This is a genomic window from Paenibacillus solisilvae (genome assembly GCF_042656405.1).
GTDB lineage: Bacteria > Bacillota > Bacilli > Paenibacillales > Paenibacillaceae > Paenibacillus_Z > Paenibacillus_Z solisilvae.
In genome coordinates, this window is the sequence record NZ_JBHSOW010000092.1 from 57,672 (window position 1) to 115,342 (window position 57,671).

At 47.7% G+C, this 57,671-nt stretch carries 55 protein-coding genes and 1 other annotated feature (2 of these 56 cut by a window edge); of the genes, 18 read left to right on the top strand and 37 right to left on the bottom strand.

The window, feature by feature from the left end:
- The 3 genes from ACFPYJ_RS24055 to ACFPYJ_RS24065 all read right to left on the bottom strand — a co-directional run.
- A protein-coding gene (locus ACFPYJ_RS24055) for a DNA repair helicase XPB (protein WP_379190765.1) crosses the window boundary here: on the bottom strand, positions 1-839 show its 5' portion. 853 nt of this gene lie to the left of the window's left edge; 839 of the gene's 1,692 nt are visible here — the first part of the coding sequence; its start codon is at positions 837-839; its stop codon lies off the left edge, out of view.
- Between the two features lie 124 nt (positions 840-963).
- Positions 964-1,404, bottom strand: a complete 441-nt coding sequence (locus ACFPYJ_RS24060) for a CBS domain-containing protein (RefSeq protein ID WP_379190767.1) — start codon at positions 1,402-1,404, stop codon at positions 964-966.
- A 102-nt stretch (positions 1,405-1,506) separates the two neighbouring features.
- Positions 1,507-2,694: a M20 family metallopeptidase gene (locus tag ACFPYJ_RS24065; RefSeq protein WP_379190768.1), complete on the bottom strand. Its 1,188-nt coding sequence runs from the start codon at positions 2,692-2,694 to the stop codon at positions 1,507-1,509.
- Positions 2,695-3,067: 373 nt separating this feature from the next.
- Here ACFPYJ_RS24065 and ACFPYJ_RS24070 point away from each other — a divergent pair, with 373 nt between their 5' ends.
- On the top strand, positions 3,068-3,412 hold the full coding sequence (locus ACFPYJ_RS24070) for a YugN family protein (protein WP_379190769.1): 345 nt from the start codon (positions 3,068-3,070) through the stop codon (positions 3,410-3,412).
- Between the two features lie 17 nt (positions 3,413-3,429).
- A complete protein-coding gene (ftsW, locus tag ACFPYJ_RS24075; protein ID WP_379190770.1) occupies positions 3,430-4,587 on the top strand; it encodes a putative lipid II flippase FtsW in 1,158 nt (385 codons plus the stop codon).
- 100 nt (positions 4,588-4,687) lie between these two features.
- Here the strand turns inward: ftsW and ACFPYJ_RS24080 are convergent, their stop codons facing one another.
- On the bottom strand, positions 4,688-5,068 hold the full coding sequence (locus tag ACFPYJ_RS24080; RefSeq protein ID WP_379190771.1) for an Asp23/Gls24 family envelope stress response protein: 381 nt from the start codon (positions 5,066-5,068) through the stop codon (positions 4,688-4,690).
- A 175-nt stretch (positions 5,069-5,243) separates the two neighbouring features.
- On the opposite strand from ACFPYJ_RS24080, the gene cax reads away from it, so the two are divergent.
- The gene (cax, locus tag ACFPYJ_RS24085) at positions 5,244-6,305 is read left to right on the top strand and encodes a calcium/proton exchanger (RefSeq protein ID WP_379190772.1); all 1,062 of its coding nucleotides are present in this window, start codon (positions 5,244-5,246) and stop codon (positions 6,303-6,305) included.
- Between the two features lie 48 nt (positions 6,306-6,353).
- On the opposite strand, the gene ACFPYJ_RS24090 is transcribed toward cax, so the two are convergent.
- The 5 genes from ACFPYJ_RS24090 to ACFPYJ_RS24110 form a co-directional block, all read right to left on the bottom strand.
- The gene (locus ACFPYJ_RS24090) at positions 6,354-6,647 is read right to left on the bottom strand and encodes an Fpa/YlaN family protein (RefSeq protein ID WP_379190773.1); all 294 of its coding nucleotides are present in this window, start codon (positions 6,645-6,647) and stop codon (positions 6,354-6,356) included.
- Between the two features lie 139 nt (positions 6,648-6,786).
- Positions 6,787-7,029: an HPr family phosphocarrier protein gene (locus ACFPYJ_RS24095; protein ID WP_379190774.1), complete on the bottom strand. Its 243-nt coding sequence runs from the start codon at positions 7,027-7,029 to the stop codon at positions 6,787-6,789.
- Between the two features lie 78 nt (positions 7,030-7,107).
- The gene (locus ACFPYJ_RS24100) at positions 7,108-8,223 is read right to left on the bottom strand and encodes an aminopeptidase (protein WP_379190775.1); all 1,116 of its coding nucleotides are present in this window, start codon (positions 8,221-8,223) and stop codon (positions 7,108-7,110) included.
- A gap of 77 nt (positions 8,224-8,300) precedes the next feature.
- On the bottom strand, positions 8,301-9,044 hold the full coding sequence (locus tag ACFPYJ_RS24105) for a hypothetical protein (RefSeq protein ID WP_379190776.1): 744 nt from the start codon (positions 9,042-9,044) through the stop codon (positions 8,301-8,303).
- Between the two features lie 126 nt (positions 9,045-9,170).
- Positions 9,171-11,099, bottom strand: coding sequence for a sensor domain-containing diguanylate cyclase (locus ACFPYJ_RS24110; protein ID WP_379190777.1), 1,929 nt, complete (start codon positions 11,097-11,099; stop codon positions 9,171-9,173).
- A 377-nt stretch (positions 11,100-11,476) separates the two neighbouring features.
- On the opposite strand from ACFPYJ_RS24110, the gene rpsD reads away from it, so the two are divergent.
- Positions 11,477-12,076 (top strand): 30S ribosomal protein S4, encoded by a 600-nt coding sequence (gene rpsD / locus ACFPYJ_RS24115; RefSeq protein ID WP_379190778.1) that lies wholly within the window; start codon positions 11,477-11,479, stop codon positions 12,074-12,076.
- Between the two features lie 42 nt (positions 12,077-12,118).
- On the opposite strand, the gene ACFPYJ_RS24120 is transcribed toward rpsD, so the two are convergent.
- The 3 genes from ACFPYJ_RS24120 to tyrS all read right to left on the bottom strand — a co-directional run bounded on the left by ACFPYJ_RS24120 (position 12,119) and on the right by tyrS (position 15,556).
- Entirely contained in the window at positions 12,119-13,618 is a 1,500-nt protein-coding gene (locus tag ACFPYJ_RS24120; protein WP_379190779.1) for a flotillin family protein, read from the bottom strand.
- Between the two features lie 30 nt (positions 13,619-13,648).
- Positions 13,649-14,176, bottom strand: coding sequence for an NfeD family membrane protein (locus tag ACFPYJ_RS24125; protein ID WP_379190780.1), 528 nt, complete (start codon positions 14,174-14,176; stop codon positions 13,649-13,651).
- 126 nt (positions 14,177-14,302) lie between these two features.
- Positions 14,303-15,556, bottom strand: a complete 1,254-nt coding sequence (gene tyrS, locus ACFPYJ_RS24130) for a tyrosine--tRNA ligase (protein ID WP_379190880.1) — start codon at positions 15,554-15,556, stop codon at positions 14,303-14,305.
- A 104-nt stretch (positions 15,557-15,660) separates the two neighbouring features.
- Positions 15,661-15,932, bottom strand: a binding site (T-box leader).
- 189 nt (positions 15,933-16,121) lie between these two features.
- Here tyrS and ACFPYJ_RS24135 point away from each other — a divergent pair.
- Positions 16,122-19,214 (top strand): transglycosylase domain-containing protein, encoded by a 3,093-nt coding sequence (locus ACFPYJ_RS24135; RefSeq protein ID WP_379190781.1) that lies wholly within the window; start codon positions 16,122-16,124, stop codon positions 19,212-19,214.
- 149 nt (positions 19,215-19,363) lie between these two features.
- On the opposite strand, the gene acsA is transcribed toward ACFPYJ_RS24135, so the two are convergent.
- The gene (gene acsA, locus ACFPYJ_RS24140) at positions 19,364-21,088 is read right to left on the bottom strand and encodes an acetate--CoA ligase (RefSeq protein WP_379190782.1); all 1,725 of its coding nucleotides are present in this window, start codon (positions 21,086-21,088) and stop codon (positions 19,364-19,366) included.
- Positions 21,089-21,264: 176 nt separating this feature from the next.
- Here acsA and ACFPYJ_RS24145 point away from each other — a divergent pair, with 176 nt between their 5' ends.
- Entirely contained in the window at positions 21,265-21,897 is a 633-nt protein-coding gene (locus ACFPYJ_RS24145; RefSeq protein WP_379190783.1) for a GNAT family N-acetyltransferase, read from the top strand.
- Between the two features lie 99 nt (positions 21,898-21,996).
- Positions 21,997-23,175: an acetoin utilization protein AcuC gene (locus ACFPYJ_RS24150; RefSeq protein WP_379190784.1), complete on the top strand. Its 1,179-nt coding sequence runs from the start codon at positions 21,997-21,999 to the stop codon at positions 23,173-23,175.
- Positions 23,176-23,256: 81 nt separating this feature from the next.
- Here the strand turns inward: ACFPYJ_RS24150 and ACFPYJ_RS24155 are convergent, their stop codons facing one another.
- The 5 genes from ACFPYJ_RS24155 to ACFPYJ_RS24175 all read right to left on the bottom strand — a co-directional run bounded on the left by ACFPYJ_RS24155 (position 23,257) and on the right by ACFPYJ_RS24175 (position 26,415).
- Entirely contained in the window at positions 23,257-23,958 is a 702-nt protein-coding gene (locus ACFPYJ_RS24155) for a 5'-methylthioadenosine/adenosylhomocysteine nucleosidase (RefSeq protein WP_379190785.1), read from the bottom strand.
- Positions 23,958-24,962 (bottom strand): catabolite control protein A, encoded by a 1,005-nt coding sequence (gene ccpA, locus ACFPYJ_RS24160; protein WP_379190786.1) that lies wholly within the window; start codon positions 24,960-24,962, stop codon positions 23,958-23,960. The genes ACFPYJ_RS24155 and ccpA overlap by 1 nt, the downstream gene beginning before the upstream one ends.
- A 70-nt stretch (positions 24,963-25,032) precedes the next feature.
- A complete protein-coding gene (gene ytxJ / locus ACFPYJ_RS24165; RefSeq protein ID WP_379190787.1) occupies positions 25,033-25,389 on the bottom strand; it encodes a bacillithiol system redox-active protein YtxJ in 357 nt (118 codons plus the stop codon).
- 31 nt (positions 25,390-25,420) lie between these two features.
- Positions 25,421-25,834: a hypothetical protein gene (locus ACFPYJ_RS24170; RefSeq protein ID WP_379190788.1), complete on the bottom strand. Its 414-nt coding sequence runs from the start codon at positions 25,832-25,834 to the stop codon at positions 25,421-25,423.
- A gap of 134 nt (positions 25,835-25,968) precedes the next feature.
- A complete protein-coding gene (locus ACFPYJ_RS24175) occupies positions 25,969-26,415 on the bottom strand; it encodes a VanZ family protein (protein WP_379190789.1) in 447 nt (148 codons plus the stop codon).
- Between the two features lie 61 nt (positions 26,416-26,476).
- Between ACFPYJ_RS24175 and ACFPYJ_RS24180 the strand changes: the two genes are divergently transcribed.
- Positions 26,477-27,001, top strand: a complete 525-nt coding sequence (locus ACFPYJ_RS24180) for a type 1 glutamine amidotransferase domain-containing protein (protein WP_379190790.1) — start codon at positions 26,477-26,479, stop codon at positions 26,999-27,001.
- A 2-nt stretch (positions 27,002-27,003) separates the two neighbouring features.
- Here the strand turns inward: ACFPYJ_RS24180 and ptsP are convergent, their stop codons facing one another.
- From ptsP to ACFPYJ_RS24210, 6 genes are all read right to left on the bottom strand, one after another.
- Positions 27,004-28,758 carry a phosphoenolpyruvate--protein phosphotransferase gene (ptsP, locus tag ACFPYJ_RS24185; RefSeq protein ID WP_379190791.1) on the bottom strand — a complete coding sequence of 585 codons (1,755 nt, stop codon included), beginning with the start codon at positions 28,756-28,758 and terminating at the stop codon, positions 27,004-27,006.
- On the bottom strand, positions 28,755-30,638 hold the full coding sequence (locus ACFPYJ_RS24190) for a glucose PTS transporter subunit IIA (RefSeq protein ID WP_379190792.1): 1,884 nt from the start codon (positions 30,636-30,638) through the stop codon (positions 28,755-28,757). The genes ptsP and ACFPYJ_RS24190 overlap by 4 nt, the downstream gene beginning before the upstream one ends.
- 228 nt (positions 30,639-30,866) lie before the next feature.
- The gene (locus ACFPYJ_RS24195) at positions 30,867-31,604 is read right to left on the bottom strand and encodes a hypothetical protein (RefSeq protein ID WP_379190793.1); all 738 of its coding nucleotides are present in this window, start codon (positions 31,602-31,604) and stop codon (positions 30,867-30,869) included.
- Positions 31,605-31,700: 96 nt separating this feature from the next.
- Complete coding sequence (locus ACFPYJ_RS24200) at positions 31,701-32,135, bottom strand: CoA-binding protein (protein WP_379190794.1); 435 nt, start codon at positions 32,133-32,135, stop codon at positions 31,701-31,703.
- Between the two features lie 35 nt (positions 32,136-32,170).
- The gene (gene aroA, locus ACFPYJ_RS24205; protein ID WP_379190795.1) at positions 32,171-33,463 is read right to left on the bottom strand and encodes a 3-phosphoshikimate 1-carboxyvinyltransferase; all 1,293 of its coding nucleotides are present in this window, start codon (positions 33,461-33,463) and stop codon (positions 32,171-32,173) included.
- Positions 33,464-33,482: 19 nt separating this feature from the next.
- Positions 33,483-34,001 (bottom strand): shikimate kinase, encoded by a 519-nt coding sequence (locus ACFPYJ_RS24210; protein WP_379190796.1) that lies wholly within the window; start codon positions 33,999-34,001, stop codon positions 33,483-33,485.
- 155 nt (positions 34,002-34,156) lie between these two features.
- Between ACFPYJ_RS24210 and ACFPYJ_RS24215 the strand changes: the two genes are divergently transcribed.
- The gene (locus ACFPYJ_RS24215; protein ID WP_379190797.1) at positions 34,157-34,462 is read left to right on the top strand and encodes a hypothetical protein; all 306 of its coding nucleotides are present in this window, start codon (positions 34,157-34,159) and stop codon (positions 34,460-34,462) included.
- 1 nt (position 34,463) lies between these two features.
- Here ACFPYJ_RS24215 and gndA read toward each other — a convergent pair whose 3' ends face one another.
- The 4 genes from gndA to ACFPYJ_RS24235 form a co-directional block, all read right to left on the bottom strand.
- Entirely contained in the window at positions 34,464-35,876 is a 1,413-nt protein-coding gene (gene gndA / locus ACFPYJ_RS24220) for an NADP-dependent phosphogluconate dehydrogenase (protein WP_379190798.1), read from the bottom strand.
- Positions 35,877-36,205: 329 nt separating this feature from the next.
- Positions 36,206-36,802, bottom strand: a complete 597-nt coding sequence (locus tag ACFPYJ_RS24225; RefSeq protein ID WP_379190799.1) for an adaptor complexes medium subunit family protein — start codon at positions 36,800-36,802, stop codon at positions 36,206-36,208.
- Positions 36,803-37,062: 260 nt separating this feature from the next.
- Complete coding sequence (locus tag ACFPYJ_RS24230; protein ID WP_379190801.1) at positions 37,063-37,272, bottom strand: hypothetical protein; 210 nt, start codon at positions 37,270-37,272, stop codon at positions 37,063-37,065.
- Between the two features lie 119 nt (positions 37,273-37,391).
- Positions 37,392-37,817 (bottom strand): Hsp20/alpha crystallin family protein, encoded by a 426-nt coding sequence (locus ACFPYJ_RS24235; protein WP_379190802.1) that lies wholly within the window; start codon positions 37,815-37,817, stop codon positions 37,392-37,394.
- A gap of 171 nt (positions 37,818-37,988) precedes the next feature.
- Here ACFPYJ_RS24235 and ACFPYJ_RS24240 point away from each other — a divergent pair, with 171 nt between their 5' ends.
- From ACFPYJ_RS24240 to ACFPYJ_RS24265, 6 genes are all read left to right on the top strand, one after another.
- Positions 37,989-38,225 (top strand): spore germination protein, encoded by a 237-nt coding sequence (locus ACFPYJ_RS24240; RefSeq protein ID WP_379190803.1) that lies wholly within the window; start codon positions 37,989-37,991, stop codon positions 38,223-38,225.
- Positions 38,225-38,428, top strand: a complete 204-nt coding sequence (locus tag ACFPYJ_RS24245; RefSeq protein WP_379190804.1) for a spore germination protein GerPB — start codon at positions 38,225-38,227, stop codon at positions 38,426-38,428. Before ACFPYJ_RS24240 ends, ACFPYJ_RS24245 begins: the two co-directional genes overlap by 1 nt.
- 18 nt (positions 38,429-38,446) lie before the next feature.
- On the top strand, positions 38,447-39,229 hold the full coding sequence (gene gerPC / locus ACFPYJ_RS24250; protein WP_379190805.1) for a spore germination protein GerPC: 783 nt from the start codon (positions 38,447-38,449) through the stop codon (positions 39,227-39,229).
- A 94-nt stretch (positions 39,230-39,323) separates the two neighbouring features.
- Entirely contained in the window at positions 39,324-39,548 is a 225-nt protein-coding gene (locus tag ACFPYJ_RS24255) for a spore gernimation protein GerPD (protein ID WP_379190881.1), read from the top strand.
- Entirely contained in the window at positions 39,502-39,945 is a 444-nt protein-coding gene (locus ACFPYJ_RS24260; protein WP_379190806.1) for a spore germination protein GerPE, read from the top strand. The genes ACFPYJ_RS24255 and ACFPYJ_RS24260 overlap by 47 nt, the downstream gene beginning before the upstream one ends.
- Before the next feature lie 557 nt (positions 39,946-40,502).
- Positions 40,503-40,952, top strand: coding sequence for a DUF6526 family protein (locus tag ACFPYJ_RS24265; protein ID WP_379190807.1), 450 nt, complete (start codon positions 40,503-40,505; stop codon positions 40,950-40,952).
- Positions 40,953-41,031: 79 nt separating this feature from the next.
- Here ACFPYJ_RS24265 and ACFPYJ_RS24270 read toward each other — a convergent pair whose 3' ends face one another.
- The 6 genes from ACFPYJ_RS24270 to ACFPYJ_RS24295 all read right to left on the bottom strand — a co-directional run bounded on the left by ACFPYJ_RS24270 (position 41,032) and on the right by ACFPYJ_RS24295 (position 49,972).
- Positions 41,032-43,002 (bottom strand): glycoside hydrolase family 15 protein, encoded by a 1,971-nt coding sequence (locus ACFPYJ_RS24270; RefSeq protein WP_379190808.1) that lies wholly within the window; start codon positions 43,000-43,002, stop codon positions 41,032-41,034.
- A complete protein-coding gene (glgA, locus tag ACFPYJ_RS24275) occupies positions 42,984-44,447 on the bottom strand; it encodes a glycogen synthase GlgA (protein ID WP_379190809.1) in 1,464 nt (487 codons plus the stop codon). The genes ACFPYJ_RS24270 and glgA overlap by 19 nt, the downstream gene beginning before the upstream one ends.
- A gap of 56 nt (positions 44,448-44,503) precedes the next feature.
- Positions 44,504-45,616, bottom strand: coding sequence for a glucose-1-phosphate adenylyltransferase subunit GlgD (glgD, locus tag ACFPYJ_RS24280; RefSeq protein WP_379190810.1), 1,113 nt, complete (start codon positions 45,614-45,616; stop codon positions 44,504-44,506).
- Entirely contained in the window at positions 45,613-46,779 is a 1,167-nt protein-coding gene (locus tag ACFPYJ_RS24285; RefSeq protein ID WP_379190811.1) for a glucose-1-phosphate adenylyltransferase, read from the bottom strand. The genes glgD and ACFPYJ_RS24285 overlap by 4 nt, the downstream gene beginning before the upstream one ends.
- 67 nt (positions 46,780-46,846) lie before the next feature.
- Complete coding sequence (gene glgB, locus ACFPYJ_RS24290; RefSeq protein WP_379190812.1) at positions 46,847-48,772, bottom strand: 1,4-alpha-glucan branching protein GlgB; 1,926 nt, start codon at positions 48,770-48,772, stop codon at positions 46,847-46,849.
- 240 nt (positions 48,773-49,012) lie between these two features.
- The gene (locus tag ACFPYJ_RS24295) at positions 49,013-49,972 is read right to left on the bottom strand and encodes a helix-turn-helix transcriptional regulator (protein ID WP_379190813.1); all 960 of its coding nucleotides are present in this window, start codon (positions 49,970-49,972) and stop codon (positions 49,013-49,015) included.
- A gap of 222 nt (positions 49,973-50,194) precedes the next feature.
- Between ACFPYJ_RS24295 and ACFPYJ_RS24300 the strand changes: the two genes are divergently transcribed.
- The 3 genes from ACFPYJ_RS24300 (at position 50,195) to ACFPYJ_RS24310 (ending at position 54,277) form a co-directional block, all read left to right on the top strand.
- Complete coding sequence (locus ACFPYJ_RS24300; protein ID WP_379190814.1) at positions 50,195-52,075, top strand: beta-L-arabinofuranosidase domain-containing protein; 1,881 nt, start codon at positions 50,195-50,197, stop codon at positions 52,073-52,075.
- A gap of 173 nt (positions 52,076-52,248) precedes the next feature.
- Complete coding sequence (locus ACFPYJ_RS24305; RefSeq protein ID WP_379190815.1) at positions 52,249-53,415, top strand: iron-containing alcohol dehydrogenase; 1,167 nt, start codon at positions 52,249-52,251, stop codon at positions 53,413-53,415.
- 34 nt (positions 53,416-53,449) lie between these two features.
- Positions 53,450-54,277: an aldo/keto reductase gene (locus ACFPYJ_RS24310; protein ID WP_379190816.1), complete on the top strand. Its 828-nt coding sequence runs from the start codon at positions 53,450-53,452 to the stop codon at positions 54,275-54,277.
- A 67-nt stretch (positions 54,278-54,344) separates the two neighbouring features.
- Here the strand turns inward: ACFPYJ_RS24310 and ACFPYJ_RS24315 are convergent, their stop codons facing one another.
- The 3 genes from ACFPYJ_RS24315 to ACFPYJ_RS24325 all read right to left on the bottom strand — a co-directional run.
- Positions 54,345-56,141, bottom strand: a complete 1,797-nt coding sequence (locus tag ACFPYJ_RS24315) for an ABC transporter ATP-binding protein (RefSeq protein ID WP_379190817.1) — start codon at positions 56,139-56,141, stop codon at positions 54,345-54,347.
- Between the two features lie 221 nt (positions 56,142-56,362).
- Positions 56,363-57,262, bottom strand: a complete 900-nt coding sequence (locus ACFPYJ_RS24320; RefSeq protein WP_379190818.1) for an AraC family transcriptional regulator — start codon at positions 57,260-57,262, stop codon at positions 56,363-56,365.
- A gap of 114 nt (positions 57,263-57,376) precedes the next feature.
- Positions 57,377-57,671, bottom strand: partial view of an ArsR/SmtB family transcription factor gene (locus ACFPYJ_RS24325; protein WP_379190819.1) — the final stretch only. It continues 650 nt past the right edge of the window; only the last 295 of its 945 coding nucleotides appear in the window; the start codon falls outside the window, past its right edge; its stop codon occupies positions 57,377-57,379.

A 57,671-nucleotide genomic window follows, 5' to 3' on the forward strand; every position in this document is an offset into this window, starting at 1 on the left:
GCGATTGTAATTGGACGCACCTGTTTGGATTTAGCTGCGTATTCACCGATTTCATTGTCGTTCAAGGTCGTTTTGTCCAGAAGCTCCGCCTTCCACTGTTTCACCGAGGTGACATTGGAGGTTAGGATGAGTGTATCGCATTTGAGCCTCGAAATGGCTCCTATCCCGACGATCGTTTTTCCGCCGCCGCAAGGAAGCACAAGCACACCGCTGCCCCCGTTATCTCTACCTTCCTGATAAAATAAATCAACCGCCCGCTCTTGATAATCCCGCAGTGCAAATGAACGTCCGCTTCTCGTCTGATCGAGGAGGGATACAGCTAATGCTTCACCATGACGATAGCCTGCCAGATCCACAACCGGATAATTTAGCTTGATCAGCTCTTGTTTGAGCTGACCGCGGCATTCCGGTTTAATTCGCCTGTTCCCATTGGTTCGGTATCCGGATAAACATTCGCCGACACCCGGTTTTTCCGATAAATCGTTCAGCAGCGCATCATCTCCGCTCAGGAAGATATCATCCTCTGCAGATCGGACAAATGTCAGTTGTCCGTAGCGATCGGTCAGCCATTGAATATTATGGACTACCTTAAGAGGAAGCTCATGACTGCTAAATTGAGTGAGGCAGTTCATTATTTCTTGAGCGGTCAAACCGAGCGATGCCGCATTCCAAAGTGACATCGGCGATATCCGGTAGGTATGCAGATCCCCCGGTCTCTTGGTTAGCTCAGCAAATCGGACGAGCATTTCCCGAGCCGTCTCGGCATCCGGATGCCTGGCATCCAGAAGCACCGTGCTGTCAACCAATACGCGCAGGGGACGATTCTCCTGATTGAGCATGGTATCATCTCCAGTTTTAGTTATAGTATGAAATAGTCCCCTGTTTTTTATGCTTTTCAATAGGATCAATGCAAAAAAAGCGCGAACTGCCTGTTGGACAGTTCACGCTTTTTCCTCCGTGCAATTAATGAAAAGTACTTGATTCGCGGTGCTCCTGCTCGGAAATGCTGCTGAGAGCTTGTCCCGCCTCATCAACAAAAACATCCCTAACTGCCAAATCACCGAGAGCTACGATCCCAAGCAATTCTCCATTCTCGACAACTGGCAGACGGCGAATTTGATTGCTCGCCATTAAATCTGCCGCTTCCTGAGCCGTGGTACCCGAATCGATGGTGATCAGGTCTGTCGTCATTACTTTGTTTACGGCAGTTGACCCTGAATGCTTGTCTGCATATCCCCTTGTCACCAAGTCCCTGTCGGTCACAAGCCCGATCAGCTTTTTCCCCTCGACGATAGGAATAAAACCGACGTCATTCTCCTTCATCAGCACGGCAAGCTCGTAGACATTATCTTTGGTTGTTGCCGTAATACAATTCGTGGACATAATGTCCTTTATTGCCTTCATCTAGCTTAGCCTCCTCAAGGAATAATGATATCCCGACGATTAGGTTCACCGATCTTGGCTTTTATCATGCACAGCCGAGGTTTATTTGATGATAAAATACGATTATCTGTTTAATGACGCATAATCCTCCGCCATCGCAATCATAAGCCTGGCGGATATGAGCATCGAACGCTCATCCAAATCAAATCTGGGATGATGATGCGGATAAACAGCTCCGCATTCTTTATTCCCTGCGCCTACAAACATAAAGCAGCCGGGAATTTCTTTTAAATAATAAGAAAAATCTTCACCTGCCATAATCAATGAAGACTGCTGCACGGCGGATTGGCCAAATTGCTCCGGCGCTACTCGGAAGAAACGCTCCGCTTCGTCAGCAGCATTCACAACGGTAGGGTAGCCATCTTTATAATCAAGCGAAGCCACAGCTCCATACAATTCAGCTGTTTGCTTTACAATTGCATGCAATCTTGCCTTGATCTGCGCTCTTGTTTCTTCTGAGAAGGTTCTCACTGTTCCTATAAGCTTGCAGTGCTCCGCGATAACATTAGCAGTAGAACCCGCATGAAAGGAACCGATGGATACCACTGCGGGCTCCAGCGGGTTAACATTGCGGCTGACGATAGTCTGAATCGCTTGTACGATTGCAGTGCCTACAAGTATGGAGTCAATTGTCTCATGCGGCAGACCGCCGTGCCCGCCTCGTCCCGTAATATCGATATAAATCTCATCGGGTGCCGCCATAAACGGCCCTTCCTTGGTTGCCACAACCCCGTAAGGGAGCGGCGACCACAAATGAACCCCGTAGATCGCATCCACACCTTCCAGTACGCCATTGGCAATCATTCCAACCGCACCGCCCGGTGTAACCTCTTCAGCCGGTTGAAAAATCAGTCTCCGCTCACCCGACAGCTGATCTTGAATCGAGCTGTAATAGGCCGCAATCCCAAGCATCGTTGATGTATGTGCATCATGTCCGCAAGCATGCATGGCTCCCGGGACTTTGGATGCGTATTCACATGTCTTCTCATCCTGTATGGGCAATGCATCGATGTCCGTTCTCAGCGCGATTGTCGGGCCCGGCTTGCTGCCGCGAATTTTAACGACCAGCCCATAACCGCTGTTATCCTTTTGTACCTCACAACCCATTTCATGCAGCCGCTCAGTGATCCATGTTGAAGTTTCTTTCTCCTGAAACGATATTTCAGGATGCTGATGCAGATATCGCCGCCACTTCACCATATCCGGGTAGACAGTTTGCAGCACTTCATTCATATCCGGTTTCGTGTTCATGCTAACAAACCTCCTAAAAGTTTTTGCGCGGCTATGCCTGATTTACCGTCATTTCGGTACAATCAAGCAAAAACCCGCTTCGTAAGCATAATCTAAGTTTTTGCGCGGCTGCGCCTGTGATGTACCTGGTTATTCCGTTTAGGTTAACATTCTTTGCTCTTATTGTAGCAGAATGAACAAAGGTCCTGAAAGTTGTTTCAACAAAGGCTTATGATTTTTCGTAAAAATGTCACTTTTGCCTTATCCAATCGCTCGGAGTAAGGCTTGCGCTGTCAGGTGAAAAATACTATCATGAATAAGAAGAAACTGCCCCCGGGGCTTAAGACTACGCTATCGATGAGAGCTTTCCGCGAAAACTTAAGGAGGATTATCAATGATTATTGAGAATACAGGCCTGAACGGTATGACAAGCGATCTCGCACATCTTGATGAGTCAGGAGAAAAGCTTGGTTTCGTTCGTTGGCAGTGGGAATATTTCCGTGCTACATACGATCTGAAATTAGAAGACCATGTTAACCGTGAAGACTACTATCTGCGCTTTAATGTCCGCGCAATTGAAGGCAAGTTAGAGTCATCTCACGCAGTATTGCAAGTTGAATCCGTATATATCGGACGAGCGACTTTCCCGCACGGACTTGATTATGAGTCCCCGGTGCCTCAACCGATCTTGAATGCGGCTACACAACGATTGCAAGAACTGAAGAAACTCCTCACATAAGAAGCGACGGTTCTTAGATGAAAACAAAGACGAACGGCCTGCGCGGCAGGCCGGATTTTTTGCTTCTCGTCCTTACCTTGCTGCTCGTTGGCTTTGGTCTTGTCATGGTTTTCAGTGCAAGCTCCAACACAGCCGCCATCTCAAAAAACTTTAACTTTGATGCGCTTTACTTCACAAAGCGGCAGCTGATGTTTGCGGTCGTTGGCATAATCGCGATGTTCTCCATCATGAATATTCCCTACACCGCTTTCAAAAAAGGGTTTATTCTCTACTTTATTCCGGTCTTGATCATGCTTATCCTTGTTCCGTTCGTTGGTGAGGTCCGAAATAATGCCCATAGCTGGTTTGGTGTCGGGTCATTCGGCATACAGCCGACGGAATTTGCTAAGCTTGGCCTAATTCTTTATTTAGGCTCGCTCATTTCCAAGAAAGGCGAGAAATTTCGAGATTTTAAAAAAGGACTTGTTCCCGTCTTTATTATCATCGCTTTTATCTGTGGTCTTATTATGCTGCAGCCGGATTTGGGAGCCTGTATCGTCATTGCCGGTTATTCGCTGATCATTATTGTGGCCGGTGGAGCAAACTTAAAGCAGCTTTTTATATCGGGTATTATCATCACACTTATCGTCTCAGCCGGGGCCAGCATTTCAATTATGAAAGACCCTGAAGGCTGGCAATATCGGATTAACCGTTTTACTGCTTTTATGGACCCGCAGGCCGATGAACTTGGGAGCACTTTCCATCTTTCCCGCTCCCTGCAAGCCCTTGGTCATGGAGGCCTTACAGGCGCCGGCTTTGGTCACAGCGTCCAAAAGCTCAAGTATCTCCCGTATGCTTACAGTGATTTCATTTTCTCTGTCATCGCTGAGGAATTCGGATTTATTGGCAGCCTTTTATTCTTGTTGTTTTACTTGTTCTTTCTATGGCGAGGATTAATTATTGCCTTGCGATGTCCGGATAGTTACGGCACGATTGTAGGTGTTGGTATCGTAGGTCTCATTGCCGTGCAAACTATCGTTAATATTGGCGGGGTAACCGGTGCGATGCCGATGACTGGTGTCACACTGCCATTCGTCAGCCACGGAGGGTCATCCTTAATCGTGTCGCTGGCAAGTATCGGTGTTCTCCTTAGTATTTCACGCGAATACAACAAAGTGGACAAGCCGTCTAAATAGCAACAAAACAAATTAAGCGTCAAGCTCATGAGAGCTTGACGCTTATTATCTTGACCAAAGATACAGCCGCCTCCCGATTGGATGCGGCTGTTCATGTTCATTATTTTATTCGAGTCGGCGAATCTTCTGATTCTTCTTCCTTGAAAGCAACGCCTTCAACCTTCACGTTAACTTCCACGACATGAAGTCCAGTCATATTCTCTAATGCTTCACGCACATTTTCTTGCAATTGTCGGCATACTTCTTGGATCGGAATGCCATACTGCACAATAATGCGTAAATCAATGGCTGCTTCCAGCTGTCCGACTTCGACCGAGACACCTTTTTGTGCGTTTTTACCGCTTAGACGCTTGGCTAGACCTTCTGAAATTCCGCCTGACATTGCGGCGATTCCTGGAGTTTCTAGTGCGGCCAGTCCTGCTATGGTGGCAACTACATCATCTGAAATACGAATTATACCGGTTTGAAGTTCTTCTGCCATGCCACTCACTCCCCGTTCACCTTATGTTTCCATTGTAATGGAAGCGAACAGCCGAATCAAGGCTTCTGCAAGAACGTTTCATAAGTTTACATAGACCATATTTTCCGCTATAGTGTTAACAGATTTCTCCTTTAAACCGACTACATAAAATTTCAAAAAGAGGGTGTCATCGAAATTGAACCAAAAGTTGTTCTTCACCGCCTTAATTGTTCTCTTCGTGCTCAGCGGCGTCAGCCACTATGCTCATTTCGGTACGGTAACTGAGTTTATTATCTCAGCAATCGCTATCTTGTTCGTCGCCGGATTTCTTGGAAAAGCAACAGAAAGCGTCGCGCATTATGCAGGGCAGCGTCTTGGGGGATTTCTGAACGCGACATTCGGAAATGCTGCTGAGTTGATTATTGCTATTTTCCTCGTTCGGGAAGGATTATTCAGCATGGTTAAAGCCAGCATTACAGGCTCAATTATCGGCAATCTGCTTCTTGTGCTTGGACTGTCTGTGTTTCTGGGAGGACTCAAATTCAAGGAACAGCGCTTCAATGTTCAGCTGGCGAGCCACAATTCTTCCTTAATGATTCTTTCCGTAATTGCGCTTGCCATTCCAGCGATATTCATATCCACCCAGCACTTTTCAACCCAGCAGAGTAAAATGCTCAGTATTACCATCGCCGTCATTCTCATTATCGCTTATATTCTCTGGCTGATCTTCTCGATGGTGACCCATAAGGATGTTCTTGCTGACAAAGAAGAAACTACACCCGATCATGGCGAAGACCCAGCATGGTCCAAAGGTATTTCGATTCTGTTTCTGGTCCTGGCAACCGTTATGACCGCCTTTGTCAGTGAGTGGCTTGTTGGTACGCTCCACACTTTTACAGCCGATTTCGGGCTATCTGAGGTGTTTGTAGGGGCATTTCTAATAGCGATCGTCGGTAATGCCGCTGAACACAGCGCAGCCGTCATGCTCGCAATGAAGAACAAAATCGGAGCAGCGGTCGAAATTGCAATCGGCAGCAGCCTGCAAATTGCATTGTTTGTATCACCGGTATTGATCCTCGTCAGCACCCTGTTCGGCCCGACGATGGATATTGTTTTCACACCAATCGAGCTTACAGCCATCGCTGTGTCCGTATTTATCGCAAAGTCGATCTCATCGGATGGGCGAACAAACTGGTATGAAGGAGCTCTTCTTCTCATCGTCTATGTCATTCTCGGTTTCTCCTTCTATCTGGTTTAGGATCGAATAAACAAATAAAAGACGCTCCCCTGCATAGGAGCGTCTTTTCTATTTACCTGTATTCATTTCCAGTGCTTCATACAGTGTAGCTAAATTCCGTTCAAGCTTACTAATGATCTCTTTACCAGTGGCCTCTTCAACAAGTCCTGCCCGAATAGCAAAATCGATTTCTCTGGAAAAACCGTATATTTGCGTGTCCAACACTTCTTCATAAAGTGGACATTTTCTCGTCGCCAAATTTTCCATTTGCACTTCGATCAGCTTCTCGATCTTATAGGCATCTTCCTGAAGGAGATTCAGCGCTTTTTGATGCAGATGAATAAGAACATCGGATGAAGACATCGTACTCCCCCTTGTGCGCTTTTCTTATCGTCTTCTATACCCTTTATATTAGACGAAAACGACAGAATGTACAAGGTCAAAAGAACAAAGCGCTCCACTGAATAACTCAGTGAAGCGCCATTTGCTGTATACGAATGGATTATTCGGAAATGACCTTAATATCAAGGTTATGTTTTGCAAACACTTCCGACATGGCTGCTTTCGCTTCATCAGCGTCTGGGCCATGAACGTGAAGTTCATAGGAAAGTCCGCCGACTAGAGTTGTGAAAAGACCGAGAATACTTTTTACATCGATATATTTGTTCTCGGCTTGAAGAACGATGGACGACCGGAATTTATTGGCCGTTTGTGAAATATCTACGATTGCCGCGTTATTTGACATGGGAATCCCTCCAGTATTTAGTTACAATGGCTAACTGCTATCATCATAACTTGAAATCGTTTTCTGTTCAAGGGGTTATTATTTCAAATTTTCAGGATTCAAACCTTCTAATTCGGGTACAACGAATCTACCATCCTTACGAATCAGACGCTCATCGAAGTAAATCTCTCCGCCGCCGTACTCTGGACGCTGGATTAATACAAGGTCCCAGTGAACCGCGGACCGGTTGCCGTTGTCGGTTTCTTCGTAGGCTTGACCCGGCGTAAAGTGCAGGCTTCCCGCAATTTTCTCATCGAATAATATGTCCTTCATCGGGTCTAAAATATACGGATTGAATCCGAGACTGAACTCACCGATGTAACGGGCTCCCTCATCCATATCCAGAATTTCATTGAGCTTCGCTGTTTGATTGCTTGCAGCTTCAACGATTTTCCCATTTTTAAAAGTGAATGAAATATTCTCAAAGGTAACGCCCGAGTATATGGATGGCGTATTGTAAGTTATGGTTCCTTGAACAGAATCACGAATCGGAGCACTGAACACTTCGCCGTCAGGGATATTGCGACGACCCGCGCATTTCTTAGCGCCGATTCCTCGGATGGAGAACGTCAGATCCGTACCGGGAGCTTTAATGCGCACTTTATCCGTCTTCGACATAAGCGCCTGCAGAGGGTCCATCGCACGGTCCATTTTCGCATAATCCAAGTTGCAAACATTGAAATAAAAATCTTCAAACGCTTCCGTGCTCATATTAGCAGCTTGTGCCATTGAGGCATTCGGATAACGAAGGACAACCCATTTGGTACGCTTTACACGTTCCTCGGAATGAACGGGGTGACGGTAATACTGCTCATATAGACGCATATTCCCGCTCGGAACATCAGCCAGCTCGTTTATGTTTTCTCCAGCACGAATGGCAATGTAACCGTCCATTGCTTCCATACGCTTGAGGTCAAAAGAAGCCCAAAGCTCGATTTGTTCCTTTGTAGCATGCTTCAACATGGTCCGCAGAACCGAACGGTCGCTTGTCTCAACAAATGGACGCCCGCCTTGTTTAGCAACCTCTTCAATCAGACATTTAGCCAATTCTCGTTCAGAACCAATCATGTCAATGAGCACATTTTCTCCAGGCTTTACATCAATGGAGTAACGAACTAAATTAGATGCTAATACTTGCATCCGCTGATCGCGCATAGTAACTAATTCCTCCCCGTTCTCATTTACTTTGTTATCCTAACATGTTTCCGGAGCTCTTGCACCCCTTCTAAGCGCTAGCCTTTATCACCCACTTGAAAAGACATTTTCGTCATTCTTGACTCCAAATGCTGCTCTCCATCGGAAGTGTTATAGTGAAGCACGGAATTCTCTTCGAGCTTAAGCGGCACCAAATGTTTTCGATCCACAATCAATTTGTACACCGACTTGGCATGCAGGGTAGATAACATTTGCTCGAATTCTGCCTTGGACCTTTGAAGTTCCTCCTTCCACGCTTTCATGAGCTTAATTTGCTTCGTTCCGCTTGTTGGATCCGGCCCTATACTTTTGGCTTTGGCTGCAGCAGGCACCTGCTTCTCAATAAGCTCAAACTGTCCCTTGAGGTTATGGATCCACGCTTCGGTAGCTGCCTTGTCGTCCGCTGTAACAGCCAAGACAGCCGTCCATTCGCCGGATTCATTCTTAACCAGCTCCGTCTTCCTGGCAGTAGCCTGGATCTGCTTCAGAAGCTTGAGGGGATCTCCGATTCCGTTCAACGCGCCAGCTTCATTGGATTTCACTTGGATTTGATTATGATTTTCGACTATGCCTTGGAAGGAAGCCGATTTCACTTCTACCCGGTCCCCTATCGATATGCCGGTCTGTCCATGGAAGTTGTAACGATCAATTCCGGATAATCCGGCCACGGAGAGCGACAGCAGCTCTTCGGGCGATTTATGGTCAACAGGCGAGGCGCAGCCTGCCATAAAAATAATAAAGCAGCTCATGACTAGAAAAAAGGGATAGCTCGCTCTCTTCACTTGTGCTCATCTCCTCCTGCTTACATGCTTTATCCATATAGCGTCTGCCTCATCCCGTCACTTTATCCAACACCGCTTTTAGACACAAAAAAACAGGACATGCCCAATTGTCCTGTTTGCTCGCTGTCACCCCAGAAATATCCGATTTCGGCCGTTATTCTTGGCTTCATATAAGGCCATATCTGCACGATAAAATAATGATTCCACGCTTACCTTCTCATCCTCAAATATCCACTCTGAAATGCCGCAGGAGACTGTAACAGACGGTTCAGTCTGCTCCTCTACCAGGCAGCGAATGCGCTCAGCAATCCGATAAGCCTGCTCGGCTCGAATTTGAGGCAGATACACAGCAAGCTCTTCACCGCCCCAACGGGCAGCAATATCACTCTCTCGAATACAAGAGCGTATCACGTCACTCACTGCGATAAGAATGCGATCTCCTATTTGATGTCCATAAGTGTCGTTGACTTTCTTGAAGTTATCGATATCAACCAAGATAAGCGAGCCGGAGGGATCTTTACGCTGACGGGATTGAATTTGTTCATTCAAGTAATGCCGCGCATGGAGCCCTGTTAAATTGTCCGTTATCACCATTCGCCGAACTGCCGCATGCAGGGAAGCATTCGATATTGCAAGTCCGATATGCGTGGACAGTACCTGCAGCAATTTATAATTATCATAAGAGAAATAATTCGGACTTTGGTGTGACACCATAATAACTCCTAAAACTTCTGTATTCGCCATAATGGGTGCGGCAATTAAAGATCGCGAGCCCGTTACATCCATCAGCTGAGAATCGACAACTCGCGTAGTATGATAATCAGATATGATCAGCGGTTCTTTTGTCTCATACACAACCCCGCAAAAGCCGTATTCTGTTGAATAAATTTCATTGACAGCTGCCGGCAGATTGCTTGAGACTACTTGGAACGTATTCATTTCTTTTTTTAATTGAAGAAGATTGCAAAAATCAGCGTTGAAAATACTACGGAGCTCCGTCATCGCAAACTCAAATATTTCATTTAAGCGAAGAGACTGATTCAATCGTTTCGTCAGCTCATTAATAAGCTGAAGCTCCCCGATAAGCAGATTTGACTGTTCAAAGAGCTTGGCATTTTCAAATGCGGACCCTGCCGTATCGGATAACATAATTAATGCTCTCATATCCGCATCGTCCCAATACTCACTGTTCATGGTTATGCTCAGCACACCGTAAACCGCTTGTTTGCCGCTCATCGGAATAGCCAGCTCCACCAAATTATCATTCCTATGTTCCACAATGGGTTTACCGTCGAGAAAAGCTTTTACATAGGTATCCGTTGCCGCATGCCGTATCAATAAAGGTTTGACCCTCGGATCCCCGTTAACATGATCCTGAGACAAATACAAATCCACCTTGGCGTGAGGATATAAATGCTCCAAATCCATCAGCAGCACATTCAGCACCGAGGAAACGTCATTTTGATCATGAAGCCGCTTGGCAACCTGTATAAGGGTGTCTCTCCGGATGGCTTCTTTATCGCTGGCCTGCTGCTGGATAAGCAGATTCTGTACATATGTAAATTCGAACAAATGATAGAAAACGCTGCGAAGGTGCAGGGCGGCAGCCCTTAGAAGCGCCTGTGCCCCATCTAACTGAATACCCGGAATCCACACCAACACCGCGAATACTTGGCACAAGGACCGTTTCTCAATCGGCTTTGCGATTGCATGCTCGCTTTCGAGCAGCTTGTCCGCCCTTGAAGCCGCAAGCGCAAGCTCCTCAAGCTCAGCGATCTCCCTGCTGTCGCGATCAAATACTTCAAGCTCACGGTTGAGCGCAACGATGCGCCCTTCCTTATCGCATACAGCGAAACATCCGCTGGATAGCGGAGAGTGCGCGGTTTCGTTAATCCACTGCTTGAAACTTCTGCTAAGAAGGTTATGCAGCTGCGGCTCATGAGTATCATTAATATCTTCGTGGTGAAACCAAATCGGGGAATGCTGCGTTTCGTGCTGATTGACGGACAGCTTGTCAGCCTTGGTCGTATGATCTGAACGGATCGATTTATGCATCGCGCAGCACCACCTTTTCATTCGAAAATCGTACTAATTTGTTTGAAAATAGAATTTATATTCTATCATACTTCAAATCTTTCATTAGTGCACTACTTTAGACATGATTGAATAGGACTTTAGGTTCATTTTCGGAGTTTTTCTACATAATAAAAATATTATGATTCATTCTCTTGACATTAGGTGCTAAGTTTATATAATATTTATAGTTGAATACATGGGATCGGTTTTGTGTCACCCTCTATGGAGGATGTCGCTGACAGGACTGCGGCTGAACATTCCTGTCATGGCTTGGTAGTTAATTGATCAAGCACAGACAACACTCGGCGAAACACCCATTTTCAAACATCCCATTTGAAGAAGGAGTTTTACGACACATGTCAAGATATACAGGCCCTAAGTTTAAATTAAGCCGTCGCCTTGGAATTTCCCTAAGCGGAACAGGCAAAGAATTGAAGCGCGCGTTCCCACCAGGCCAACACGGTCCAGGTCAACGTAAGAAAGTAAGCGGCTACGGTCTTCAATTAGCAGAAAAACAAAAACTTCGTCATATGTACGGTATGAACGAAAAACAATTCCGCAACCTTTTCGACAAAGCGTCGAAACAAAAAGGTATTGCCGGTGAAAACTTCATGGTCCTTCTTGAAAGCCGTCTGGACAACCTGGTTTACCGCCTTGGTTTCGCTAACTCCCGTGCAGGATCCCGTCAATTGGTATCCCATGGTCACGTTACAGTCAACGGCAAGAAAGTGGATATCGCTTCTTACACCGTTTCCATTGGTGATGTGATCGGTTTGCGTGAGCGCAGCCGTGCAATGAAATCAATTAAAGAAGCTGTTGAAGGACGCAACTTCCTTCCTAACTATCTTGAATATAACGATGCTGCTCTTGAAGGTAAGTACGTTCGTTTCCCTGATCGCGGCGAACTTCCACAAGAAATCGACGAGAAACAAATCGTTGAGTTTTACAGCCGTTAATAAATTAGAGCGATCCAAAGGTAACTTTGGACCGCTCTTTTTTTAATCCTTCGAATTCTTTGGCGATGAGGTTGGCAGAACCGCTAGTTGAACCGTTTTTTCTGTCAGTCCTTTGACCAAAGCAGTTAAATCAATACCCGATACATTTTTGAGCATTTCCGGCGCTGTTGCCATGAGCGAAGTCACATAATTGCTTACACGCGCCGCCCCTTCTCCATGCCCCGTGTCTACTACGGTAACCGTCCCGATATTGCCCATTGGTTCTGCAATTTTGCCGGCGAGCTCAGGCAGCATTCGTACGATAATATCCAAAACTGCTGCTTCTCCAAACAATTCAAATGCATGTGCGAGCTTTTCCTTGGCTTCTGCTTCGGCTAATCCGCGAAGTCGAATCACCTCCGCATCTGCAGTCCCCTTCGCACGTTCGGCATCGGCAATCGCCTGACCTTCCAGCCGCTTCTGTTCTGCATTGGCCCTTGCCTCTGCTTCAATTCGATATTGAAGCGCATCAGCTTCTAATAACTGCTTTGCCTTATCCGCTTCAGCTGCTTGTTCAACCGAATAACGGTCGGCATCCGCTTTCTTTTTGACCTCCGCATCATACTGCTTCTCACGTCTAAGTATTTCCTTGCCCTCTAAGTCGATTTCGCGTTCCTTTCGCACCAGTTCCACCCGCATCTGTTCTTCGACTACACTTTGCTTTGATCTGGCCTCTTGAATGGAATAGGCTTGATCCGCTTCCGCTCTGGCCAAGTCTTGATCTTTCTTGAAAGAAGCAACTTTAAGCTCCTTTTCCTTCGAAGCCTCAGCAATATTCGTATCACGAAGCAGCTCCGCCTTCTGCCCTACCTCTTCAGCCAATGCTTTCTGAATCCTTGCATCCCTTATCGCTTCTGCCTCGGCAATTTCCGCATCCCGCTTCACCGCAGCGATCCGCGGTTTGCCGAGCGCGTCCAGGTAGCCATGCTTATCACGTAAATCTTTTATCGTAAAGGACACGATCTGCAGACCCATCTTTTTCAAATCACGCGCTGCAACGCCCTGAACTTCCTGAGCAAATTTATCCCGATTCCGGTAAACCTCTTCCACCGTCATTGACCCTAAGATGGCACGCAAGTGACCTTCAAGCACTTCCTGCGCTTCTCCCTTCAAGGATTCAGTCGGCTTGCCCAGGAATTGTTCAGCTGCAGTCGCAACATCTTCAACCGCGCCTCCGATTTTGATGATCGCGACGCCATCGCAGATAACGGGCACGCCCTGCTCTGTATACACCTCCGGGGTGGAGACATCCAGTTTATGGGAAAGCAAAGAAAGAAAGTCTGCCTTTTGAAAAACAGGAAGGATAAACGCGCCGCCTCCACGGACGATTTTTACGTGACGCCCCGTTTCATCGATCGATGCATTTTTATTACCTAGAAATGAACCTGTTACAATCATAGCCCGGTCCGGACCGACCGTCTTGTAACGAGCCCAGAAAGCAAGGGCAAGAATGATCAGAACAGCAATGACAGCCCCTGGAATAATGAGATAATCCGGTATCATTCAATAAGTGCTCCTCTCCGTTAACCGTTATTAGAGGTCAAGCTTGCAGACGATAACTATATGCTCCTTAACCTCCACAATGACGACGCGCGCTCCTGCGGGAAGTTCATGATTCTCATTGCTAGCTGCAATATGATTGCTTCGGCCTGCCCCGATCTTAACGATGACCTCTCCATAGCCGGCGGCCGGGATCGGAACAAGCACTTCGGCAATCATACCGGCCAATTGATTCATGGAATAACCGGAAGAATTCTCACTTCGTTCCATGGGAAGAATATAGAAGAAATAGACGCTGATGCCTATAATCAAGCCGCATCCGGCTGCAAGAAGGATGACCATGGCACTGTTAAATGCGGTATGCCGCTCAAGCAGCAATCCTGCTCCTCCAAACACAGTCACACCGCTTACAATGGCAGTCGGCTGAAGAACGGGATGGCCGTCTATAGATAGGAAGTCCAGCAGACCGCCTAAAGCCATGCTCAGCCAATCACCAATTATGACACTGATCAGAGCAAAAAAAATGCCTCCGAACAGGCAGGACAGCAGCAGAACCTCCAAAGGTAAGCTCCTCCTTCCTTTGTTCATCCTTATTCTCTGCCAGCGCCCGATAGTACGGAAGATAACGATAAGAAAAAAGCCTGCTCTACGGTTTTCCCGTCGAACAAGCCATGGATGATGCTGATGCTATTGAATAATCAACTTAACGAATTTACGTTTTCCAATCTGCAGGACATCGCCGCTAACGAGTGTAATAGCTGCTGCGGGGTCGACGATTTTTTGCTCGTTGAGACGAACAGCACCCTGCTGTACGCTCCGTCTTGCTTCGCTTCCCGAGCTTTGCAGCCCAAGAACTGTGAGAAGCTTCACAATGCCGATTTGCCCGGCTTCGAGCTCTGAAGCTGCTAGCCGGGCTGCTTCGATCTGATCAGGAAGCGCCCGCTGCTGGAACACCGTAATAAAATGGTTCTCTGCCGCTTCAGCTGCTTCCTCCCCGTGGTACATCCGCACGAAAGTGCGTGCCAGCTTCATTTTGACATCACGAGGATGCATGGAACCAATAGACACAGCCTCTTGAATGGATGTGATTTCCTCCTCACTTAGGTCTGTGGCCAGCTGGTAGTACTTCAGCATGAGCTCATCTGGGATCGACATGGATTTACCATAAATTTGCTCCGGTTTTTCGTCAATACCGATATAATTACCGAGGCTCTTACTCATCTTTAATACGCCGTCGAGCCCTTCGATCAGAGGCATTGTCATAACAGCTTGGGCTGCTTTGCCGTATTCCTTCTGCAATGTCCGCCCCATCAGCAGGTTAAATGTCTGATCTGTACCTCCAAGCTCTACGTCGCTCTCCAGCACCACTGAATCGAAGCCCTGCATCAGCGGATAGAAAAACTCATGAATGCTGATCGGCTGACCCGATTGATAACGTTTTGTGAAGTCATCGCGCTCAAGCATTCGGGCTACAGTCACTTTAGCAGCCAAAGCAACCACTTCAGCGAAATTCATCGGACCAAGCCACTTCGAATTGTAGAAAACCGTTGTCTGCGCTGGATCTAACAGCTTGAATATCTGCTGCTGATACGTTTGCGCATTCTGTTGAACATCTTCCTCTGAGAGCTGTTTGCGCGTCTCAGATTTGCCGGTCGGATCTCCGATTTTCCCTGTAAAATCACCAATAATGAGCTGAACCTCATGTCCAAGCTCCTGAAACTGACGCAGCTTATGCAGAACAACCGTATGGCCGATATGAATATCCGGTGCAGACGGATCCAGGCCAAGCTTAATTTTAAGCGGTTTACCGGTCGCAACTGAATGGACCACTTTCGCTTCCAGTTCTTTCTCCGGGATGATTTCTACAGCGCCGCGGCGAATCAGACTCATCTGCCGCTCAACTTCCCGCTGCTGCTCTGCCGTTAACTCTTCCCACTTCACCATCACAATCACTCCTAAACGTTTCACAATACTTTCTTAGACGCACTACAGGTGTAATAACTGCCGAGAAATATTTCCGAAAACGACAAAAAATCCTTTCGTCCTCAAGGGACGAGAAGGATTTGCTCGCGGTACCACCCTCGTTAGAGCCAGAAAGGTATTGCAGCTGCAGCACACCTAATCATAGGGCTCTCACTTCATTATCATAACGGATTTCATCCGGAAACAGACTACTGTAACGTTCATTAGCAAACGTAAGTTCATCCGATCAGCTCGAGGCGGTAATTCAAACTGCAGTGCGTACCGGTTCACACCGACCACCGGCTCTCTGATCAACACCATCTGCAATTCTACTGAAGCCTGTCAAGACTGTTCGTGATATGCAATTTTCTTGCTAACCTTTATACCATACCCATCGCCGGTAAGTCAACGGATAAAGCACCTTTTTAATAGGATAAACTTTCCAAATATCTGAACTTAAGACAAAATACGCCCCCCAAGCATGCCTAATCATGGTGATCTATGCTATAATATTTCTGTTATATCGGAGGAGGAATAAGAGTTTATGGATCAAGACCGTCAACAGAAAGCCGATGGATACAGCAAATGGCGGACATTCGGAATCGTGACGCTCGTTACAATCAAATGGTTATTTATTTTCGGATTGTTAATCGGATTATTCACAGGCGGCATCGCTGCCGGATATGTCGCATCCTTTGTTAAAGACGAGCCCGTCCGTGCAAGAACAGAAATAGAAGCAAAAATCAATGAAAACGCCATCACTGGTTTCGTTTATTTTAACGATAATCAAACACCGGTCGGTCAGCTTCGCACCGAAGAAGACCGGCGAATCATTAAGCGCAAGGATATCCCTCCTCAAGTTGTCAATGCCGTCTTAGCTACGGAAGACAACAACTTCTATAAGCATATCGGCATAGATCTGAATGGTCTTGGCCGTGCTGTTAAACAGAAGCTGCTCAATGAGGACACCCAAACCGGAGGCAGTACGCTGACTCAGCAGCTGGCGAGAAGGGTTTTCTTAAGTTTGGACAAGACTGACAGCCGGAAGGCGAAAGAAATCTTCCTGTCGCTTCGGCTGGAACGTTTTTTGACGAAAGATGAAATATTAACGGCATATCTCAACAAAGTACCATTCGGAACAGGCAACAGCGGCTATAATCTATATGGCATCAAAGCTGCAGCTAAAGGTATTTTCAACATTGCAGACTTAACCAAGCTTAACATCGCACAGTCTGCCTATTTGGCCGGATTGCCGCAGCGTCCTTCTGCTTATACAGCATTTACAAGTAAAGGTAAATTCAACGAGAATGGCTTTAAGCTTGCCTTGGAGCGTCAGCAGAACGTGCTTAAGCGAATGCTTGAAACCGGTCGAATCAGCAGCGCGCAATATGAAGAGGCAAAGCAGTTCGATATCAAGAGTTCGCTGGCCAAGCCAACTGAAAAAGCTTATTCCACCTTTCCTTATCTCATGCTTGAAGCGGAACGGCAAGCTGCAGAGATATTGCTGATGCAGCGTGATCCGAAACTGACGATCGCTGATGTCCGCAAGAAAGAGAATGCCCCTCTCCTGGAGGATGCACGCGAGCAATTGCTTCGCGGCGGCTACCATATCTATACGACAATCGATAAACAAGTGTATAACTCCATGCATGCCATTGCAGCTGACCCTAATAATTTCACGCCTGACAGCAAAGTGAAGGGCGTTGAACAAATCGCCGCTGTTATGCTTGATCATAAAACTGGTGCAATACTGGGCATGCTTGAGGGACGTGATTTCTATACGGAGCAGTTGAATCATGCGACGCAAATGACAAGGCAGCCCGGCTCCACTATGAAGCCTATCGCCGCATACTTACCAGCTATTGAAAGCGGCTTGGTGCAGCCAGGCAGCATTATTGATGACGCACCGATGGTCTTCAAAGATGGCGAGAAAGGGTTCCACATCCCGATGAACTCCAATAAGAAGTTCTACGGCCTGGTTACCGCCCGCGAAGCATTGAACCGTTCCTTAAACTTACCGGCACTCAAAATCTTCAATTTGAAGGTGACCATTCCTGAAGCTTGGAAGTTTACCCGCAAGCTGGGAATTACCACGATTAAACCCGAAGATGACTATGCACAAACCGGTGTAATTGGCGGTCTTAGTGCAGGTGTCTCCGTCGAAGAATTAACGAATGCCTATGGATCAATTGCGAACAATGGCGTTTTTAACGATGCCTATATGATCAGCCGAATTACAGATGCAAATGGTGAAGTCGTGTATAAACACGATACCAAACCTTTGCGTGTGTTCTCTGAGCAGACCGCCTTCCTGATGACGGACATGCTGCGGACTGTTATCTCAGATCGAAGCGGAACAGCACATTCCATCACTTCAACCTTTAAGAACTATGGCAAAATCCCTGTCGTTGGTAAAACAGGCTCCACGCAAAGCTATGGCGATGTCTGGTTCATGGGTTACTCGCCAGACATTACATTAGGGGTTTGGTCGGGTTATGAGAAACAAATCAATACGCTTACCAAAGACGGCCGTACACGCGCCCGTTCGATATGGACGAAGATCATGAATGAAGTCACGACAACACGCCCAGAGCTGTTCCCGACGAAGAAATTTACAATGCCGTCCGGGATCGTGAAGGCGACTGTTTCCAGTGTGAGCGGTAAGCTCCCTACCTCCCTGACCCGTCAGATGGGTAAACTGGAAACAGATTGGTTCAACAAGAAATACCTGCCGAAAGAGGCTGACGATGCCCTGATCAAAATGGCTTACATCACCTATAACGGCATCAATTACATCCCGCAGCCAACGACCCCTTCCGATATGGTTCGCGAGCAAATCGTCGTGAAACGGGAGAAACCATTGGATGTGCTTATGGCAGAAATTGAAGCTGCTCAGGCCAAGCTGCCGGCATCGAGTCGACGTTCGATGAGTCAGTATGTACCGGCAGATGCTAAGCTGGATGCTCCATCCAAAGTAGATCCTCGTGTTGAGGATGGAAGAGCTCCTGCAAGTCCTGCCAATATTCACATTGAACGGGTATCAGGCACAAGCGCTTTCCGAATTTCCTTCTCAGCTTCACCGGATTCGGATGTTGTTGGTTATCGGATGTACCGTTCCGCCAACAATACTGCCTTTGTTGGGATTGGAACGCCTGTACTGACAGGGGAAGATTTGAGGTTTGTGAACTACGTTAATACCCCTGATAATTTTAGCTATTACGTAACAGCTGTCGATGTAGGCGGTCATGAGTCTGCTCCAAGCCTTATTGTATCTGCGAATGGCGGAACCTCAACGATCAATCCGCCTGGAACAACAATCCCGGGAGGTTCAGGCGGCACCGTGATTCCTAATCCTCCCGCCGGAGGGATCATGCCTCCTTCCGCTCCTGCCAATGTCAGAGCTGAAGCATCGAATGTAGGGATTACCCTAACCTGGGCCGAAAACGCAGCCTCTGAACAGGTTAAAGAGTACCGCGTATATTACAGCGATTCCAGCAATGGATCTTATATGAAGTTAGGCTCCTCAACTGTTCCGGAGTTTAACTACGTATCTGCGCTGACCTCCGGCTTTTTCCGGGTCTACGCAGTCAATGAAGCTGGCGAATCCGCAGCTTCCGAGACGATTGAAGTGAAATAATTAACTGGAAAGCTGCATCCTCCCACAACCTAGCGGATTATTCGGGCAGCTCACCCGACCACTTATGGGTCCGTTAACACAAAGAAGCCGCTCGCCTGCATCCAATGATGCGGGTGAGCGGCTTCTTTGTGTTAGAACTCACAATTCAATTAATCTTCAATTGTTGATAAATCCCCAGTAGGCAAATTAAGTTCCCAAGCCTTCAGAACACGACGCATGATCTTTCCGCTGCGTGTCTTCGGAAGCTTATCTTTAAATTCAATCTCTCGCGGCGCAGCATGCGCGGAGAGCCCTTCTTTGACGAATTTAGATATCTCCGCCTTTAGCTCTTCAGACGGTGTGAAACCTTCTCGGAGAGCAACGAAAGCTTTGATGATTTCTCCGCGCATCGGATCCGGTTTTCCAATAACTCCAGCTTCAGCAACCGCAGGATGCTCAACAAGTTTGCTTTCTACCTCAAATGGTCCTACCCGTTCGCCCGCTGTATTAATAACATCGTCAATACGGCCTTGGAACCAGAAGTATCCATCTTCATCCTTGTAGGCGGAATCTCCAGAGATATACCAACCTGGAATACGGAAATATTCTTCGTATTTCGCTGGATTGTTCCAAACCTTGCGCATCATAGAAGGCCAAGGGGTTTGAATAGCCAAGTTGCCCATTCGATATGGGGGAAGCTCGTTCCCGTTATCATCAATAATAGACGCTTTTACACCAGGCAAAGGTTTTCCCATCGAACCAGGCTTGATCTCCATTCCAGGGTAGTTACAAATAAGCTGCGCACCGGTTTCTGTCATCCACCAAGTATCATGGATTCGCTGACCGTACACTTTAAGCCCCCATCGCACGACTTCCGGGTTCAAGGGCTCTCCTACGCTTAACACATGTCGGAGGCTGGTAAGATCATATTGGTGAACAACATCATCGCCAGCTCCCATCAACATCCGGAATGCAGTTGGAGCACTGTACCAAACGGTAACCCCGTACTTCTGAATCGTCCCATACCAATCCTGCGGGCTGAACCGGCCGCCTCGGATAACATTTGTTACACCATTAAGCCAAGGCGCAAAAATACCATAAGATGTACCTGTTACCCAGCCTGGATCAGCCGTACACCAATAAATATCATTTGGCTTTAGATCAAGCACAACATTCCCCGTATAATAGTGCTGAATCATTGCATTCTGTACGTGGAAGACACCTTTTGGCTTGCCTGTTGAACCCGATGTGTAGTGGATAAGAAGGCCATCCTCACGGCTAAGCCATTCTACTTCCGCTTCTTCGGAAGCTTTGGACATCTCCGCTTTATAATCAACAATTCCATCACCGGCTTGAACATCATCGCCGTAAACAATAATATGCTTCAAGCCAGGCAGATCCTGCTTCGGTATGCGGGAAAGTAAAGATGGAGTCGTAACAATGGCAATTGCTTCACTATCCTGCAGACGGTCTCTCACAGCCGTCTCCATAAAGGCTTCAAATAGTGGTCCGACAACGGCACCGATCTTGAGTGCGCCAAACAAACTGAAATACAGCTCTGGTGTACGAGGCATAAAAATAAATACACGCTCGCCTTTACTTATTCCAAGTCCGCGGAGCACGTTAGCAAAACGGTTCGACTGCTTGGAGATTTCTTCAAATGTATACGATTCATCGCGGTTATTATCGCTGTAGTGAAGTGCAATTTTATCCCCAAGTCCCTCTAGGACGTGACGGTCAATTGCTTCATGAGCCATGTTCACCTTACCTGATTCATGCCAAGTAAACCGAGGTTCAATTTGATCAAAGCTAAAATTAGAATACGTTTCATCATAACTTTCCATGTTGGAGCCGGATGCCGTCACCGGTATCCGTTCTTGATGCATATCAACCATCTTCATCATCCTCCTACCAATTATATGGCTTTCTCTGGTTTCTCTGCCTAAATAATGAAAGCATTTTACTAGAATACGCTTTCATATTATACCACAGCATGCAAGCCTCAACCATGCTTTTCATTCATAAGTTTTTTTGCTATAAGTAGAATAGCACTTGAAAGGAGCCAACATATTTGGAACATCGGAAAGTCATGCATGCAGAGCAAATGGCCTATAAGGACCGGGAGTTGATTATTGAGGGACCACTGCCTGCGGAAGTATTGTCACGACTATCACTCCATCCAGATTTGGACGCTTTTCGCAGACCCAGTGAACAATGGAAAGCTTTAATTGAAATCGCCGAACTCGATGAAGGGCGTATTATTGCGACACGAGACGGCGAAACCATCGTCGGCTATATAACTTTCCATTATCCGGATGAGCTGGAACGTTGGTCAGAAGGCGCCATGGAGGATCTAGTAGAGCTGGGAGCCGTAGAAGTGGCCGATGAATATCGTTCATTAGGTCTTGGGAAGCGAATGATTAATATTGCATTTGCAGGAGAGCAGTTGGAGAATACGATCGTATTTGCAACGGAGTATTATTGGCACTGGGATTTAGAAGGAACGGGATTAAACGTTTGGGATTATCGCGCCATGATGGAGAAACTGATGAAATCCGTGGGGATGGTTTGGTTTGCAACAGATGACCCCGAAATTTGTGCACATCCCGCGAACTGTTTAATGGTTCGAATCGGCAAAGATGTCCCGATAGATTCGGTAGAGCGCTTCGACCGCGTACGTTTCAAGCAGCGTTTTATGTATTGAGCCTATGCTTCCGATGCCGTTTTACTTCGTAAACCGTTAAGCCTATGCTTCCGATGCCGTTTAACTTCGTAAACCGTTAAGAAAGGACGATGACCAGCGATGACGGCAAACGCCGTATTTATTCATCAGCCGGAAGCGAGCCGGTATAAGTTCAACGAGGATCATCCCTTTCATCCTCAGCGATTGAAGCTTGCCATGCATTTGCTTGAAGATGCCGGTGCACTCAGCGATGAACAGAAGATGACAGCTCTGCCTGCCGATGAAGCCATGCTTGCACTCGTTCATCGCGAAGACTACATTGAAGCTGTGAAGCAGCTCAGCCAATTGTCACCTTCAACTGAATTTGTCTCGCAAGCTGAGAAGTTCGGTTTGCGCACGGAAGATACACCTTTTTTCCCCGGTATGCATGACGCCGCTTCATCGATTGTGGGCGGCTCTGCTCTGGCTGCCGACTTAGTCATGTCTGGCCAATTTAAACATGCCTTTCATATGGCCGGTGGACTGCACCATGCGTTTCCCGAGCGCGCATCCGGCTTTTGCGTTTACAATGATGCGGCTATAGCAATTACAAGATTGCGACAGCAGTTTAATGCACGTGTACTCTACATTGATACGGATGTCCATCATGGCGATGGTGTGCAATGGACATTTTACGATAATCCAAATGTATGCACCTATTCGATCCATGAAACAGGCAAGTTTCTCTTTCCGGGTACAGGATTTGTTCATGAACGAGGTATCGATCAGGGCTTTGGCGCAAGTATCAATGTGCCTGTCGAACCTTATACTGAAGACGATTCTTGGTTGGAATGCTTCAGCAGCACCATCGAGAAAGTAACCGCAGCATTCAAGCCTGATATTATCATCAGCCAGCATGGCTGTGACGCTCATGCCTATGACCCGCTCTCCCATACCCAATGCAGCATGCGGATCTATCATGCGATGCCCGCTATTATTCATCGCCTGGCACATGAATACACAGATGGACGCTGGGTTGCGATAGGCGGCGGTGGATACGATATTTGGCGTGTAGTCCCTCGCGCCTGGGCACTCGTATGGCTGGAAATGACAGACCATCCGATTTCCCTGCGATTGCGCGAGCATGACTCTAATGAATCCCTGCCCGAGAAATGGCTTGCGCACTGGGAATCGCAAAGTCCAGAGCCTCTTCCAAAACATTGGCTTGATGATACATCCAATTGGACACCTATGCCGCGCCGTTCAGAGATCGAGGTTCGAAATCGCCAAATAACGGCTATCGCAGCACAAGACTTATAATCAAAAAGGCTATCGCCTCATTAAGCATCTCATGGATGCATATGAAGCAATAGCCTTTTATTATTTAATTCAAAGCTGATTTTAGAGGTGACGAAGCATTTCATCAATGATCTGATGCGAATTGATCGAAGCTTCAACCGTAAATTCAGCAAAATTTACGTGGGCCGATCCATCTGCTTTATCAGACATGGAGCGGATAACAACGAAGGGCGTTCCGTTCATAGCACATACCTGCGCCAGAGCCGCTCCTTCCATTTCCGTACATGCACCGCCAAGATCCTCGTAGAGCTCACGTACGGCCTCACGGGACGCGATAAACTGATCCCCCGATAAGACCTTACCTTTCGTACTTCGCCCGGGAAATAGACGTTCACAGGCGTTACTAGCGATCTCCACTAACCTAGGATCGGCTGTGAATTCATATACCTCTTGAAATGGAATCTCACCGCGTTTGAAACCAAGCGGTGTACAGTCCATGTCATGTTGGAGACATGTTGTTGACACAACAATGTCACCTATATTCAAGCTGGGTTCAAGCGCACCTGCAACTCCTGTAAACAAAACGCAGTTAACGCCTGCGTCAATAAGCAATTGTGTACAAACAGCAGCATTTACTTTGCCTACACCCGACTTGCAAAACACGACCTGACGGCCATGCAGCATACCTTCGACATAAGTGATACCCGCTTTTTCAAACGAACCCGACTTCTCTACATGCTTATGCAGTAAATCAATTTCTTCGACCATGGCACCAATAATGCCAATTTTCTTGTAGGTTGTCATTATTTGCTACCTACCGATTGGCGAGTGATGACTTCATGAGGAAGAATGACCTTCGCATTCTCAACTGCTTCCTTCTTCATCAACTTGGTCAAGAGCCGCATCGATACTGCTCCAATATCGTACATAGGCTGGGCTACAGTCGTAAGCTGCGGTCTAACCATAGAAGCCATACGGCTGTTGTCCACGCTGATAACTGAGATGTCGCCAGGAACCTTCAAGCCGGAATCTTGAATCGCATGAATCGCACCAATCGCCATCTCATCAGTCGCCGAGAATACCGCAGAAGGTTTGTTAGGAAGCTCAAGGAAATATTTCATCGCTTCTACACCGGATTCATAGCGGTAGTTCCCAATTCGAACCATGTTCTCGTCATATGCAAGGCCTGCTGTTTCAAGTGCTCTCTTATAGCCTTGAAAACGGGCAAATCCGTTGGCAGGATCCTGTAATGTGCCGCCAATCATTGCGATCGAACGGTGACCTTGGGCAATCAGCGTTTGAACCGCGTCATACGCAGCGCTCTCATGGTCAATATCAACCGAAGGAATCATACCGTTCTCGTCCGTTGTAGCACAAAGAACGATCGGTACATTAGCTGTTTTGAACGCTTGAAGATGCTCGTCCGTAACTGCGCCGCCCATGAACAACAAGCCGTCAACTTGTTTCTCAAGTAGAGTGTTAATGACACGGATCTCTTTATCTTTCTTCTTATCGGCATTACACAAAATAATATTGTAATGATACATATTGGCTATGTCTTCAATGCCCCTTGCAACTTCAGCAAAGATTGCATTGGAGATGTCAGGAATCACGACACCAACAGTGGTCGTTTTTTTACTTGCCAAACCACGGGCAACCGCATTCGGGCGATAGCCAAGCCGTTCGATTGCTTCGAATACTTTCTTACGGGTTTGTGGTTTTACATTCGGGTTATTGTTAACGACTCGCGAAACTGTCGCCATCGAAACGCCTGCTTCTCTTGCTACATCATAAATAGTTACCGTCACGGCCTTCTCTCCATTAGCTCAAATTTTAATCTCGCGCCGTATTACTTTACCGTAATGATACGACAAAATATTACTTTTCGCAATGAGTACCGAGATGTTGGTCTAATGTCGAGTACGTAATGCTCCAATGCGACTCATGCCATAATACTCTGCCGTTCGACAAAAGTATCACCTGAGGTGATTCATGTTTGATTCCTAGCTGCTCAGAAATTGCATTTGACACCGATCTATTTTCAATTACATACACGATCATGATGTTCACAAACAGTCCTCTTGCATCCTCAATCCAGTTGGTTAACTCTTCATAAGCACCGCTGCTTGTCGGACAGTTCGTACTGTGTTTGAAGAGGAACAAAGGTTGGTTATGGGAAGCGGCAAGAGCTTCCTCCCACTGCGGAATACTTGTTAGTGAGGCGATCTGTTCCATAGACAACGACTCCTCGGCTGCAGCCTTAGAACTAGAACTGCATCATGCTTCGGCTAAGCTGGCTTAACCGCTTATGTATGTCTGCAATCCATGCTTCATCTTGTATAGATTGTGCATAAGCAAATAAATCTAACAGCGTATTAATCCGTTCCTCCGTCAGGCGCCTCATAACAGCAGCATCCGAGAGTTTACGCTCATCATAAGCCTCGACCAGTATATTTGCCCATTCATTCCACTCGTTGAACAAATACGTTTGTTTGACCGGGTACGTGCCTAATGTGCCAATGAGTCCGGTTAAATCAGGTTTTACTTCGGGAAATACTTCACTGCGGCTGCACGAAGGACAAGAGAAAATCGGTACATTATCGATTTCAACTTTACCAGAATAAATAACTGTGCGCAGCTTCATCGGCATCACATCGCCGCAAGGACAACGCTTTTGCAAAATGGTCCACTCCTTCTTATCGCACCGTCACACTATCTACAAATGTTTACAGGCGGTACTTAGACGATAAGATATTCGACTCATTTTGTATAAAGTCCTTCTTCCCTTCAGATTGTAATTTTTGTCTTCTGCGGTTATGAACTCCATCTCCGCCAGCGTTTGCGGATCACCGGAACGGCAATGACCAGTACTGCAATTGCAGCCCCTATGCAGTCGTTTCGAATGTCTTTCAAATCAGGCGTACGACCGCCTACGAACGACTGGTGATATTCATCCGTCAACCCGTAAATGCCGCAAAGCGCAATGATGAAGAGCTTCATATACAAACGGTCCGCTTTTCTTCCAAGACTATAGTCAATTGACACAGCTAGTACAAAGTAAACGATGAAATGTCCCCAATCAAAGCCTTTCATGTTAGGAAGCAGGGTCTGGAAAAATGGCAGCAGCGTATTCATATCGTCACCTGTCCGGGACGATAAAGCAAAAATAAGTGCCATCACTGCGATCGCCGGAACAAACCGCAGCAAACTTCGTTTTCTTGGTATTCCATTCGAGTAACTAAAGGATGATGTTTGCTTCATTCGTTCACCTTCGATACAATAAATAGGATAAGATCATTACGAGTTGGAAAGGATTGAGCCCATGACTCTGCAAGGAAAAAATGTAATTTGCCTGCTCGACGATGAATTCGAAGATTTGGAACTATGGTACCCGGTTTATCGCGTCCGTGAAGAAGGTGCTTCTGTCTTGTTCGCCGGACCAGAGAAAGGGCGCACTCATATTGGTAAATACGGAGTACCCGCTAAAGCTGATCTATCTTTTGATGAAGTCGACAGCTCGACTATCGACGGTTTACTTGTTCCAGGCGGCTGGGCGCCGGACAAGCTGCGGCGATATCCGAAAGTGCTTGAGCTCGTAAAGGAAATGGACGCCGCCCGCAAGCCGATCGGTCAAATCTGCCATGCAGGCTGGGTGTTAATCTCAGCTAAAATCCTTGAAGGCCGCAATGTAACCTCAACTCCAGGTATCCGTGATGATATGGAGAATGCAGGTGCAACCTGGATTGATGAAGCGGTTGTTGTAGACGGTCATATCATTTCTTCCCGCCGCCCGCCAGACCTGCCGCCTTACGGAAAAGCATTCGTTGAGGCTCTTCGCGGACAATAGCGTTACTTAAGAATCGAAGATTCTTTGTCATTAAGCTCCATCCTTGCCTGAAAGGCTGATAATACCTGGTGAATTTGAGCACTTGTCCGGCATTTCAGTATTTCATCAAACACCGAACGGCTATCCTTCTGATTTAGGCGGATCAGCCGTTCTTTTATTGGCAAAATCGCATGTGCGGACATACTGAGCTCATCAACATCAAGGGCCAGCCAGATCGGCAAGGCATCGATATCTCCCGCAAGCTCTCCGCATACGCCGACATGAATGCCTGCCCTCTTCGCCGCTTCTATTGTCAGCTTCAGCATCCGCAGCACCGCTGGATGGTAGGGCTCATATAAATGCGAGATTTGTTCATTCATTCGGTCAACTGCAAGCGTGAACTGAGTGAGATCATTCGTCCCGATGCTGAAAAAATCAACTTCCTCCGCCAGCATATCCGCAATCATGACCGCTGCAGGCAATTCGATCATGATCCCCACTTCAATGGCTTCATCGAAACCGACACCTATTGCTTGGAGCTCCTGCTTTGATTCCTCGAGCAGCTGGTTAGCGGCAACCACTTCTTCGACAGAAGAAATGAGCGGGTACATGATTTTGACCTGCCCGTGAGCACTAGCCCTTAGAATGGCCTTAAGCTGGGTTTTGAACAATTCCGTTTTATCGAGGCATATTCGAATTGCACGATAACCAAGAAAAGGGTTCTCTTCTTCAGGCAGCTCGAAATAATCCAAATTCTTATCTCCGCCTATATCAAGCGTACGAATGATCAGCGGTCTGCCCTCCAGCTTCTCTGCCACCGTGCGGTACACCTCATACTGCTCTTCTTCCCTAGGAAGCCGATTGCGATCCATGTACAGGAACTCTGTCCGGAACAAGCCGACCCCGTTCGTTCCGCTTGCGAGGGCCACATCAAGCTCCTTCAAGGAACTGATATTGGCACCCAGCTCAATTTCTTTTCCATCCTGTGTAACCGATTGAACGCTGACAATCCCTTTCAGTCTAACCGTCGCTTCTTTATGAAAAAGCTGCAGTTCCGAATAGCGGTCAATGAGTTCTTCGTCAGGCTCCAAGTGTACAACACCCTTGTCACCGTCGATAATCATCATATCCCCGGTTTGAATCGGTTCCTCGAGTTTTGTCTCAATACCGACAACAAGCGGGATTCCGAGTGCCCGGGCCATGATAGAGGAGTGAGAAGTGGTGCTTCCCACTAATGTGGCGATACCAAGCACATGATTCGGATTTAGATGAACGAGCTGTGAAGGCGAGAGCTCCTTGGCTACCAGAATAAAGGGCTGCGTATCCGACGGCAGTGTAATTTCAGGAGCGCCAAGCAAATGCTTAAGCAGACGGTTGCCGACATCTTTAATATCAATTGCGCGTTCCTTCATGTACTCATCATCCAGGAGATCGAACATGGTTACAAAATGGTCAATGGCCTCTTTGACTGCCACTTCCGCCGCTTTGTATTGACGCTGAATGATCCCTTGGATTTCGTTCATAAATACGGGATCGTCTAATATAGCTAGATGTGCATCGAAAATATAGCTCTCTTCCGTACCGACGACTTCGCGCAATTCATCCTTCATCTGCTCAATCTCGAACTTGGATGTGCGGATGCCTTCGTATAAACGGTCGAACTCACGCGCCAAATCACCTACGTCGATCTTCTGCTCCGGCAAATCCCACTCCCAATTCGGCAAAACGAATGCTTTGCCGATTGCGATTCCCGATGATGCCCCTATACCTTGAATCATGCCGTATCCCCTCCACTGCTTCTCTCTTTTAAAACGACCGACATGACTGAAGCCTGCCCCCGCTTGACCCCTTTAAAGGGAGCAAAGCTCCACGAACTCACACGATCTGAATTCGTAATCACCATCGGCGTTGCAAGAGATTTACTCGCTTTGCGTATTACCTGTATGTCAAAGGTAATCAACAGCTGCCCGGGTTTCACCTGATCCCCTTCATTGACGACAGCCTTGAATCCCATACCCTTTAATTGCGAGGTATCGATACCGATATGAAGCAGAACATCCAGTCCTTCCGGCGTTCGTATGCCAATCGCATGCATGGAAGGATACACATGTATGACTTTTCCCTGCACAGGCGAGACCAGCTCCCCTTTATCGGGTATGAATGCAACACCGTCACCGACTAATTTGCCGGCGAAAATCGGATCAGGGACCTCATCAAGCGGAAGCATCCTGCCTTGTACCGGAGAACAGAACAGCACCCTCGAGATATCTCTTCGTATCGCTTTGTCCATTTCTTCACGGATCAGCTCCGAGTAGGTACCAAACACGATCTGCACATTGCCTCCCCCGAGCCGGATAACGCCCGCAGCGCCTAAATGCTTGAGTGCGTTAATATCAACCATCTTATCGCTGTTCACTTTCAGGCGAAGCCTCGTTATGCAGGCTTCCATCTGTACAATATTATCCTTGCCCCCGATCGCCTGCAAAATGAGAGGGGCACGGTAGGGAATATCGCCCGCCCACTCATCAAGCTGTGAGCCTTCCTCCCGCCCAGGCGTTGGAATACGGAAGCGCCCTATCGCCCACCGGAACAACACATAATAGAGGAGACCAAAGACGATCCCAATCGGCAGGAGCAGCCAGCCTTTTGTCGCAAGATGCTGGTTAATCACAAAATCGATCGCTCCAGCCGAGAAAGAAAAGCCGTCACGAATACCGAGCTCGTACGTCATCCACATCATGATCCCTGAGAGCAGGGCATGAACAACAAACAGATACGGCGCAACGAACAGGAAAGCAAACTCGATGGGCTCTGTTACTCCGGTTAAGAATGAAGCTAAAGCCGCCGTAAGAAAGGTTTTACGTATCTTGGGCTTCAAGTCTTCACGGGCTTCATGAATAATGGCAAAAGCAATTGCAGGCAGAGCGAACATCATGGTTGGATATAAACCCGCCATGAATGCACCTGCTGATGGATCTCCAGCGAAGAAACGGGGTAAATCGCCGAATACCATGGAGCCATCGGGTCCCTGATAGCCGCCAACCTGGAACCAAAAAACATGACTGACAAGATGATGCAGGCCAAAGACAACCAAAATACGAAGCACAAAGCCAAATAGAAAAACGCCAAATCCGCCCCCCGAGGAGACGATATCACCTAAACCCATCAAAGCACTATGTAAGCTTGGTGCGAGCTGCACCATAATAATCGCCCAAACGGCGGAGAACATGCTGACAACGAGCGGCACAAACCTAGGTCCGCCAAAAAACTGGATATATTCCGGAAGCTTGATCGATTTGAACCGTTCATTAAACATGCTGGTAACAAGACCAATAATAACGCCGGTGAACACAGTCGGTTCAAGCTCATAGTGGCTGGCGTTAATGATTCCCGTATAGATAAACATACCCGCTAGCGCTGCAAGCCCTGCTGTGCCGGCATTGCTGGTCATCCCCATTGCTACTCCGAACGCAAATAAATAAGGTAAAAACGCGAATAGCGCTTCCCCCGCAGTTTGGAGATGATCATGCATACTTGGCAGCCCCATGGCAGCCCATGGCAGTGCACTTAAGCTTAGAAATATGGCGGCGCCCGGCAGTACAATGGTCGGCAGCATTAATGACCGGCCAAGCTGCTGCAAATGACCCATGATGTTCATTGGGAACCTCCTAAAAGTTTTTGCGATACTTACTCGGATACATCCTGTGAGCATAAACTCGCTTCGAAAGCATATGCCAAGTTTTTGCGATACTTACTTGGATAACAGGACTCTATATTTTACGTAAGTATGATTAAATCGTAAGTGTTCCAGCTCACTTTGTCAAAATAAAACGACGGACCTCACGGTCCGCCGCTCAATTTGTGAATTTCATTCCGGTATGTTTTCTTAGAAACGTTGGTTCATTCCGAAATTTTGGGTTTGGCTTGCTTGTTGGTTAGAGGCATAACCCATTTGTTGATTACCGGAGGAATACCCCACTTTTGAGATAATCGGACCAGCTTGTGAAGTGGCATTAGACGCCTGATACACAGGGTTATGCGAAGTTACTGCATGCATATTTGAAGCGAATTGGTTGAAGCCTTGGTTGGCAGCACCAAATCCACTTTGTTGCTGCTGTGCAAATTGATTTGTTTGCTGTTGCTGCTGTTGTTGTTGTTGTTGTTGTGCAAATTGATTTGTTTGCTGGTATTGGTTCGGATGAAAATTCTGACCTGAAGCATACCCCAAATGGGAAATAACCGGTTGGGAGTTATTCATCGACCCTTGCGATGATTGTTGGCTGGCAAAGGAATGCGATTGATTGGGACGGAAATCTTGACCCACTTTATAACCGACATGTGAAATGACTGGTCCAGCAGAAGCGCTGCTGCCAAATCCAGCATTTTGCTGAGCATATCCATGGGTTGAGGACATTCCAAAGCCTTGCTGCGGCGCAGCGGAATAGCCTGTGTGAGAAATGACGGGTGCAGCCGATTGTTGTCCACCAGATTGCTGATTAGGAATCCCTTGATAATGAGATTGCACGAATCCGAGTGGCTGGTATGCATTAGATTGAGTATTCGATTGCATCCCGCTCGTCATCCGCTGATTCTGGAAATTCCCTTGCTGGTTCATTGAATGCACGTGTTGTCCTCCTAGAGAGTATAAGATTTAACTTCAAGAATTTCGGCTTCTCGAAGCCTCTCTTATTGTTGGAGAGACCGCCCTAATTTATGACCGTTAGGATTTGGATTTTCCTTGCGGCAGCAGTATGGAATCTTCTACCTTTATGCAGCGGTCCATGATCACCTGCAGTCCGCCATTTTGGGCGATTTCGGCTGTTTCTGCCTGAAATACGCCTAATTGCAGCCAGATCGCTTTAGCGCCGATGGCAACAGATTCCTCTGCTATAGGAGGTGTGTGCTCGCTGCGGCGGAAAACATTAACAATGTCGACCTTCTCTGGAATCTCCTTTAGCGATGCATAACTTTTCTCACCTAAAATGAAATCCGCATTCGGGTTCACCGGGATGATCCGGTACCCCTTCGCTTGCATCGCTTCAGACACCATATACGATACGCGTTCCGGGTTGTCAGATAAGCCTACAACAGCGATCACCTGTGAATCTTCCAATAAACGTTTAATTTCGTCTCTTGTCGGATTTTCAAATGCCATTTGGCACACACACCTTCCTAAATTTAGTCATTCTGCTATTCAATCCACTCTACATTCGCACCTAATGCTTTCAGATGGTCGAAATATTGAGGGTATGACTTCGCTACATGATGAGCATCACGGATACGCAGCGGCTGTTTCGCACGTAAACCAACCACTGTGAGAGCCATAATGACACGGTGATCATAATGAGCATTTATCTCTACTCCGCCCTCTACGCCTTCTGGACGTCCATGCACGATAATCTCGCTCTGGCGTTCTTCCACATTGGCTCCCGCTTTGCGCAGCTCGTTCAAATAATCGGTAATCCGGTCGCATTCTTTGTACCGCAGGTTCTCAACATCATAAAACCGGGAAGTGCCTTCAGCAAAGACAGCTGCAGCCACCATCGCCAGAACGGCATCCGTCGCTTTGTCACCATCAAATTCAAGTGCTTTTAGTCGGCCGTTTCCTTGAACGCGGACAACTCCATCTTTATGTGTCAGAGGAACTTCCATCATACGGAGCACATCAATAATCGCACGTTCGCCTTGCTTGCTGTTTTCCTCGAGACGATGCAGAGTAACATCGGAATTCGTTACTGCCGCTGCCGCAAGAATAGCAGCTGAACCCGGGTAGTCCCCTTGTACAATGTACTTCTTAGCCGCATACTGCTGACGTCCAGGGATCTTGTAATGCATTAGATCTTCGCTTGCTTCAATCATGATACCGGCTTGAGCCAGTACTTCAAGCGTTTGACCGACAACAACTTTGGATTTGAGGTCATGAAGCACTTCGATTTCGCTGTCTTCTTCAAGCAGCGGGGTCAGGAATAACAGCGCGCTTAGATACTGCGAGCTCACACTGCCCGATACCGTAATTTTACCGCCGCGAGGCTGACTGCCCCGAATGGTTATAGGCAGTCGTCCCTTATCATGCTCGACTTGTACGCCGATTTGTCCAAGTGATGCAATAAGGTCGTCATGCGGGCGTTTGCCCAAAGAATCAGGATAACGGTTGATGAACGTCACCTCCGGGCAAAGTGCAGCTATCGCCATTAAGAAACGCAGCACCGCTCCAGCATTGCCAACATCCAGTTCCTTAACATCCTTAGGATTGCGTCCAAACCCGGTGATCGTAATCTTCTCATCATCTTCTTCAATGACAGCACCCAAATCACGAATGCAACGGCGCATCGCATCGCTGTCTTCGCTATGTGCCGGATAATAAATCGTGCTGGTACCTTCAGCAAGCGCAGCTACTAAAAGGTAGCGCGTCGTGTAGTTTTTGGAAGAAAGTGCTTGAATTTCTCCCTGCAGATTGGGTGTTGGGGTAACAAGTACATCCATGATCGGTTCGTTTTCTCCTTTAATGGTGGATATAATTCCAAATTTGATCAACAACATCATCTACGCTTAATTGGGTCGTATCGATTGTCTTGTGGGCAAAGTCATATGCATACTTGCGATCCTCGAGCAGTTTATGCACACGCTCACTAACATCACCTTGAAGAAGGGGACGCGAGGAGTCTTTACTGACACGGGCAATGATCTGCTCCGCATCGGCTTTCAAAGCGATGACAAGACCATGAGTTATCATGAGCTCGCGGTTACGTTCCGCCAGCACTGCTCCGCCTCCGGTTGAGATCACCCGGCGGTGATTAGATTGAAGCGCATCCCTCAGCGCTTCAGTCTCGCCTTCCCGAAAAGCGGTCTCCCCCTTTGAAGCAAAAATCTCAGGAATCCGCTTGCCGGCACGACGTTCAATCTCTTCATCAATGCCGATTACATCGCAGCCAAGGCGCTTGGCCAGCAATTCACCAATGGTAGATTTCCCCGTCCCCATGAATCCTACGAGTACGATATGAGGCTGCTGCTTGTGTTCCATCGATTATGCACACCTACTTTTAATGAGGTTAAGATTTAATAAACATGTCCAAATATCATACCATTATTGCACCCAATCTGGTATAAAAAAGTTGATGCTGCCGTACAGTTGTAGTATTGCATCTCAATTGAGCATGATCGAGGAGTGAAAAAATAATGTTCCCTAACCTAGAACCTCAGCCAACCAATATCCGTATGGCCCGCATCTTAAATCCCGACTATCCGCTATGCCGCGATGACGTTGTATGGGTACTGGAATATATGAAAAAGAAAGTGGCTGATGAAGCGCCTGAATTACTCAGCCTTCCTCAGCCACTACTATTAAAGAAATTTCAATGCTTTGCAGAGGCCTCGATGATTCTCATCAAGCAGCGCAGAGGTCTTGGTCAAGAACCGGACCGGCTCCGCAGCTGCCTTAAAGAAGTGTTATACGGCCTCCACAAACAAACAACAGCACGATAACTTAGGATTGCATCCAGTTAAAGTGGAATGAGCCTTCTTTGTCCAAACGTTTGAACGTATGAGCGCCAAAGTAATCACGCTGTGCTTGCAGCAGGTTAGCAGGCAGGCGCTCTGTTCTGTAGCTGTCGTAGTAGGACAACGCGCTTGAGAACGCTGGAACCGGAATTCCTTGGGTAACTGCTGCAGCAACAACTTCACGCCACGCGCCTTGGTATGATTCAACTACTTCTTTGAAGTAGGCATCAAGCAGAAGGTTTGGCAATGCAGCATCGCGATCGTAAGCGTCTTTGATGTTTTGCAGGAAGCCTGCACGAATGATGCAGCCGCCGCGGAAAATCATCGCGATATCGCCGTAACGAAGGTTCCAGCCGTATTCGTCAGATGCAGCGCGCATTTGAGCGAAGCCTTGAGCATAAGAGCAGATTTTGCTCGCAAACAATGCTTTACGGACAGCTTCAATGAAAGCAGCCTTGTCGCCTTGGTATGGTGCGGATTGCGGGCCTTTGAGGAGCTTGCTTGCTGTTACGCGCTCTTCTTTCAACGCAGAGAGGAAGCGTGAGAATACGGATTCGGTAATAATGGACAGCGGAACGCCAAGATCGAGCGCGCTTTGACTTGTCCATTTACCAGTACCCTTTTGACCGGCGGAATCCAGAATGACATCAACCATCGGTTGGTTTGTTTCCGGATCATATTTGGAGAAAATATCTGCTGTGATTTCAATCAGGTAGCTGTCCAGCTCGCCTTTGTTCCATTCAGTGAAGATGGATTGAAGCTCTTCTGTGCTTACGCCAAGTACACGTTTCAACAGATCATACGCTTCACAGATCAGCTGCATGTCGCCATACTCGATGCCGTTATGAACCATCTTCACATAGTGGCCTGCGCCGTCCGGACCAATGTATGTGCAGCAAGGATCGCCGTTAACTTTTGCCGAAATAGCAGTAAGAATAGGCTCAACCAATTTGTATGCGGATTCTTGACCGCCTGGCATAATGGATGGGCCTTTTAGTGCGCCTTCTTCACCGCCGGAAACACCCGTGCCGATGAAACGGATTCCGCGAGCTTCAAGATCTTTGCTGCGGCGGACGGTATCAGGGAAATAAGCATTACCGCCATCAATGATGATATCGCCTTGGTCAAGCAATGGAACGAGTGCGTCAATGGTTGCATCTGTTCCTGCGCCGGCTTGAACCATGATTAGAATTTTACGAGGAGATTCAAGGGACTCCACAAACTGTTCAACTGTGTATGTACCAACTAAGTTTTTGCCGGCAGCTTCTTGTACAAGATCGTCCGTTTTCTCGCGGGACCGGTTGTAAACCGATACGGTAAATCCTCTGCTCTCAATGTTTAACGCCAGATTCTTACCCATTACCGCTAGACCGATAACTCCGATTTGTTGTTTAGACATCTGGTTCTTCCATCCCTTTTCTATTTTATAGTGAAGTACACCATGCATGAACATTCTCCCTCCAAGAGACGCACTATTGTGCGGGGGAGACATGTTGTTACGCATACAATACACCTATTTTACTCTTTTTCACCGGGAATGAAAACCATGCCAATAAAGAAAAATGCCAGGTAAATGTCGAAAGCGCTGACATTTTGACATCATCAAACTTCGAATAAACCTTGCCTTTATTATTAAACAAAGCCCGAATCTCATTCCAGCAACAAAAATAAGCCCCCGGCATAAATCCCCCGGAAGCTTATTTTTTCCTTATCTTGCTATTCAAAGGCTTAGAGCTCAAGCTGTATCATCTCAATTCGCAAGGTTTGTAATCGTTCCTTCGACTGCGCCATATCATCCTCGCGTCCTTCATTAATGGCTTCATGGTACACGGACAGTTCATAATCAAGCTCATAGCGAAGGACTGCCGCGCGTTCTTCTGCCCGTTTAGATTGAAACGCCTGGATGACTTCCTCTACCGTCACTAGCGGTTTTTTCTGGTAAATAATACGATGCTCCATGCCGGACACCTCCACAAGTCGAATAATTTCGCCAAACATAATGCTCTCAATGACAATTTGACGATCCTTAAACCGTTTGACGACTGCATGACCACGAGAATCGTTAATCAGCTTCTCAAGCAGCTCCGACAGCTTCTCATCCTTGATGATATAATCCCCGACAATTTTGTATCGGTTGCGAACCCGTTGAAACCGGAGCTTCACAAGTTTGCGACCGCTTCGAACCGATATGAGAAAATAAACATCCGTTTCGCTCCAATACAGCGAATAACCTTCCTGGATCAAATCCCGAATGAGATTTTGGATTTGCCGGCGGTCAAAACGTAATTCCAGGTTGCAGTATTCGACTTCATGGCTCTTGTTCATCGGCAATCCCTCCCCCTCTTCACTAATTTACGGAATGTTCTGAATATTCTCTCGTATCACTATCTTATACTCCATCTTATGTAATGGCAACTTGGATTATTGACTATTTTTAAGCTTGTATGAAGAATTTCCGTTTAGAATTTAAAGTCGGGCTTTTATTTGCTTTAAAATACGAATAGGCTGCCCATTCGCCTCGTGAAAGACGAACGGACAGCCTCAATTTACCGCATTTCGCATATCCTTATGTTAAGGTTACTACGTCACAGGAACCATTGGTTCAAAATAACCGCAAAAGCAGCTCCGCTGACGACCGCCCCTGCAAAGCTGTACCAGCCGGCACGAACCTTGAGCTGGAACATTCTCAGAACCCCTAAGCTTAACAGTGAGAATATGAGCAAAATAAAAATCGCACCGGTTATGAATAACCCTGCGGATATGGCACTGACATCTACAAGCGTCAAGATAAACACTCCCCTATGCAAGTCTTTACATGCATTATAAGCGATTAGCTCCGCTCATATCCAGCACGGACAGTCCACAAACACGGACAAATTCGTGACATTTCCATGTCCAATCGCTGCGCTTCTGTCTATTTCAAGTGAATAACAGCCTCATAGCCGCGTTTGCGGGGGACTCTCTTCCTCAGCTTGATGCTTAGCACGATGCCATCATAACGAGCCACGCAAGAACGTGCCACGACAAGCTTTGGCAGCTTAATCGTCTCGTCTTTCCCGCCCTTAAGACCGGACAGCTTCAGCCGATCTTCGCGAACCAACAGACTTATCTCTGTGAGATCAGCATCTTCTCCGAGCGGATAGGTAACTGTGATAAACCGTTTTGTCTCCGCGATATCCGCTTTGGAATTTCCGAATACTGAAGCGGCGGCAGGCATTGCTTTGGTCATCAGTTTTCGAACATAATCACTGACCCAATCCTGCTGAGAAAATACGTCAAACCCCTTAGGCAGCTGCTGATACTCCATCCATTTCTCCAATTCGTCCCATTGGGAAGCCATCAACCTAACCTCCGCTTCCATACTGTTATTCATATCCTATGCGGAAGAAAGCTGGGCGGACACATCTTGAACCCTGCTCCTCTCGTTCATCGCTAAAAAGGGAACCTCTGGGCGAATGCCGCATAAGATGTAACATCAGCCTTGCGCACAATCAGGAAGGAGCAGATCCATATGCCTGCAATCGTCGGATTCGTCAAAATCATCAGCGTCGGCACAAGTTCCATCGTCCAGTTCGGAGATGCCGTTCAAATGTCGCCGCAAAGCACCTCCAAGACATATGCCGGCTCAGGTTCTTTTCTGACCGGCAGTTTAACGAATTCTAATAATGCGGTCAGTGCAACAAACACGAATGATCCAGATGTCGTAGACAGCTCAACGAGTGAAATAGGCAGCGGGGTGAACGTGTGATGAATGTAACCGTTCATCAGCAAATCACGATTCACCAGCTCCGGGTGAACAGCGTAACGAATTCAGCTGTGCTGCAGGTCGGCACTGCCGGGTCCATCCGCTCTCTCTCTCAGTTATATAATACCGGCGAATTCAAGGAAGCGGCGCCTCAGCTTGGCGAAGAGAACCCCCTCGCCTTTGTACCGCTGCCTAATCCAGTCTAAGAATGGAGGTGTCCTGCCTTGCAGCAACAAGACAGCAGCCCCATGACACCGTGGCAAATGTGGATGTCACTCTCTCAGCGGATACATCAGCAGCACTGTAGGCTGGAAGAGCAGCAATTGATCATAAATCGGCTGATCAAGCAGGTAACCGATTTGACCGAGCGGATGAAGGCTTCAGAGTCCAGACCGCTCTATCACATCGACAGCCTCTCCTATCATTTTGACCAATTGAAGGTAGAGAAGCTCGACGGGACTCTTAACATCGGCATGACACCTCCAAGCGAAGAAACAGTTAAGGAAATCGGTCAACTGGTAATGCCGGGACCGTCCGAAACAAAGGTTCACAATCCACCGCCGGTAGCGCCGCTTCAACAAAATGGAACCAATAATAATCAGCAAACAAGCGCTCCTAATGTGTTTCCTACCCCAACTTCAAACCCTGCGCTTTCTCCAGACGCCGCTAACTTAAGACCTCCCTATCCGGAGATCAGAGGAGAAGTGGATTTTTATTTGAATAAAGAGGCACCAGCAAGACTTATTCACCTTGAGTCTGAATTTGGCGTGTCGCTCGATCCATATCACAGGCAATTAATTATTGAGGACATCCGCAAGCAGATCAGTTCTCGGATTCAGTATTATATCCACTCCTCAATACCAAATGGCGCAAGCAATCAAGAAGCGCTTCAGGTCAACGAGCTCCGGCAAATCAAGTCGGATGTCTGGACGAAGACGACTCGCGATATTGATCACGCGCTTCGAGCCTACTTGTCAAGATTGCAATCAAATTCAAGTCAAGCCTAATCACTCAAATCTCCTGGGCGAGTATGCGCTCTTAAGGAACCTAACCCGCTCCGCCCGGACACCATACTCTGACTAAGGAGAAGAAGCATCCATGATGAATTTAACAGTTATTAATCACTCCCTCGCCGTCGGCAGTATCCAAATGACTGCTGTGGCAAGCGCCTCCGTCCTGCAGATCGGGGACACGGAACAGATCACTCTTTACTCGATGTTCGATACACCGCCTGAATCGGTCATCGTAGGCCCTTTAGCGCCTCTGGGAGCGCCGGAGAATGCACAGCAGGCTGAAGGAGAAGATAATGCTCCAGGGCGCAGCTGACTTCAAGGTGCGCGTCTCAGAGCTCGGCAGTTTAGAAATCATAAGTATAGCAGGCTCTTCGATCGTCCAGCTTGGTGACCGTGCCGAGCTGAACGCTTCTGTCCGCGGACTGTCTGTGCAGCGTGAAATCAATCATGAAGATGCAGGCGATGCTTACTTTGAATCCTATTCTATCTTTGACAAGCCGCTGCCTGCATTCCCGGCTCCCTCCTCGGAAGACGACTACCTGTTTATGCGCAAGCAAAATAAGAACCAACGCATCAGCGTCGGCTGCATATATGTGATTGCCGTAAGCAGCGCCGCTTCCATATTGATCGGAAACGGAATGAAAACCACTGCTGAATCCCGAATTAAGCATATCCGCCAGTTTGCCGAGTATTCATCTCCAACCCCCTGACATCAGCTGGGCATCTGTCAGGCAAGGCACACGAACAGCTCTTCTGCCGCTGCTTCAAGCTGGGCGAATGCTCAATTACGGATGTACCCCGTACAAACGTCCAATCGAAATAGGTTCTCCATCATACATTAACAGTGTGATATCAAACATCACTAATAACCACTCAGGAGGAATGCACAAGTGGGATACATGCAAGGTGTAGGTGGAGTAGGTACAGGTTGCGGTCAAGTCGGCGGAGTCGGCTACGGCCCTGGTGTTCTGTGTACTGGCATAGGCGTAATTCTTGTACTCTATATTCTTTTAGTCATCGTTCTACGTGCTGGTGTTTTCTAAGCTAACGAACGAACCTATAAAGAACGCAATGACGGTCGTGTCCGTGGGCACGGCCGTTTTTGTTTTTAAGGATGCATGATGCAGATAGCGAACAATGCAAATTGATCCAATCGTACATATAGAATTTCAATACATATATTCATAAGTCAAGCAAAAGGATATTAACCTTCTCTACCGAACCTGTATAGAAGCAGCCTAAACCAAATGAAAGCGGGGTAATGAAGATGAATCCTGTGAGTCAGCCCTCACAATCCTACCAAACGCATAAACGGTTTGACCCCCTGTATCATTATGTCCTGACTCTTCTCACCGCAGGCGTCCTGGCACTTACTTTGATCCAGCTTATCCAAGCAATCCGCAGCGACGCCCCCTTGAGACAGCCCGTAATTTCATTCCTGCTTGCATTGATTGCCGTCATCATCTTCATCCGGCTTCGCGGTTATGCGACCAAAGTGCAGGATCGGGCCATTGCCGCAGAGGAACAGCTTCGCTATTATGTGTTATCCGGCAAACGGTTCGATGACAAGCTCACAATCAAACAAATTCTTGCGCTGCGCTTTGCGTCAGATGAGGAATACCTTCCTCTGGCAGAACGGGCGGCCAAGGAACAGCTGACACCCGATCAAATCAAACAAGCGATAACATCCTGGCGTCCCGATCATTACCGCGTATAACTCCGCCAATCATAAAAAAGGCCGCTTTCCGCCTCATCGTTCGATAAACGACGAAGGCTAAAAGCAGCCTTTTTTGTGCTTATTTCTCTAATAAAGCAAGTTTCGCATATTTGTCCGCATAACGCGTCACGCTTTGCACGAATGTCGCATGAGACCATGTCAGCGGAGCAACAGACAGAGGCGTTCCGTCTACAGGGTTCAACTGCTCCGGCAGCACCCCGCTTGAGAGTGCATGCTCCTCCACCCATTGCAGCGCTTGCTTCGGCTCTGCAAGATCCGCCAGGCTGGCAGCTGATTCTATTTGGAAATTAGCAATCCACAGCGTACAGATAATCCAAGGGTTACCCGGAACATTCTCAATATCACCAGATTGCTGAAAATAATAATCGTTTGTATATCTGGCAACTCCGCCAACACCCGTACGAATTGTCAATCCTTCCTTAATCGCATTCATCGTGCGAATGACACGGCTGTCGTCAACTGGAAGAACGCCAAACTCCCAGATGCCAAACAGACTGCTCTCGAGCGTCATATCTTTCACCCAGCGGTTATCCTTCTGGATAAGTCCGCGGGCAAACCGTCCGGATTCTTCATCCCAGAGATGGTCGAGCATCCCTTCTTTAATAGCGGCTGCCGTTTTCCTAAAATGATCGCTGCGTTCGTAATCACCGAACAGCTCCGTGAAATAAGCGCTGGCCATTAGGCCGCCATACACCGATGCGACCGTATAGGTCCAGATGCCGTAACGCTCCTCCCACAAATCATAGCTCGGCTTAGGAAGGGATAAGCTGTGCTCCATATACTGACTCAAAAAGGCAGCGCCTTTGCGAATCAGGTTATTATAGAGTGATTGCGGAAGTTCAATCACTTGATGCCGGGTGTAATCCTTCCAGAGCGCAAACAGCACGAGCGCCGTCTCATCCTCTTGAATGGGGAGCCTGCGGCTCCCCTGAACGATGTACGGATGCCAACTGGAGCCGACCGTCCCATCAGGATTGTATTTATGAAACAGATAGCCGTCGGGCGAAAGGGTCTGTGCGCAGAATTGGAAAAATGGCGAAATGACGCTCTGAAAGCCCGCAGCGGACATTGCATCAGCAATAAGCGCACCATCACGGGGCCACATATAGCTGTAATGATCCCGGTTATACTGCAGGATATCCGTGTCGTTAGCAGCTACAATAGCGCCCCTCTCGTCGGTCTGCGTACGTACAATCAATAGACTTAACCTGAACATACGCGCCACTTCTGGCGTTAAGTCCCCGAGGTCATTCTCCGCGCGGTGGAGCCAATGCTTCCAGTAAATAACGATCCGGCTTAGCAGCTTTTCCGGGTGGCTCTCCTGCACATATTGGTTGAGCTCCTTTACCTCCTCGAGGTCTTTGCCGATGGACATCCAATAATAGATCGTTTTCTCCCCGCCTGCCGGAACGACAGTTCTGAAGCTGATCGTACTGTCAACAGACCCCTGCGCGATGGAATTCCCCATCAAGCTGCCATCTTCCGCATCCCGCCACGTACCTTCTGCGGATTGGAACCTTTTAATGCCTGTCGTATACTGCATCATACCGCCCTCATCCGAGAAGCCGTTAAACATAAAGTAAGAGGAGCGCTTGTAATGATACAGCGTATGGTTATCCGGATAATATGCAGCCGTATCACCGACCTCAGAACCGTCAATCATCAGATCCTGATGAAAGAACAACCGGCATTCACGGGACTCCGCCGACAGATTGCGGATCACGACGCGCTTGATATAGATGCTCTCCCGTTGATGAATGCCATCGTTGATGTGCAGCTCTACAGCAAGCCTCTCATTCTTGGCGATAATATTCGTAACGAGAGAACCCTCGATATACCCAAGTTCAAATTTCCACTCCGGTTCCTCAAGCCAGGAGAATTGCCCCGCCACCCAAATACCGAACCTGCAGTATTGCCCACCTACATGATTGAGCTGGCCGACAAACGGATAATAAATATCACGAATGTAACAATTCCGGTCAAGATTCAGAAGAATTTTGCCGTTACCGATTACGAGATGACGGGCCATGGTTTGGTCTCCTTTCGTTTGGACAGAATGTCGGAATAGAGGGCTTGATAGGATTTCGCCGATTTGATCCAGCTGACATCATCTTTAGCTCCGTTCACCAAAATTTTCTGCCAAGTCGTTTCATCGCGATACATCGACACCGCTCTTTGAACCGTGTACAGCAGATCATGCGCATTGTAGTTCGTGAAGCTGAAACCATTGCCTTCTCCCGAAAATTCGTTATAGGAAGTCACGGTATCCCTTAAGCCCCCCGTTTCTCTCACTATAGGAACCGACCGATAGCGAAGCGCGATCAACTGGCTCAATCCACAGGGTTCAAACTGTGAAGGCATGAGATACATGTCGCTTCCGGCATAAATTCTTCGGGCCAGCCCGTCGTTAAATCCAAACCAGGCTGCGACCTTGGTCGGCTGCTTAGCGGCAGCTCGGCGAAACAGCTGTTCATAATGCCAATCTCCGGAGCCCAGAACGACTAACTGGACCTCTTCTTGCAAAATCTGTTCCAGAACAGCCTCGACTAAATCGAAGCCCTTCTGATCAACCAAACGCGACACGACACCAATCAGCGGTACCTGCTCGGACTGCTCTAACCCCAGTTCCCGCTGCAGGGCAAGCTTGTTTTTGCGTTTCCGGGGAATCGATCCGCGGTAAGGCACTTCGAGCGACGGATCATTCATCGGATCGAAGGATGAAGTGTCGATACCATTGACGATGCCTACCAAGTCATTGGACCGATAGCGCAGCAGCCCTTCCAGCTTCTCGCCGTAAGTCTCCGTCTGAATTTCCTCGGCGTAGGTGGGACTTACGGTCGTCAGCTTGTCCGCGTAGAGCAGTCCGCCTTTCATACAGCTTCCGGCTCCGTAAAATTCAATCCCCTCTGAACCAAATAACTCATCGCCGGAATTCAGCAAATCCTTCAGCAGCTCTTTGCCAAATACGCCTTGGTACCGCAAATTATGTATCGTGTACACGGTTGCGATATCACGAGTGGCAGGTTCATGCAGATAGCGGGTCTTGAGCAGAAACGGGATCAGCCCGGTTTGCCAATCATGGCAGTGTATGATATCGGGACGAAAGTCCATGTGAAACAATGCTTCAGTTACAGCAATGCAAAAGAAAACAAACCGCTCCGCATCATCGCCGTACCCATATAAACCGCCGCGTTTGAAATAAAACTCGTTATCAATTAAGTAATAAACGACGCCTTCTATTTCGGCTTTCAGCAAACCGCAATATTGTTCCCTCCAGCCCAGCCGGACATTAAATGTCGCAATCGTCTCAAACTGGCTGGTCATTTCTTCAGGAATGGCCCCGTACTTCGGAAGAATAACACGCACGTCCGCACCGCGCCCCTGCAGCGCTTTGGGTAAAGATCCGACGACATCAGCGAGCCCCCCCGTCTTCACGAGCGGCACAGCCTCAGATGCAGCAAATAACAGTTTCATGGTTTCACCTCTATGATCTGTCTCATATCTCTCTCGCTCCGCTAACCCTCTTGGTTCTAAATCACTTTGCGTTTCATCGCCAGAAACGGCGAAACTTCAGCACCCCTGAGCTCGCGCCCTCGCTCAATGGTCACGTCTTTATCGAGAATAACGTGGTTAATATTGCTGTTCTCACTAATGATCCCATTCTGCATGACGATACTATTGCGGACGACAGCGCCCTTTTGAACATGCACACCACGAAATAAAATACTATTGATAACCGTGCCTTCTATGACGCAGCCATTGGCAATCAGCGAATTACTCGTCTTTGCACCCTCTGTATACCTTGCGGGCGGCTCATCTTTAACCTTCGTATAGATTGGACCCGGCTCGAAAAATAAATTTTTCCACACTTCGAGGCGAAGCAGCTGCATACTGTTCTGGTAGTAGCTCGATACCGTATTAACGATCCCCAGATACCCTTTAAACATATGACTCTGAATATGAAGTTTATCCACCCTTGACATAATCGCATGGCGAACGAGATGATCCTGGCCTTGGGCAAGCGAGGTCTCCACCAGCTCAAGCAGCAAATCCTTGCGCATCAGATACATTTCCATTGACACCAGATCACTCTGCATTCCTCCGTAATGATCCTGAAACGTAATAATTCTCCCCTTCTCATCCACCTGTACTTTACGCGCTCTGCCATCCATCAGATCTCTCTGGTTCTTGCAGACAACGGTAATATCCGCTCCGCTTGCTTTATGCTCCTCAACAATGGGATCAAAATCGATATTGCAAAGCATATGACTGCGGGTAATGATGACATACTCCATGGAGCTTCGGTTGAAGTAATCGCGGTGCTGGTAGAAGTGGAACAGATCCCCCCGGCGAACCTCATTCACATCATCCGTAATGGGAGGAAGCATGAAGAGCCCGCTTTGACGGTGATGGAGATCCCAGTGTTTTCCAGAACCAAGATGATCCATTAACGAACGATATTTGGTATGCGCGAATACCGCTACCTTCGAAATTCCGGAGTTAACCATACTTGATAGTGTAAAATCGATGAGGCGATAGCGGGCTCCGAATGGCACAGTCGCCAGGCATCGTCCAGCCGTGAGGGTTTCCATTTCATCGGATTCATGAATGAGATTGATAACGCCTAATACATTGGAATTCATGGCTGCTCTACCTCCTCCAGCGTTTGATTCGTTCCCACATATTCATCATTGCCAATGACGGTAATCCTTCCTTTGTTCGGGCTTCCTATAGTGACGCCGTCAGCTATAATCGTCCCTTCTCCGATGATTGCCCGGTAGATATGAACCCCTTTACCGATCTTCACATTCGGCATAATGACCGACTCATGGATCCGGCTGTCTGCATCGCAGTGCACGCCATAGAATAGAACGGAGCGCTGAACGAAGCCCTCTACGATACATCCCTCTGTAATCAGCGAATTTGATACATCCGCCCCTGCCGCCACATACTGCGCAGGACGATTCGGGTTGACGGAATAGATCCGCCAATTACGGTCATTGATATCCAGCGCAGGGGATTCAGCGAGTAAATCCATATTCGCTTCCCATAAACTCTCCAGCGTACCGACATCTTTCCAGTACCCTTCGAATGTATAAGCATTCAACTTCACGCCATCTTGAATCATGGCAGGAATAACATCTTTGCCAAAATCATTGCCCGACAACCGATTGGCTTCGTCCCGAATCAGATACTTCTGCAGGACTGGCCAAGAGAAGATGTAAACGCCCATAGAGGCCAAGTTGCTCGTCGGTACCTTCGGCTTCTCCTCGAAGGAGGTAACACGGCTATCATCGTCCACATGCATGATACCGAAGCGGCTCGCTTCCTTCCAATCGACCTCGATGCAGGCAATTGTCACATCTGCACCGCGCTGCTCATGGTCTTTGAGCATCAGCTCGTAATCCATTTTGTATATGTGGTCTCCGGATATAACAAGCACATAATCGGGGTCAAAGCGATCGATAAAGCCCATGTTCTGATAGATCGCATTAGCGGTCCCTTTATACCACATACCGCCTTTTTGCTTCATATACGGAGGCAGAATAGACATCCCTCCGTCGCGGCGGTCCAATCCCCAGGGACTGCCAATGCCCAAATAGGTGTTAAGCACGAGCGGCTGATATTGCGTCAGCACGCCAACAGTGTCGATGCCCGAATGAGCGCAGTTACTCAATGTAAAATCAATAATTCGGTATTTTCCGCCAAAATGAACGGCCGGCTTCGCTAAATCTTTAGTAAGTACACCAAGCCTTTTCCCTTCACCGCCGGCAAGAAGCATAGCCACCATTCTTTTTCTGCCCATGGACACTCTCTCCTTTTTAACCGCAGCAGTCGCTGCTGCAGCAAGTCATACCATGATCCTTGATCGTTCAATGAGTAGCGTGAATAAGTTCCCCTTGCACATAAGTAAGCAATTGAAAGGACAGAGGAGGGACAAGAATGCTCATGCTGCATGCCCTTCCATGCCATGGGGTATCACGGCTGTACAGCATCTCGGTAGCATGTTCGATTTCACCGCCAAAAACTGTAAGCGCGCTATGCATAACAACCCGGTAAGAGCCAGGTTCGGGGACACCGATCGTATAGTGTGGATATTCATGAATTGAGAAATTACAAATGGAGATAGTGATTTCATTACTGTCGTGGCCGCGTCTCATGAAGACAACGACGGATTGAGCGGCATTATGAACATCGATCCACTCGAAACCGCCTGGGTCGCAATCCCGCTCCCATAGAGCTCCATGCTGGTTATAAACAAGGTTTAACGTCTGCACATAGTGGTGCATCCGTTCATGCTTGTAATAGTCAAGGAGCTGCCAATCGAGCGATTCGCCGTCTTTCCATTCGTCGAATTGACCCCATTCACTGCCCATGAAGAGGAGCTTCTTACCTGGATGCGTCATCCAGAAGCCGTAAAATAACCGAAGCTGAGCGAATTTCTGATCATAATTGCCTGACATCTTATTGAGGAGAGAACGTTTCCCGTGCACAACCTCGTCATGAGAAAGCGGAAGTACGAAGTTCTCGGAGAAAGCATACATAAGCGAAAAAGTAATGAGGTTATGGTGATGCATCCGCTCTTGCGGCTCGAGTGCCATATAGCGGAGCATGTCGTTCATCCAGCCCATGTTCCACTTGTAATTAAAACCTAAACCACCCATATAGGTAGGTGACGTTACAGCTGGCCAAGAAGAGGAATCTTCAGCAATCATGAGGATATCGGGATAATAATGAAATACGGTTTCATTAAGCCGTTTAAGAAAACGAATAGCATCGGTGTTCTCCGTGCCGCCTAATTTATTATAAGTCCGAAGCTCGGGTGGTTTATCGAAGTGAAGGTCCAGCATGCTCGCTACCGCGTCGACACGCAGACCGTCTATATGGAATACGTCCATCCAATAGATGGCATTGGAGATAAGAAAGCTCTGAACCTCGGTAGAGCCAAAATCGAAGGCCAGAGTTCCCCAAAGCGGCTTCTCCGCACGCTTCAAATCCGTTCCTTCGTAGATGGGTGTTCCATCAAAAAGGCGTAAGCCGTGATCGTCCTTGCAAAAATGACCGGGAACCCAATCCAGAATGACTCCGATTCCGCGTTCATGACAGCGATCAATCAGATGCATCAATTGCTCCGGCGTGCCGTAGCGGCTCGTTGCCGAATAATAACCGGTTACCTGATAGCCCCAGGATTGATCCAGCGGATGCTCCGTTATAGGAAGAAGCTCGATATGGGTATATCCCATGTCAGCAGCATAATTAACCAGCTCGCCTGCGAATTCATCGTAAGTCCAGAAATTCTCTTTCCCTTTGTTGCGCCAAGAACCTAAGTGCACTTCATAAATCAGCATGGCCTCGTGATAGGAGCTGCCTTCCTGCTTGCGCTGCTGCCACTCTGCATCCCGCCACTGATATTTGTTAAGATCTGCTACGACAGATCCCGTGCTTGGGCGTCTTTCCGATTGAAAAGCGTAAGGATCCGACTTCATAAGCCGTTTGCCTTCTTTGGTTTGAATTTCATACTTATAAACCGTGCCTGTACCGATTCCAGCTATGAATAAACTCCAAATGCCGGTTTCTCCGACACATTCCATCGCATGACCTGCCCCATTCCAACCGTTAAAGGAGCCGACGACGCATACCAAAGCCGCATGGGGAGCCCAAACTGCGAAACGAACACCTTGCTCATCTCCTAGGCGAATGGGGTGCGCGCCGAGCGTCCGATAACTATGGAATAAATCCCCTTTGTTGAACAAATACAAATCGCGCGTGGACAAGCCAATTGATGCAGCATTTACCATTTGTGGCATGCACCTCCTTATAACGATAGCTGTTTGTGAAGTAAATGTTAAGTTATATAACATGGATGCGCGATTTTTCTTTAATTATACACCGCCGTTTCAAAGTTGGCACTCTATTTTCAGAAAATAATGAGTGCTGCTTCTAGGCAAATAACGGTCACTTTCAGACTGCTTATCTTTTTAGGCATTACTTTATGTTTATTACCCCTGATCGTTATCTTTTAATCGCCTTTGCAGGTCTTAAATTCGGTACTGCATCCGATATTCACGCGGCCTGAGGCCTGTATGCTTATAAAATGTTCTCACAAAAAATGGAAATGACCCAAAACCTGAATCCTCCGCTATTTTACCGATCGGATCATTCGTGTACATGAGCATAAGCTTCGCTTGTTCAATCCGGTATTTGGTTACATACTCCAGAGGTGTACAGCCGTATACCTGCTTCATGCACTTCGAGATGTAATTCGGATGAAAATGAATGTCCTCCCCAAGCCGGGCATAGGAGATAACGCTGCGGAACCGATCCCGCAGATAGGAAGCCGCCCGTTCGGCGACCGTAATTTGAGGAGCCAATTCCCGCTCTCTCCGTTCATTCTTCAGCTTCATCAGCAGCTCCTGAAACAGCACCTGCTGCTCCCATTTTGAAACTGCCGAAGAATGCAGGTTCAGCAGTTCAATTCGCTGAATCAAGCCGCAGCAGCTCTCCGGATCATCGAGAGTAGAATAACGCGGTATGTAAATTGAGAATCCTTCTATCTGCACATAAGGCGATGGCAGTGTAGAAATTAATCTCATAGCATCATGACCTTCCGGATCCTCGCTTGCCGGAGATGCCTCCGCTGCCCGGATCTGCTCATTGGCAGGAATGTACAGGTCCTCGCCCATTTCTTGAAAGCTGCTGTCCAGCACTTCCATCCATTGACCAAGCGCTTGAAAATGGATCCAATGAAAATGAGTCTGCTCTTTGCAAGATCGGGTAGAGTAATGAAATTGGTCCGGACGCAGCAGCAGACATTGTCCTGCTCCGACAATCCATTGACGCTCCCCTTCTCCAAGATACAACTCTCCGCATGTCACAAAAAGCAAATCAAACACGCCGATTTTATTCCTCGCGGCATGGGAGCCGCCTTCGAAATAGGTATCTTGCCCGCTAATTACGATATGCGGAAGCGGCGGCGCAGTAAATTTGAATGTCGACATTCACAGCAGGTCCCTTCTTATAGCTTCATCTTCCTCTCATCATAATGGATAAGTTATGTATAATCAAAAGCAGCTTCTCCTTTATCCGTAAGATCGGGGATTGCCGTGCTGTAAGGAGGTTGTGATCGGACAATTATAGAGTCAGAACAGATATAGAAAATCAGTCTGCCCCATGATAAAGTTACGCTATTGAATCGGATTCATTTCAAAGGAGTGTAACTCGTGAGAACATTAAACCCTGCATCAAGCAAACTGGTAAAAACCGCATTCGACGCCCTTCCACTAGGTGCAATTAAACCAGCTGGCTGGCTCAAAGACCAACTGCTCATTCAAGCGAGCGGTTTCTCCGGACATCTCGATGAGCATTGGGAGGATGTTGGTCCCCGCAACGGCTGGATCGGCGGAGATGGCGAAAGCTGGGAACGCGGTCCTTACTATATCGATGGTCTTCTGCCGCTCGCGTATCTTTTGGAAGACGAGGCCTTAATAGCAAAAGCAAATAAATGGGTGGAATGGAGCCTGAACAGCCAGCAGGAAAACGGTCAGTTCGGTCCAGTCGACTTAAAAACGATCAATGTTGAAATTACGAAGAAGCATGATTGGTGGCATTACATGATTATGCTCAAGGTCATGACCCAGTTTGCTGAAGTAACCGGGGATGAGCGGGTTGAGCCGTTCATGACGAAATTCTTCCGCTACGTTCATCAAACGATCGAACAGCAGCCGCTTGTTGAATGGGCAGAAGCCCGCGGAGCGGAAATGATGCTCTGTATCTTCTGGCTGTACAAGCGGACCGGTGATCAGTTCTTGCTCGAGCTTGCTGCTATTGTAGCGAAGCAAACAACCGATTGGACAGGGTTGTTCACTGATTTTCCATTCTGGAATAAAGTGGATCACTGGGATCACCGTTCACATGTCGTTAACGTGGCGATGGGCATCAAAACGCCAGGCACCCTGTTTGAGTTTACCGGCGATGAGAAGGAACGCGATGCCGTCTACAGGGGAATTCGCAGCCTGATGACTTATCATGGACAGGCTCATGGGATGTTCTCCGGGGATGAATGGCTGTCGGGTACGAATCCAAGTCAAGGCGTCGAAACATGTGCCGTCGTGGAGTATATGTTTTCACTTGAGAACCTAGTACGAATTTTTGGAGATGGCTATTTCGGGGATATATTGGAGAAGGTCACTTTCAACGCGCTGCCGGCTCCGATTTCCGCCGATTGGACTTCACGCCAGTACGACCAGCAAGTCAACCAGGTTGCCTGTAATATCGCTCACCGTAACTGGTCGAACAATGATGAAGCGAATTTATTCGGATTTGATGCCAACTTCGGCTGCTGCACAGCGAATATGCACCAGGGCTGGCCAAAGTTCGTCTCCCATTTGTGGATGTCGCACGATAACGGTCTTGCTGCAGTCGCTTATGCGCCGAATGTGGTTACTACGGTTGTCGGGGCAGGAACGAAAGCTGAATTGACAGTAGAAACCGATTATCCTTTCCGCGATACCATTGCTATTAAAGTAAGCTTGGACAAGACAGACCGATTCCCAATTTCCCTTCGCATTCCAGCGTGGTGCGGCGCGCCGTCAATTTCGGTCAATGCCGAGACCCTTGCAGTTAGGGATGAGAATCAATTTGCCACACTCGTCCGGGAATGGAAAGATGGAGATGTCATCTTGCTGGCACTGCCTATGGAGGCCAAACTGGTGAACCGAAATAATGGCTCTGCAAGCGTGGAGCAAGGTCCTCTGGTCTATGTGCTTCCGATCGAAGAAAACTGGCAGCTGATTAAAGAACGAGAGAAATTCAGCGATTGGGAGCTGTTCCCAGCCTCCCAATGGAAATATGGAATCGCTGATGGGACCGCATTCGAGACAATCACAGCAGACGTTCCGGCTCAACCTTTCAAAGCTGCTGACTCCCCTGTCCGGTTGAAGGTAAAAGGCAAATTCGTCCGCAATTGGCGCATGAAGGGTGAGAATGCCGATATTCCTCCTCTAAATCCTGCAGCGGATGGGGATGAACTGGAGCTCGTTCTCGTCCCTTACGGCAGCGCGAAGCTTCGCATCGGCGAATTCCCTGTCATCCGCAGCAAATAACCGGCCTTGAGAAGCATTGCTCATTTTGAATGGGTAATGCTTCTTTTTCATTTCTTGAAGAAGCTGTCTTGAGTGTGAGCTTGTTTTCTGGTCCCAGCCCAGCAGCTTCCCTTGACTTGCCCCTTGCTTAATCGCTAAAATATGGGATGTACGCTATTAATCGGAGGTGCTTTATGTTACCATTCACGTTTCAAAACCCGACCAAAATTTTGTTCGGTGAAGGCATGGTCAGCCGCCTTGGCGAGCAAGTCCGTTCCTTCGGCTCTACCATATTGCTTGTGTACGGTTCCGGAAGCATCAAGAAATCCGGCCTGTATGACCAAGTTTTAGAACAGTTAAAATCGATTGATGCCCGTGTTGTCGAACTTTCCGGTATTGAGCCGAATCCAAGATTAACGTCTGTATATAAAGGTATTGAGCTGTGCCGCAGCGAGAAGGTTGACTTTATTCTGGCTGTAGGCGGAGGCAGTGTACTCGATGCAGCCAAAGCGATTGCGGCTGGCGCTCTCTATGAGGGAGACGTATGGGACTTCTGTATACATAAAGCTGTTATTCAACAGGCAATTCCGCTGGGAACGATCCTTACTCTCTCTGCAACAGGCTCAGAAATGAACGGAAATGCCGTTATCAGCAACTGGGAGCTGAAACAAAAGCGCGCGTTCGGCAGTCCCCACGTATACCCTGCTTTCTCCATCTTGGATCCGACTTTGACGTACTCTGTGCCACGCAATCAGACCGTTAACGGTGCTGTGGATATCATGTCGCATGTTTTCGAACAATATTTCAGCAGAACAACAGATACGCCGCTCCAAGAGAGATTATGTGAGTCCATTCTTCAAACCGTCATTGAAAATACACCTATCGCAATTGAGCAGCCCGATAATTACGAGGCGCGCGCTAATCTGATGTGGTGCGGCACACTTGCCCTTAACGGCGGACTGATCAGCGCAGGCATGCAGAATGACTGGGCATCCCACGGTATCGAGCATGAAATCAGCGCCATCTACGACATCCCGCATGGCGCAGGATTATCGATTGTGTTCCCGAATTGGATGAAATATGTCTACAAAGAACGAATCGACCGTTTCGCACAGTTCGCAGAGCGGGTATGGGGTATTAAGCGGGATTCGCGGTCTGACGAAGAAGTTGCACTTGCCGGCATTGAAGCGACTCGAGCTTTCTTCACAAGCATCGGCGCTCAAGCCCGTTTGGCCGAGTTCGAGATTGATCGTGAACATATTGATGAGATGGCTAAGGAAGCTGTGCTTTTTGGACCTCTCGGTTCCTTCAAGAAGCTTGAACAGACCGATGTCAGGCAGATTTTAGAGATGAGCCTGTAAGATTACCAGCACTCACTTTGAGAGGAGAGCTAGTATGACTAACTCCATTTCAGACAGCACGAAGCTGTACAACGGAATACAGATGCCTTGGCTTGGGCTTGGCGTATACCAAATCCCTGACGGTAAGACTGTAGAGCAAGCCGTTTGTTCTGCTGTTTCAACCGGATATCGCAGCATAGATACGGCCGCTGCCTATCGGAATGAGACTGGAGTAGGTCAAGGAATACGAAACTGCGGGATTGCACGTAAGGAACTGTTCGTTACGACGAAGGTGTGGAATTCGGATCAAGGTTATAATTCGACACTCTCAGCCTTTGAAGCGAGCCGTAAGAAGCTGAATCTGGATTACATCGACTTGTATTTGATTCATTGGCCGGTCCAAGGTAAGTATAAGGAAACGTGGAAGGCCCTTGAGAAGCTGTACATGGATGGATCCGTCCGTGCAATTGGAGTTTGTAATTTTAACATCCATCATCTGGATGATCTGATTCGGCAGGCCAATGTGATCCCGATGGTGAATCAGGTGGAATATCATCCGCTGCTTGTGCAGCAGAGGCTTCATGCTTATTGCGAGTCGAAACAGATTCAGCTGGAAGCATGGAGTCCGCTTATGCAAGGGCGGCTTGATGAACCGGTTTTGCTCGAAATCGCGGCCAACTATGGCAAATCGCCTGCACAGGTGGTGCTCCGCTGGGATTTGCAAAATCAAGTTGTCACGATTCCGAAATCAACCAATCCGAAGCGAATTGAGGAAAACGCCGCTATTTTTGATTTCAATTTGTCCTCAGCGGATATGGAACGGTTAAACGGACTAAACCGCAGCGTCCGTTTCGGGCCGGATCCGGACAATTTTAATTTCTAATACAGAATGCAGCAAAGGAGCTCTCCCTTCGTCATGAAGAGAGAGCTCCTTTGCTACACTAGCGAAATTATTGAAGTTCCTTGAGATTGTAGAACTCACCCTTGCGGGCGATCAGCTCATCGAAGGTGCCCACCTCAGCTATACGGCCTCGCTTCATGACTACGATGCGGTCCGCATCTCTAATGGTCGACAGGCGGTGAGCAACGATAAATGTGGTTCGGCCTTTAATGAGCTCCTGCATCGCCTTCTGCACATGAAACTCAGAGGCATTATCAAGTGCGGAAGTAGCCTCGTCAAGGATGATCACTTTCGGATCACGGATAAGCGCACGCGCGATGGCAATCCGCTGACGCTGACCGCCGGAGAGCTTGCCGCCATGTTCGCCGACCATCGTTTCCAGCCCATTGGGGAGGCGTTCAATTAATTCCTCCAGATTAGCCATTTGAACGGCTTTACGAATTTGCTGCTCTGTAATATCGGGCAGACCATAGGTAATGTTCTCTCTTATGGTCCCGGAAAATAAAATATTCGTCTGCGGAACAACTGACAGGAATCTGCGGTATTCGCGCAAATCGACCTCAGCCAAATTGACGCCGTCGACACAAACCTTGCCGCCAGTCGGATCAAGGAAGCCAATGACCAGATTCAGAATCGTCGATTTACCTGCACCTGACTCCCCGACAAAAGCTATACACTCGCCCGCTTTCACCTCAAGCGATACTTCCTCCAGCACATGATGCTCATTGCCAGGGTAGATAAGCTGTACATTCTGGAAGGAAAAATCACCGCGAATTTCACTCAGCTTCAGTTTCCCTTGATTATGCTCAATTTCTTTGGAGCGTAAAATTTCAGTAATGGAATGAATCGATTCGAAGCCTTTCGCCATATTCGGATAAACGGTAATCAATCCGGAGACTGAGCCCAGGATCATCCCGAAGAATCCTTGATACATGACGATATTCCCGACAGGAATCTTCCCTTGAAAAGCAAGAAAGGCGGTAAACATCAAGCAAAGAACCTGGAAAAACTGAAAGGTTACCCAATTGGAAGCCCCGAAGTAGGCTTCAACGATATCTAGGCGCTGGCCTTTGCCCTGCAGTGTGCGAAGCGAATCGTCCATCCGCTCAATTTCAACATTCTCAAGGCCATGTGCTCTTGTGACCGGAATCATTTCTACCATTTCAGACATGATGGATGACATCTGTTCAATTTGTTTGCGGAATTCCTTGTTGGTCTTGCGGATTTTTTTGCGGAATACGGTAACTAGGGCAATCGAGGCCGGAATGGTAACAACAAAGAACGATGATACCGTCCAGCTGTTCATCGCTGTAAGGACGATCGCTACGATAATATTGATAATCGCTGGAAACAGGGATAACATCAGCTGTTTGGACAGCTGCTCAACCGCCTCGACATCACGGATGACTTTGGCCTGCAGACGGCCTGCTTGAAGATCCCGGTGATACGTGATGGATAATTGCTGCAGCTTGCGAACAAGCGAGCTTCGTATTCCTGCTTCGACATGGCGGATCGCTTTGCTCATGAATGAAATATACCAGGTATGAGTAGGAATATTTTGCAGAATAATGACTGAAATAACAGCAAAGTTAATCCATAAGTCCCTTGTGGCATGCGTGCCGGGATTGCTGGCAATATTGATGATATTAGAGGTTACAATCGGTAATACATACACCGGCGCACTCTTAATGATAAGGAAAAATAAAGACAGGGATAAATTCATAAAATTACCGCGGTACAGCGAAATCAGAAATTTGATTGCGCTCTTCTCTTCACTGCTTGATGCTTGCGCAAACGTCTGATCATAATTTAATTTGTTTAAAGCATTTCTCTCTACTCTCTCCACGTTACAATCCCCAATCTTATGCTGTCGATTTAGCTCAAGTCTTCTTATATTAAGCGATACGGCATCCGCTTGTAAACACGCGTTTATTACATGAACTGGTCAAATATAGCTAAATAGCCCCGTGTGATGACAATTTCATGAACAAACAGCCCTCGAACGGCAAATAAAAAGGCAATCCAAGGATTGCAGGATCACCGATTCATCGCTTTAAGGCAAAACAGTTATTCTTCCACTTCATCGTTGTAAGACGATAAGTTTCTCGGCACCGAAGTTCCCGTATATCGTTTACGATACAGCAGAGGCGTTATGCCAATATGCTCAGAGAACGAACGGGAAAAATGCGGAGTCTGTTTGAAGCCGGTTTCATCCGCAATCCGCGAAATCGGCCAATTGGTTTTCATCAGCATAAGCTTAGCCTGATCCAGCCGATAGGACAACAGATATTGTTGAGGCGTGCAATCAAATACCTCCCCCATACAGCGTGCGATATAATTCGGGTGCAGCCCCAGCGCTTCTCCAAGCTTGCCATTCGTAACCGATGTGCGAAAATGAAGCTTTAGATAGGCTGCCGCTTCCTCTGCTACCGTGATTGGGGCTTTAGCCGCCTCATTGCGCCATCCCTCGTCGAACAGCTGAAGAAGATGGAGGAACCACTGCTGCCTCTGCCAAAAAGCATCATGGGACGTTCCCTGAGCCGCTTTATGCAGCTTGCTGAATAAAGAAATCGCTTCTTCCGGATAAGTAAACGTCATCATTTTTGGAATCCGAATAGCGTAGGAATAGTAATCTCCGCGAAGAGTTCCGCAGTTATTGCCGCCCAGCTCTTCCCAAGGTCCGGCAGTCTGGAAATGAACCCAATCGAATACGGTCTTTTCGGTACACGGTTTGATTGGATAATGCCACAGATCCGGCCGTAATATGAGCATTTGACCTGGACCAACCTCCCAGGAGTTTGACTCTTCTCCAACATAGAGTGTCCCGCTATGAACAAACAGGAGGTCGAACACGCCTATATTCCGGCGGTTAGGGTGCTCGCCACCTGGCATATACGTTTTACGATTTGATTCAATAAAATACGGCAATGGCGGCGATAAAAAAGTAAGTAACGGCTCGGACGACAAAACAAGGCCTCCCTGTTGATAATTACGGCTAAAGATGATGATTCATCTAGGTGCCCGTTTATTTTATCAAACAATTCATCAGGGAGATACCCTAAATTACCGCCACTGCGTCCATTATTCTTCTTCGTGAACATCATGAATTTGAAAGAAGGATAAAACTAAGTCTTGCGGATAATCGCCAAACGAGGAGCCAAACAAATTCAGCCCATTGCAATTTGCAGCATCTTCGGGGACCTCAATACGTATCCGGATCGGCTTATTATATTGTAGATTCAGATCGGATAGCGTTGTATCCGTCTGTCTTTCCTCGTTCACATAGCTGCCTTCCGGGGTCACTCTCCAGGTGGTTAACAGCCCGTATTCCGTCCCGCCTGACCACTTCGAGGAGGTCAGCTTGCCTTTACGGTCC

Coding starts and splice junctions, on each gene's coding strand:
- ACFPYJ_RS24060 (WP_379190767.1), bottom strand. CDS start 1,404: ATGAAGGCAATAAAGGACATTATGTCCACGAATTGTATTACGGCAACA.
- ACFPYJ_RS24065 (WP_379190768.1), bottom strand. CDS start 2,694: ATGAACACGAAACCGGATATGAATGAAGTGCTGCAAACTGTCTACCCG.
- ACFPYJ_RS24070 (WP_379190769.1), top strand. CDS start 3,068: ATGATTATTGAGAATACAGGCCTGAACGGTATGACAAGCGATCTCGCA.
- ftsW (WP_379190770.1), top strand. CDS start 3,430: ATGAAAACAAAGACGAACGGCCTGCGCGGCAGGCCGGATTTTTTGCTT.
- ACFPYJ_RS24080 (WP_379190771.1), bottom strand. CDS start 5,068: ATGGCAGAAGAACTTCAAACCGGTATAATTCGTATTTCAGATGATGTA.
- ACFPYJ_RS24090 (WP_379190773.1), bottom strand. CDS start 6,647: ATGTCTTCATCCGATGTTCTTATTCATCTGCATCAAAAAGCGCTGAAT.
- ACFPYJ_RS24095 (WP_379190774.1), bottom strand. CDS start 7,029: ATGTCAAATAACGCGGCAATCGTAGATATTTCACAAACGGCCAATAAA.
- ACFPYJ_RS24100 (WP_379190775.1), bottom strand. CDS start 8,223: ATGCGCGATCAGCGGATGCAAGTATTAGCATCTAATTTAGTTCGTTAC.
- ACFPYJ_RS24110 (WP_379190777.1), bottom strand. CDS start 11,099: ATGCATAAATCGATCCGTTCAGATCATACGACCAAGGCTGACAAGCTG.
- rpsD (WP_379190778.1), top strand. CDS start 11,477: ATGTCAAGATATACAGGCCCTAAGTTTAAATTAAGCCGTCGCCTTGGA.
- ACFPYJ_RS24120 (WP_379190779.1), bottom strand. CDS start 13,618: ATGATACCGGATTATCTCATTATTCCAGGGGCTGTCATTGCTGTTCTG.
- ACFPYJ_RS24135 (WP_379190781.1), top strand. CDS start 16,122: ATGGATCAAGACCGTCAACAGAAAGCCGATGGATACAGCAAATGGCGG.
- acsA (WP_379190782.1), bottom strand. CDS start 21,088: ATGGTTGATATGCATCAAGAACGGATACCGGTGACGGCATCCGGCTCC.
- ACFPYJ_RS24150 (WP_379190784.1), top strand. CDS start 21,997: ATGACGGCAAACGCCGTATTTATTCATCAGCCGGAAGCGAGCCGGTAT.
- ACFPYJ_RS24155 (WP_379190785.1), bottom strand. CDS start 23,958: ATGACAACCTACAAGAAAATTGGCATTATTGGTGCCATGGTCGAAGAA.
- ytxJ (WP_379190787.1), bottom strand. CDS start 25,389: ATGGAACAGATCGCCTCACTAACAAGTATTCCGCAGTGGGAGGAAGCT.
- ACFPYJ_RS24175 (WP_379190789.1), bottom strand. CDS start 26,415: ATGAAGCAAACATCATCCTTTAGTTACTCGAATGGAATACCAAGAAAA.
- ACFPYJ_RS24180 (WP_379190790.1), top strand. CDS start 26,477: ATGACTCTGCAAGGAAAAAATGTAATTTGCCTGCTCGACGATGAATTC.
- ptsP (WP_379190791.1), bottom strand. CDS start 28,758: ATGATTCAAGGTATAGGGGCATCATCGGGAATCGCAATCGGCAAAGCA.
- ACFPYJ_RS24190 (WP_379190792.1), bottom strand. CDS start 30,638: ATGAACATCATGGGTCATTTGCAGCAGCTTGGCCGGTCATTAATGCTG.
- ACFPYJ_RS24200 (WP_379190794.1), bottom strand. CDS start 32,135: ATGGCATTTGAAAATCCGACAAGAGACGAAATTAAACGTTTATTGGAA.
- aroA (WP_379190795.1), bottom strand. CDS start 33,463: ATGGATGTACTTGTTACCCCAACACCCAATCTGCAGGGAGAAATTCAA.
- ACFPYJ_RS24210 (WP_379190796.1), bottom strand. CDS start 34,001: ATGGAACACAAGCAGCAGCCTCATATCGTACTCGTAGGATTCATGGGG.
- ACFPYJ_RS24215 (WP_379190797.1), top strand. CDS start 34,157: ATGTTCCCTAACCTAGAACCTCAGCCAACCAATATCCGTATGGCCCGC.
- gndA (WP_379190798.1), bottom strand. CDS start 35,876: ATGTCTAAACAACAAATCGGAGTTATCGGTCTAGCGGTAATGGGTAAG.
- ACFPYJ_RS24225 (WP_379190799.1), bottom strand. CDS start 36,802: ATGAACAAGAGCCATGAAGTCGAATACTGCAACCTGGAATTACGTTTT.
- ACFPYJ_RS24235 (WP_379190802.1), bottom strand. CDS start 37,817: ATGGCTTCCCAATGGGACGAATTGGAGAAATGGATGGAGTATCAGCAG.
- ACFPYJ_RS24240 (WP_379190803.1), top strand. CDS start 37,989: ATGCCTGCAATCGTCGGATTCGTCAAAATCATCAGCGTCGGCACAAGT.
- ACFPYJ_RS24245 (WP_379190804.1), top strand. CDS start 38,225: ATGAATGTAACCGTTCATCAGCAAATCACGATTCACCAGCTCCGGGTG.
- ACFPYJ_RS24255 (WP_379190881.1), top strand. CDS start 39,324: ATGAATTTAACAGTTATTAATCACTCCCTCGCCGTCGGCAGTATCCAA.
- ACFPYJ_RS24260 (WP_379190806.1), top strand. CDS start 39,502: ATGCACAGCAGGCTGAAGGAGAAGATAATGCTCCAGGGCGCAGCTGAC.
- ACFPYJ_RS24265 (WP_379190807.1), top strand. CDS start 40,503: ATGAATCCTGTGAGTCAGCCCTCACAATCCTACCAAACGCATAAACGG.
- ACFPYJ_RS24270 (WP_379190808.1), bottom strand. CDS start 43,002: ATGGCCCGTCATCTCGTAATCGGTAACGGCAAAATTCTTCTGAATCTT.
- glgA (WP_379190809.1), bottom strand. CDS start 44,447: ATGAAACTGTTATTTGCTGCATCTGAGGCTGTGCCGCTCGTGAAGACG.
- glgD (WP_379190810.1), bottom strand. CDS start 45,616: ATGAATTCCAATGTATTAGGCGTTATCAATCTCATTCATGAATCCGAT.
- ACFPYJ_RS24285 (WP_379190811.1), bottom strand. CDS start 46,779: ATGGGCAGAAAAAGAATGGTGGCTATGCTTCTTGCCGGCGGTGAAGGG.
- glgB (WP_379190812.1), bottom strand. CDS start 48,772: ATGGTAAATGCTGCATCAATTGGCTTGTCCACGCGCGATTTGTATTTG.
- ACFPYJ_RS24295 (WP_379190813.1), bottom strand. CDS start 49,972: ATGTCGACATTCAAATTTACTGCGCCGCCGCTTCCGCATATCGTAATT.
- ACFPYJ_RS24305 (WP_379190815.1), top strand. CDS start 52,249: ATGTTACCATTCACGTTTCAAAACCCGACCAAAATTTTGTTCGGTGAA.
- ACFPYJ_RS24310 (WP_379190816.1), top strand. CDS start 53,450: ATGACTAACTCCATTTCAGACAGCACGAAGCTGTACAACGGAATACAG.